At 71.7% G+C, this 57671-nt stretch carries 39 protein-coding genes and 5 pseudogenes (2 of these 44 cut by a window edge); 8 read left to right on the plus strand and 36 right to left on the minus strand.

Translation table 11 applies throughout. From position 1 onward, the window contains the following. The 7 genes and pseudogenes from Pflav_RS15440 to Pflav_RS48735 all read right to left on the minus strand — a co-directional run. Nucleotides 1–497, minus strand: the 5' portion of a protein-coding gene (locus Pflav_RS15440) for an SfnB family sulfur acquisition oxidoreductase (RefSeq protein ID WP_173036795.1). It extends 691 nt beyond the left edge of the window; 497 of the gene's 1188 nt are visible here — the first part of the coding sequence; it begins with the start codon at nt 495–497; the stop codon falls past the left edge of the window. Next, the gene (locus Pflav_RS48715; RefSeq protein ID WP_415624385.1) at nt 494–628 is read right to left on the minus strand and encodes an oligopeptide/dipeptide ABC transporter ATP-binding protein; all 135 of its coding nucleotides are present in this window, start codon (nt 626–628) and stop codon (nt 494–496) included. The genes Pflav_RS15440 and Pflav_RS48715 overlap by 4 nt, the downstream gene beginning before the upstream one ends. Nucleotides 629–802: 174 nt before the next feature. Next, nucleotides 803–2154, minus strand: a pseudogene (locus tag Pflav_RS15445) (ATP-binding cassette domain-containing protein); the annotation flags it as partial. After that, nucleotides 2151–3935, minus strand: coding sequence for an ABC transporter permease subunit (locus Pflav_RS49280; RefSeq protein ID WP_197938571.1), 1785 nt, complete (start codon nt 3933–3935; stop codon nt 2151–2153). The gene Pflav_RS49280 and the pseudogene Pflav_RS15445, both read right to left, overlap by 4 nt. A gap of 7 nt (nt 3936–3942) precedes the next feature. Continuing rightward, on the minus strand, nt 3943–5565 hold the full coding sequence (locus tag Pflav_RS15460; protein ID WP_173036797.1) for an ABC transporter substrate-binding protein: 1623 nt from the start codon (nt 5563–5565) through the stop codon (nt 3943–3945). Nucleotides 5566–5589: 24 nt separating this feature from the next. Beyond that, nucleotides 5590–6996 (minus strand): NtaA/DmoA family FMN-dependent monooxygenase, encoded by a 1407-nt coding sequence (locus Pflav_RS15465; RefSeq protein ID WP_197938572.1) that lies wholly within the window; start codon nt 6994–6996, stop codon nt 5590–5592. A 95-nt stretch (nt 6997–7091) separates the two neighbouring features. Then, entirely contained in the window at nt 7092–7163 is a 72-nt protein-coding gene (locus Pflav_RS48735) for a putative leader peptide (protein ID WP_377310658.1), read from the minus strand. Nucleotides 7164–7339: 176 nt separating this feature from the next. Between Pflav_RS48735 and Pflav_RS15470 the strand changes: the two genes are divergently transcribed. From Pflav_RS15470 to Pflav_RS15490, 5 genes are all read left to right on the plus strand, one after another. Next, a complete protein-coding gene (locus Pflav_RS15470) occupies nt 7340–8254 on the plus strand; it encodes a LysR family transcriptional regulator (RefSeq protein WP_173036798.1) in 915 nt (304 codons plus the stop codon). Nucleotides 8255–8401: 147 nt separating this feature from the next. Further along, entirely contained in the window at nt 8402–8980 is a 579-nt protein-coding gene (locus Pflav_RS15475) for an RNA polymerase sigma factor (RefSeq protein ID WP_173036799.1), read from the plus strand. A gap of 34 nt (nt 8981–9014) precedes the next feature. After that, complete coding sequence (locus Pflav_RS15480) at nt 9015–9728, plus strand: hypothetical protein (RefSeq protein ID WP_173036800.1); 714 nt, start codon at nt 9015–9017, stop codon at nt 9726–9728. Then, a complete protein-coding gene (locus Pflav_RS15485) occupies nt 9725–10111 on the plus strand; it encodes a hypothetical protein (RefSeq protein WP_173036801.1) in 387 nt (128 codons plus the stop codon). The genes Pflav_RS15480 and Pflav_RS15485 overlap by 4 nt, the downstream gene beginning before the upstream one ends. A 7-nt stretch (nt 10112–10118) precedes the next feature. Continuing rightward, nucleotides 10119–12248: a bifunctional polysaccharide deacetylase/glycosyltransferase family 2 protein gene (locus tag Pflav_RS15490; protein WP_173036802.1), complete on the plus strand. Its 2130-nt coding sequence runs from the start codon at nt 10119–10121 to the stop codon at nt 12246–12248. 5 nt (nt 12249–12253) lie between these two features. On the opposite strand, the gene Pflav_RS15495 is transcribed toward Pflav_RS15490, so the two are convergent. Continuing rightward, a complete protein-coding gene (locus tag Pflav_RS15495) occupies nt 12254–14518 on the minus strand; it encodes an Hsp70 family protein (RefSeq protein WP_173036803.1) in 2265 nt (754 codons plus the stop codon). Nucleotides 14519–14672: 154 nt separating this feature from the next. On the opposite strand from Pflav_RS15495, the gene Pflav_RS15500 reads away from it, so the two are divergent. After that, entirely contained in the window at nt 14673–15284 is a 612-nt protein-coding gene (locus Pflav_RS15500; RefSeq protein ID WP_173036804.1) for a methyltransferase family protein, read from the plus strand. A gap of 67 nt (nt 15285–15351) precedes the next feature. On the opposite strand, the pseudogene Pflav_RS15505 reads toward Pflav_RS15500, so the two are convergent. The 3 genes and pseudogenes from Pflav_RS15505 to Pflav_RS15515 form a co-directional block, all read right to left on the minus strand. Continuing rightward, a pseudogene (locus Pflav_RS15505) lies at nt 15352–16001 on the minus strand (vitamin K epoxide reductase family protein). Nucleotides 16002–16011: 10 nt separating this feature from the next. Beyond that, nucleotides 16012–16662 (minus strand): DsbA family protein, encoded by a 651-nt coding sequence (locus tag Pflav_RS15510; protein WP_173042443.1) that lies wholly within the window; start codon nt 16660–16662, stop codon nt 16012–16014. A gap of 925 nt (nt 16663–17587) precedes the next feature. Further along, nucleotides 17588–18271 carry a M15 family metallopeptidase gene (locus tag Pflav_RS15515; RefSeq protein ID WP_173036805.1) on the minus strand — a complete coding sequence of 228 codons (684 nt, stop codon included), beginning with the start codon at nt 18269–18271 and terminating at the stop codon, nt 17588–17590. A gap of 354 nt (nt 18272–18625) precedes the next feature. On the opposite strand from Pflav_RS15515, the gene Pflav_RS15520 reads away from it, so the two are divergent. Continuing rightward, entirely contained in the window at nt 18626–19546 is a 921-nt protein-coding gene (locus Pflav_RS15520) for an aminoglycoside phosphotransferase/kinase family protein (protein ID WP_173036806.1), read from the plus strand. Nucleotides 19547–19607: 61 nt separating this feature from the next. On the opposite strand, the gene Pflav_RS15525 is transcribed toward Pflav_RS15520, so the two are convergent. After that, nucleotides 19608–20042, minus strand: coding sequence for a VOC family protein (locus tag Pflav_RS15525; protein ID WP_173036807.1), 435 nt, complete (start codon nt 20040–20042; stop codon nt 19608–19610). A gap of 443 nt (nt 20043–20485) precedes the next feature. Between Pflav_RS15525 and Pflav_RS15530 the strand changes: the two genes are divergently transcribed. Further along, entirely contained in the window at nt 20486–21670 is a 1185-nt protein-coding gene (locus Pflav_RS15530; RefSeq protein WP_232071454.1) for an HNH endonuclease signature motif containing protein, read from the plus strand. A 208-nt stretch (nt 21671–21878) separates the two neighbouring features. On the opposite strand, the gene Pflav_RS15535 is transcribed toward Pflav_RS15530, so the two are convergent. The 24 genes and pseudogenes from Pflav_RS15535 to Pflav_RS15655 all read right to left on the minus strand — a co-directional run. Further along, on the minus strand, nt 21879–24650 hold the full coding sequence (locus Pflav_RS15535; protein WP_173036808.1) for a non-ribosomal peptide synthetase: 2772 nt from the start codon (nt 24648–24650) through the stop codon (nt 21879–21881). Nucleotides 24651–24653: 3 nt separating this feature from the next. Then, nucleotides 24654–30419 (minus strand): amino acid adenylation domain-containing protein, encoded by a 5766-nt coding sequence (locus Pflav_RS45605; protein WP_332107872.1) that lies wholly within the window; start codon nt 30417–30419, stop codon nt 24654–24656. A 107-nt stretch (nt 30420–30526) separates the two neighbouring features. After that, nucleotides 30527–35539 (minus strand): annotated as a pseudogene (locus Pflav_RS15560) (amino acid adenylation domain-containing protein); the annotation flags it as partial. 28 nt (nt 35540–35567) lie between these two features. Further along, nucleotides 35568–35768 (minus strand): MbtH family protein, encoded by a 201-nt coding sequence (locus tag Pflav_RS15565; protein WP_173036810.1) that lies wholly within the window; start codon nt 35766–35768, stop codon nt 35568–35570. A gap of 99 nt (nt 35769–35867) precedes the next feature. Further along, complete coding sequence (locus tag Pflav_RS15570) at nt 35868–38360, minus strand: FtsX-like permease family protein (protein ID WP_173036811.1); 2493 nt, start codon at nt 38358–38360, stop codon at nt 35868–35870. Continuing rightward, nucleotides 38357–39124: an ABC transporter ATP-binding protein gene (locus tag Pflav_RS15575; RefSeq protein ID WP_173036812.1), complete on the minus strand. Its 768-nt coding sequence runs from the start codon at nt 39122–39124 to the stop codon at nt 38357–38359. The genes Pflav_RS15570 and Pflav_RS15575 overlap by 4 nt, the downstream gene beginning before the upstream one ends. A gap of 41 nt (nt 39125–39165) precedes the next feature. Next, nucleotides 39166–39960, minus strand: a complete 795-nt coding sequence (locus Pflav_RS15580) for a DUF4097 family beta strand repeat-containing protein (protein WP_173036813.1) — start codon at nt 39958–39960, stop codon at nt 39166–39168. Nucleotides 39961–39973: 13 nt separating this feature from the next. Beyond that, nucleotides 39974–40615, minus strand: a complete 642-nt coding sequence (locus tag Pflav_RS15585) for a response regulator transcription factor (RefSeq protein ID WP_173036814.1) — start codon at nt 40613–40615, stop codon at nt 39974–39976. Continuing rightward, entirely contained in the window at nt 40606–41859 is a 1254-nt protein-coding gene (locus Pflav_RS15590; protein ID WP_232071456.1) for a sensor histidine kinase, read from the minus strand. Before Pflav_RS15590 ends, Pflav_RS15585 begins: the two co-directional genes overlap by 10 nt. Before the next feature lie 147 nt (nt 41860–42006). Further along, nucleotides 42007–42930 (minus strand): TauD/TfdA family dioxygenase, encoded by a 924-nt coding sequence (locus tag Pflav_RS15595; protein WP_197938968.1) that lies wholly within the window; start codon nt 42928–42930, stop codon nt 42007–42009. Between the two features lie 24 nt (nt 42931–42954). Beyond that, entirely contained in the window at nt 42955–43890 is a 936-nt protein-coding gene (locus Pflav_RS15600) for a TauD/TfdA family dioxygenase (protein WP_173036816.1), read from the minus strand. Between the two features lie 75 nt (nt 43891–43965). Beyond that, nucleotides 43966–45207, minus strand: coding sequence for an MFS transporter (locus Pflav_RS15605; protein WP_173036817.1), 1242 nt, complete (start codon nt 45205–45207; stop codon nt 43966–43968). Beyond that, nucleotides 45204–46121, minus strand: a complete 918-nt coding sequence (locus Pflav_RS15610) for an ornithine carbamoyltransferase (protein ID WP_173036818.1) — start codon at nt 46119–46121, stop codon at nt 45204–45206. Before Pflav_RS15610 ends, Pflav_RS15605 begins: the two co-directional genes overlap by 4 nt. 11 nt (nt 46122–46132) lie before the next feature. Further along, nucleotides 46133–46474 (minus strand): phosphopantetheine-binding protein, encoded by a 342-nt coding sequence (locus Pflav_RS49285; protein ID WP_462933164.1) that lies wholly within the window; start codon nt 46472–46474, stop codon nt 46133–46135. 14 nt (nt 46475–46488) lie between these two features. Beyond that, nucleotides 46489–49195: pseudogene (locus Pflav_RS49290) on the minus strand (condensation domain-containing protein). Nucleotides 49196–49306: 111 nt separating this feature from the next. Beyond that, nucleotides 49307–51034 (minus strand): annotated as a pseudogene (locus tag Pflav_RS49295) (non-ribosomal peptide synthetase); the annotation flags it as partial. After that, complete coding sequence (gene sbnB, locus Pflav_RS15620; protein WP_173036819.1) at nt 51031–52059, minus strand: 2,3-diaminopropionate biosynthesis protein SbnB; 1029 nt, start codon at nt 52057–52059, stop codon at nt 51031–51033. The pseudogene Pflav_RS49295 and the gene sbnB, both read right to left, overlap by 4 nt. Beyond that, a complete protein-coding gene (sbnA, locus tag Pflav_RS15625) occupies nt 52053–53027 on the minus strand; it encodes a 2,3-diaminopropionate biosynthesis protein SbnA (RefSeq protein WP_197938969.1) in 975 nt (324 codons plus the stop codon). Before sbnA ends, sbnB begins: the two co-directional genes overlap by 7 nt. 38 nt (nt 53028–53065) lie before the next feature. Continuing rightward, a complete protein-coding gene (locus Pflav_RS15630; protein WP_173036821.1) occupies nt 53066–54421 on the minus strand; it encodes a condensation domain-containing protein in 1356 nt (451 codons plus the stop codon). Between the two features lie 2 nt (nt 54422–54423). Then, on the minus strand, nt 54424–54669 hold the full coding sequence (locus tag Pflav_RS15635) for an acyl carrier protein (RefSeq protein WP_173036822.1): 246 nt from the start codon (nt 54667–54669) through the stop codon (nt 54424–54426). Between the two features lie 33 nt (nt 54670–54702). Continuing rightward, nucleotides 54703–55659 carry a beta-ketoacyl-ACP synthase III gene (locus Pflav_RS15640; RefSeq protein WP_173036823.1) on the minus strand — a complete coding sequence of 319 codons (957 nt, stop codon included), beginning with the start codon at nt 55657–55659 and terminating at the stop codon, nt 54703–54705. Nucleotides 55660–55673: 14 nt separating this feature from the next. Then, nucleotides 55674–56417, minus strand: a complete 744-nt coding sequence (gene fabG, locus Pflav_RS15645; protein ID WP_173036824.1) for a 3-oxoacyl-ACP reductase FabG — start codon at nt 56415–56417, stop codon at nt 55674–55676. A gap of 58 nt (nt 56418–56475) precedes the next feature. Then, nucleotides 56476–56964, minus strand: coding sequence for a DUF1203 domain-containing protein (locus Pflav_RS15650; protein ID WP_173036825.1), 489 nt, complete (start codon nt 56962–56964; stop codon nt 56476–56478). Between the two features lie 177 nt (nt 56965–57141). Then, a protein-coding gene (locus Pflav_RS15655; protein WP_173036826.1) for a thioesterase II family protein crosses the window boundary here: on the minus strand, nt 57142–57671 show its 3' portion. 223 nt of this gene lie beyond the right edge of the window; only the last 530 of its 753 coding nucleotides appear in the window; the start codon falls outside the window, past its right edge; the stop codon is at nt 57142–57144.

The following is a 57671-nucleotide window of genomic DNA, read 5'->3' on the forward strand; positions in this document are numbered from 1 at the left end:
AGTACCGGTATGCGGTGGGCCAGCAGCGCTCCGGTGGCGTAGAACTTGCGGCCGTCGAGCCGCCAGTGCCCCGGGCCGTCCTCGGTCAGCGTGGTCCTGATGTCGCGTACGTGGCGGGTGTTCGCCTCCGACTGGGCGTTGCCGAAGCGGTGGCCGGCCAGCACCTCACCGAAGAGCAGCTTCTGCTGGGCGTCGGTGCCCTGTAGCCGCAGCTGGTTGACGTAGACGAAGTGGCTGTGCGGGATCTGGCCGATGTTGGGGTCGCCGACCGACAGCAGCCGGAACACCTCCGCCACCGTCTCCACGGGCAGGTCGGCCCCGCCGTGCCGGGCGGGGACGGTGATCGCCAGCAGCCCGGACTCGCTGAGCCGGTCGACTTCGGCCAGCGGCAGGATGCGTCGCGCGTCGCGTTCGGCGGCGTCCTGGGCGAAGCCGGCGGCGAGTTCCGCGGCGACAGCGACCGCCTCGGCCGAGGCGAGTACGGGTACGCCGGTCATGTCGACCTCAGCCGTGGCACGGCGGTGAGAAGTCGCTGCGTGTACGGGTGTCGCGGCCGTTCGAAAACATCGTCGGCGGTGCCGTGCTCGACGACCCGGCCGTCCTTCATGACGAGGATCCGGTCGCTCATGTGGTGGATCACGCCGAGGTCGTGGGAGATGAACAGGTAGCTCACGCCCAGCTCGTCCTGTAGGTCGGTGAGCAGGTCGAGCACCTGGGCCTGGATCGAGACGTCGAGTGCGGAGGCCGGCTCGTCGCAGACGATGACCGACGGCTCCGGGGCCAGCGCGCGGGCGATGGCGACCCGCTGCCGCTGCCCGCCAGAGAGCCGCAGCGGCGCCGCGTTCAGGTGGTGTTCGCGGAGCCCAACCTGCTCGAGCAGGCGTACCGCGCGCTCCCGGGCCTCGGTCTTGGTGCTCGGCGGGCGGACGGCGGTGGCGAGCGCGTCGGTCAGGATCTGGCCGACGGACCAGCGCGGGTCGAAGGAGCTGAGCGGGTCCTGGTAGACCACGCCGATCTGCTTGCGTAGCGGTCGGCGCTGGGCGGGAGACAACGCCGACCAGGGTGCGCCGTGCAGCAGCACCTCCCCTCGGTGGCCGGGAGGATCGCCAGCGCCATCCGGGCCAACGTGGTCTTGCCCGAGCCGGACTCTCCGACGATGCCGAGCGTCTCGCCGCCGAACAGTTCGAAGGAGACGTCGTTGACCACCGTCCGGTCGACCTTGTCGGGGCCGCGGAACACCTTGGCGAGGTTGTGCGCCTGGAGCACCGGCCGGTCGCGGTCGACCGGCCGGCGGACACGGACGGCCGGGCCGGTCAGCCGGGAGCCTCGGGTGTGCTCCGAAGGGATCGCGTCGAGCAGCAGCCGGGTGTACTCGTGCCGCGGCTCGTAGAGGACCTGCCTGGCTGGGCCGTGCTCGACGATCTCACCGTCCCGCATGACCGCGACCTCGTCGGCCATCCGGGCCACGACGGAGAGGTCATGGCTGATCAGGATGATCGACGTGCCTCGTTCCTTGGCGGCGGCGAGCAGGTCGAGCACCTGGGCCTGCACGGTGACATCGAGTGCGGTGGTCGGCTCGTCGGCGATCAGCAGCGGTGGGTCCAGGGCGATGGCCGAGGCGATGAGCGCGCGCTGGCGCAGGCCGCCCGACAGCTCGTAGGGCCGCTGGAGCGCTTTCACCTCCGGCTCCGGCACGCCGACCGAGCGGAGCAGCTCGACCGCCTTCGCGGCCCGGGTGCGGCGGGTGCCCCAGCCGTGCAGCCGCAGCGGCTCGGCCACCTCGTCACCGACCCTGCGGAGCTGGTCCAGCGAGACGAGCGCGTCTTGAAGGATGAAGCCGATGCGGCTGCCGCGCACCCGGCGCCAGGCCCGCTCGGAGGTGTGCAGCAGGTCGGTGCCGGCGAGGTCGAGCCGGTCGGCGGTGACCCGGGAGCGGGCCCCGGTCAGCCCCACCAGGGTGCGGGCGGTCACGCTCTTGCCGGACCCGGACTCGCCGACGATGGCCAGGCAGCCGCCCGGCCGGGCGGTGAACGAGATGCCTTTGACGACTTCGGTACCGGCGAAGGCGACCCGCAGGTTCTCCACGTGCAGGAGCGAAGCTGTACCGGCTCGCCGATCCACCCGGTCTTCGAGGCGGGTGTCCACTGTGGTCATCGGGCGGCTCCTCCGAGTCGGTTCTGCAGGGTGCGGCCCAGCGCGGTCACCGCGAGCGTCACCACGACGATCACGAGGCCGGGCAGGATCTCCAGCCACCAGGAGGTGGTGATGTGGAGGCGGCCCGCGTCGAGCAGCGCGCCCCATTCCGGGCTCGGTGGCGGGACGCCCAGGCCGAGGAAGGACAGCCCGGAGGCCCACACGATCGACTGGCCGACGCCCAGGGTGAGGACCGCCACGAGCGGTCGCATCGCGTTCGGGAACAGGTGCCGGCGGATGACCGCGAACCGTGAGTGTCCGAGTGCCGCGGCCGCCTCGATGAAGCCGGCCTGCCGTACGGCGAGGACTTGGCCGCGGACCATCCGGGCGTAGCCGGGCGCCGACCCGATGCCGACGGCGATGATCTCGGTGTACAGGGACGGCCCGCGTACGGCGATGACCAGCAGGGCGAGAAGCAGGGCGGGGAAGGCGAAGGCGACTTCGAGCACTCGGGTGATCGCCGCGTCGACCACGCCGCCGAGCAGGGCCGCGGTAAACCCCAGAACGATGGCGATCAGGAACGCCAGCGCGGTCGCACCCAGGCCGATCCCCAGAGATTGGCGGGATCCGTAGATGACCCTGGTGAGCAGGTCCCGGCCGGCGTCGTCGGTGCCGAACGGGTGCTGCCAGGACGGCGGTTGCAGGGCCGAGGCCAGGTCGATCGCGGTGGGGCTGCGGTCGGTGAGCAAGCCGGGTGCGATCGCCGCTATCAGGACGAGGCCGACGAACAGCAGGGACAGAGCGGTCCCGATCGAGAGCGGTGCCCTCACCTTTACCTTGGTGATCATCGCTACCTTGGTGATCATCGCGCCGCCGCCAGCCTGGGGTCGATCACCGCGTAGGCCAGGTCGACAAGCAGGTTGGCGACCACGTACACGGCCGCGACCACCAGCACGATGCCCGACACGGTTGGCAGGTCGCGGGTGTTGACCGCGGTGACCAGCACCTGCCCGATCCCCGGCCGGCCGAAGATGTTCTCGGTGATGACGGCGCCCGAGACGAGGGCGCCGAGCGCCCAGCCGGACAGCGTGATCGCCGGCAGTACGGCGTGCCGCAGGACGTGCCGCAGCCGTACCCCAGGTCGGACATCCCCGGGTGCGGGCGGTGGTCACGAACGGCTGCTCCAGCACGTGTACGAACTCGTCGCGGGTCACCTGCCCGAGGAAGCCGGCGAGCGGGATCGCCAGTGTCAGCACCGGGAGTACGGTGCCCAACGCGGTGGTGCCTCCGATGATCGGGAACAGGCGGAGCTGTACCGCGAAGACCACGAGCAGGACGACGCCGACCCAGTAGTGCGGCAGGCTGGCCGTCAACGCCTCCCAGGCGCTCCCGAGGCCGGACAGGATCCGGCCCCGCTTGACGGTCAGCAGCGTCACCCCGAGCGCCAGCAGCCAGGCGACCGCCAGCGCCGCGACCGTGAGGGTCAGGCTCGGCAGCAGCTGCCCGAAGATCACCTCGGTCACCGGCCGCTTCTGCGTGTACGACGTACCGAGGTCACCGCGGAAGAGGCCGGTGACGTAGTCCAGGTACTGCGCCAGGATCGGGTCGTCGAAGCCGTACTTCTCGTTGAGCGGAGCCAGCTCCTCGGCCGTCCACTTCTTCTCCTGCCCGGTTTGCAGGTTCATCAGCGTGGTGGCCCGGTCGCCCGGCACCGCCAGCTGGGCGAAGAAGGTGACGGAGGCGGCGGCCACGATCACGACCACCGAGGCCGCCACCTTGAACAAGATCCGCTTCACTCTCATCGCGGTCTCACTTCGTGAAGTACGCGTCGGTGAACACGGGCTCGCCCTGGCTCTTCTCGAGCCAGACGTCCTTGAGGTTCGGCGCGATGGCGTATGTGGAGTTCTGCGTGTAGAGCCCGATGCCCGCCGCGTCGTCCTGGATGAGCTTTTGCGCCTGGCCGTAGAGGGCGCTCGCCTTGGCGGCATCCGGCTCGCCGTTTGCCTGCTGGATCGTCTGGGAGAGCGCCTCGTTGTTGTAGAACGACCGGTTGTTCAGGTTCGGGTTGTCCTTTGTGGAGGGCCGCCAGACGATCCACAGGATGGCGGAGCTGGGGCTGGTCCAGTAGGACGGCGTGGCGTCGAACGTGCTCGGGTCGGAGTACTTGCCGCCCCACAGTTCGGCCTGGGTCGCCGGGACCAGCTTGATGTCGAAGCCGATCTGCTTCCATTGCTCCTGAAGGACTTGCAGTACCGTGGCGCCTTCGTGGGTGAAGATGAACCCGGAGCCGTAGACGAGCTTGATGGTCAGCGGCACGCCGTTCTTGGTCCGGAACCCGTCGGCGTTCTTCGCCGTCCAGCCGGCCTGGTCGAGCAGCTGGTTGGCCTTGGCGGGGTCGTAGGCGTAGGCCTTGGCGACCTCGGCGTCATAGCCCGGCGTGGCCTGGCTGACCGACGGGTTGCCCTCGTAGGGGATCACGCCGTGGAAGCCCGCCTCGACCGCTGCCTTCCGGTCGGCGCCGTACGCGAACGCCTGCCGGACGAGCTTGTCGCTGAACGGCCCGACCTGCGTGTTGATGAAGAAGGACACCGGCTTGCCGGGCGTGATGTAGCGGATGGTCTGGTACCTCGACTGCGCGTCCTTCCAGTTCACCGTCGGCACCTCGTAGACCACATGCGACTCGCCGGTGCTCAGTGAGGCGTAGCGGGACACGGCGTCCGCGACGAACTTCCAGCGCACCTCGTCGACGATCGCGGGGCCCTCGTGTTTCGCGGTGGCCGGCCAGGACGTGTAGTCGGGGTTCTTGGTGAGTACGACCTCTTCGCCGTGCTTCCACTCCTTGACGACGAAGCCGCCCGAGCCGATCGGCTTCTCGCAGTTCTCCTTCTCGCCTCGGCTCTCGAACGCCGTCGGCGACTGGATGCCGAAGTAGCCCTGGGTGATGAGCGGGAGGAACGGCGGGTACGGCTCGTGCAGGCTGATCTCGACGTGTGTCGGGTCCAGTGCCTTGGCCGCCTTGTAGTACGGGTCGATCGACACCTTCGCGGTACCGTTGCCGCCCTTGTTCTCCCAGTAGTCGAAGTTCCAGGCGACCGCCTCCGCGTCGACCGGCGTGCCGTCCGTGAACTTCACGCCGTCCTTGAGGGTAAACGTGTACTTCGTGCCGTCCGGCGACACCGACCACTGCGTCGCGAGCCAGGGCTTGACGCTGCCGTCCTCGGCCATGGTCACGAGCCCGTCGAGCACCTGGCGGGAGATGTACGCCTGCTGGATCCAGCCGCCGAAGATGCACGGCGGCTCCTGCACGTGGCCGTAGATGATCGTGCCGCCGGTCGTCGGGGTCCCGCCGGACGCGCCGGCGCTGCTACCGCCGCCGCACGCGGTGAGCGCGAGGAGTGCGGCGCCAGAGAGGGCAGCGAAGGTCCTTCTCATCTCTATGCTTCCTTCTGTCGCTGGTCAGGCATTGAGTGACACGGGGTCCGCGATGCCGGTCACCGGCAGGTGGGCTCCGCCTCGGTACCGCGTGGCGAAGTGCCGCTCGGGCAGCCGATCCCCCTCGCCGAAGATGCGGTCGCGCAGGGACTCGTGCTCGTCGTACTCACGGCGCAGGCGACCGCGCTCGCGCAGGACGGGCGCGACGAGCTCGATGAAGTCGCGGGCGGTTTCGTGGGAGTGGTACTGGAGCAGGTTGATCCCGTCGATGCCGACCTCGTCGAGCCAGCGCTCGATCTCGTCGGCTACCTGCTCGGGGTTGCCGACGGCGAGCAGCGGCTGGCGGCCCAGGTCGCCGAAGCCCGCCGCGAACTCGCCCACGGTCTGCTCGGGATCGAAGGTGCGCCAGCGGCCGACCCCGCCACCGTCGCCGGCGACGTCCTTGAGCTTCGCCTCGGGCGGGAGGGCGGTCGGGTCCCAGGGCAGGCTGGCGTGGGCCAGGTAGCCGTCGGCGCTGGCGAGTTCCTGGTAGCGGGCCAGCTTCGCCTTGGCCTCGGCCTCGGTGGGTGCCACGATCACGCCGGCGATGGTGACGAAGCGGACGTCGTCGGGCCGCCGGCCCGCCGCGACCGCCGCCTGCCGGATGCCGGCGATCGTCTTGCGCAAGCTGTCCGTGTCAGGTCCACCGGTGAAGACGACCTCGGCGTGCTTGCCGGCGAACTTCGTGCCGGCCGCACTGGCGGTCGCGGTGAACAGGACGGGGGTTCGCTGCCGGCTCGGTGCGGGCAGGTGCGGCCCTTCCACCTTGAACCACCGGCCCTCGTGGTGGATCGGACGGATCTTCGCGGGGTCGGCGAAGACCTTGCCGTCGCGGTCGGCGACGATCGCGTCGTCGTCCCACGAGCCCTCCCACAGCTTGTAGAGGACATCGAGGTACTCGTCGGCCATCTCGAACCGTTTGTCGTGCTCGACCTCGCCGTCGTGCCCGAAGTTGCGGGCGGCGTTGGGCAGGTACGACGTGACGATGTTCCAGCCCACTCGACCCTTGGTGAGGTGGTCGAGGGTGCTGATCCGTCGTGCCCACGCGAACGGCGGCTCGTAGGTGGTGGAGAAGGTGATGCCGAAGCCGAGGTGCTTGGTGACGGCCGCCATCGCCGGTACCACGGACGCGGGGTCGTTGTTGGGTATCTGGAGGCCCTCGCGGATCGCGGTGGCCGCCGACCCGCGGAACACGTCATACGTGCCGACCACGTCGGCCAGAAAGACCGCGTCGAAGCCACCCTCCTCGAGCAGCTTGGCCAGCTCGATCCAGTACTCGATGTCGTTGAACCGCTCGCGGTTGTTGTCGGGCAGCCGCCACAGCCCATGGGTGATGTGGCTGACGCAGTTCATCTCGAAGAGGTTGAGGATGAGGCGTTTCCTGCCGCTCACGGGCGGCCTCCTTCGGCATTCACGGACGCGAAGGCGCCGCGGTAGGTGGGGGGTGTTTTCGGACGGTTGCGCACGGCCCGGACGGCCGCGTCAGCTCACCGACACAGACCGCTGGCGGTGCGCAGGAGGTCGATGTGCCGGCGGGTGACAAGCGCTAGCCCGTTCATCGGCACCTCCTCGCGCGTGGTGGGCCGAACCGGCCGCTGAGTCAGGGAGGTCACGTCGACGCATTCCCTACCAAGACTATAGGCTTAGTAGGTAGTTGGAGCGCAAGCGATCTCATGGAAGGCAATGCCGATCACCCGAAAACCACCCCCGATCACAACCCCACCGGAGTACTCCCATGCGCATCGAGCAGCTCGAATACCTTGCCGCCGTGACCCGCTACGGCTCCCTACGCCGAGCCAGCGAGCAGTTGCACGTCTCGCAGCCGGCCATCAGCGAGGCCATCCGAAAGCTCGAAAGGGAGCTGGGCGTGACGCTGCTGGACCGGCGCCGCTCCGGCGCGCGGATCAGCCTCGCCGGCCGGGAGCTGCTCCAGCCGATCGTCGACGTGCTGGAGTCGGTCGACCGGCTCAAGGCCGCCGCCGGCGACCAGCTGGCCACGCGGCGGATGCTGCGTATCGGCACCGTCAACGCCGGTACCGCCTCGCTCGTCCTGCCGGCCGTGCGGGCCTTCCAGGCGACGAACAGCCGTGCGGCGGTCGAAGTACGCAACCTGCAGCAGGACGAGATCCACGTGTCGCTGGCCGAGGGCACCCTGGATCTCGGCCTGGTCAACCTGCTCGACGGCGACGACCTGCCGCCCGACCTCGAAGCCACTCCCCTGCTCGTGGGCCGTCCCGCAGCGGTCCTGCCGGCCGGGCACCCCCTCGCCGCGCAGGCCGCTGTCTCGGCGGACGACCTGCGCGGGGAGCGCTTCGTCGCGATGCGCTCCGGCTATCTCATGTACCGGTTCGCCCACCGGCTCTTCGGGTCTGACCTCCCTGCCGCGTGGCACTCCACGGACGGCGCCGAGATGGGCAAGATGATGGTCGCCGAAGGCATCGGGCTCACCGTTCTGCCGGACTACAGCGTGCTCGGCGACCCACTCGAGCGGGCCGGCCTAATCGTGACCAGGCCGCTCGCGGGCGACACCACCGTCGTCACCATGACCGCGCTGCACCGCCGTCAGGCACGAGTGCTACCGGCCGTCCTCCAGGTGCTCGGACACCTGCGCGAACAGGCCCGGCAACCGTTGCCGGTCCGCACGGCCTGACGGGCGCCGGTCGGTACCGTCCGATGATCGGTAACGCGACCCCGTTGAAGTTGCGCCCACCGCACTCAAATATGTGCGCTCCGTCCCTGGTCAGCGGCGTTGTAGCCTGCTGCCTCGGCACATCCGGCAGGCGACGGGATCGGGGCTTTGCAGGACGAGGAACTCGCGGAGGCACTCGCCGCGGCGGTACGCGGGGACGCCACGGCATTCGCCGCGCTGTGGCGGGCGCACCAGCCGCCGCTGCTGCGGTACCTGCGGGTGATCGTCGGCGAGAGCGCCGAGGACGTGGCCTCGGAAACGTGGCTGCAAACCGCCCGCGACCTGCGCGGCTTCAACGGGTCGCCGGCGGGGTTCCGGGTATGGCTGTTCACGATCGCTCGCAACCGTGCCATCGACGAGCGGCGGCGCGCCCGGCGCCGGCCCGAGGCGCCGCACGATCTGTCCGAAAACGATCTGCCGGGCCGCCGACCGGATGTGGCCGACGACGTGGTCGAGCGGTCCGAGACCGACTGGGCGCTCGGCGTGATCGCGACGCTGCCCAAGGATCAGGCCGAGGCGGTGACGCTGCGCGTCGTGGCCGGGCTCGACGTGGCACAGACCGCGCAGGTACTGGGCAAGCGCCCTGGCGCGGTACGGGTCGCGGCGATGCGTGGGCTGCGCCGCCTCGCCCAGCACGCCGAGGTGCTGGCCCGGTGGCAAGAGTCTCGACATGGCGAGGGGGTGTAACGCTGTGCGACCTTGGAACGCATTCTCAAGCGCCATGCGTACGCCACGGAAGAGCCGGCTCGGGCGGGGCACAGCCGAGCGGCTGCTGTCCACCGCCCGCGACCCTGCGTTCCCGGAGTTGAGCCTGCTGCTCGCCGCCGCCTCCGCCCCGCCACAGCCGCACGAGCCAGCCGGGCTGGACGCGGCGCTCGCGGCGTTCCATGAGGCGGGCCGGGTCGGGCGGTCTGTTGTCGCACCCCGCCGGCGGCTGCTTCGCCCGCTCGCCGCCGCGGCCGCCCTGGCCACGATGTTGGCCGGCGGTGTCGCCGTGGCCGCCGAGACCGGCAACCTGCCCGGAGTCGGCGGGACACCCACCGAGGGGCCGACCGCCACCGCTACCGCCGGCGCCGCGCCGGAGGGCACCCGCGCCGCGCCCGGCCGGAGCGGTATCCCATCGGTCTCGCCCACGCCCGGCGGCCACGGCCGGACCTTGAGCCCGGCCTCTCCTGCCCTGACCGGGCTCTGCCGGGCCTGGGACGCCCACCGCCGCAACCCGAACCAGCCGCTGAAATCGGAGGCGATGCGCGACCTCGCCGAGGCCGCGGGCGGCGAGGCCCGGATCCCGGCGTTCTGCGCCCCGGTGCTCACGGATCCGACGGCTCCGGCGACCGCACGCCCCGACACCGTGCCGCCGACGCCCAGCCACCCGGCCGGCAAAGGCCCTGCCAGGCCGACGCCGAGCGCCGCCAAGAAGGGCCAGGACGGTTGAAGCCGATCTTCGTGGACCGTTCCGGCCACCGTCGCCGCCTCGTCCGGGTCGCCGGCGCGGCCGCCGCGCTCGCGCTGACGCTGGCCTCCGCACTGCTGGTCGCCGGCTTCACCGGCGCCGGAGCGGGGCGCCTGCCGCTCCTGCCCGAGCCGGCCGGCGGCCGGGCCGGCGACGCGACGAAGTCCCCACGTCCGGAGGTCGCACCGGCACCCACCACGCCGCGCCCCTCGCCTCGGCCGGACGATCGGACCACCCCGGGGACCCCGCCCACGACCTCGTCCGTCGCTCCGATCACCACCACCGCCGTGGCCAAGCCGGGCCGGAGCAGCCACCGGCGGGTGCCGACACACACGCCGGGCAACAAGCCGTCCAAGCCGGGCTGAGCGTGCGATGTCGATGCATGTACGGCGGCACGAGCCGCGCGCGCATTGGGTCCTGCTGAGTCTGTTCATGCTCGTGCTGCTCGGCGGCCTGTGCCTCAACGGATACGTCTCCCACGTCGGCGCCGAGGGCGACGGCCCCGACCTCGCCGCCGACATCAGCGGGCCGGCCCCCGATACGGTGACGGGGGCCGGCCCGGTCCTGCGGATCGACCCCGACGGCACGGTCACCAGCCGGGCGATGCCGCGCCGCACGATCGCGCTGACCTTCGACGACGGCCCAGATCCACAGTGGACACCACGGATCCTGGACGTGCTCGCCCGCCACGGGGCACACGCCACCTTCTTCCAGGTCGGCTCCCAGGTGAACGCCCACCCTGACCTCGCCCGACGGGTGGTGGCGGAAGGGCACGAGATCGGCTCGCACACGTTCAGCCACGCCTGGCTGTCGGACACCCCTTCCTGGCGGCGCGGCCTGGAGTTGACCCTCACCCGCAACGCGATCGCCGCCGCCACCGGCCGGGCGCCCGTCCTGGTACGGCCGCCGTACTCGTCCCGGCCGGACGCGGTGACCGCCGCCGACTACGCCGCGCTGCGGCAGGCGGCCGGCGCTGGCCACCTGGTCGTACTGACCGACCTCGACACTGAGGACTGGAGCCGCCCGGGCGTCGACGCGATCGTGGCGAAGGCCGAGCCGGCCAAGGACCGCGGCGCGGTGGTGATGCTGCACGACTCCGGCGGCGACCGCGCCCAGACGGTCACCGCCCTCGACGTGCTGATCCCCCGCTTGCAGGCCCGCGGGTACCGCTTCACCACCGTTTCGGAGGCGTTGGCCCTGCCAGCGGTCGAGCCGGCGCCGGCCGGGCAGCGGTGGCGCGGCCACGCCCTGCGCTGGGCGCAGACCGGTGGCACCGCGCTGAGCCGGGCGTTGACCGCGCTCATGATCGCCGCAGTCGCGCTCGCCGCCGTACGGCTGGCCGTCCAGCTTGTCTGTGCCCGCACGCACGTGCGCCGGGTCCGCCGCCGCGCCCGCCAACCGCTGCGCTACCTGGGCCCCGTCTCCGTCGTCGTGCCCGCCTACAACGAGTCGGCCAACATCGCCGCCACAGTGCGGTCGCTGCTGGCCAGCGACTACCCGCGCGTAGAGGTGATCGTCGTCGACGACGGCTCCACCGACGGGACCGCGGACATCGTCGAACGGCTGCGGCTACCGGGCGTGCGGGTGGTCCGCCAGGCCAACGCCGGCAAGCCGGCCGCACTCAACACCGGCATCGCCTACGCCCGCGGCGACATCCTCGTGCTCGTCGACGGCGACACCGTCTTCGAACCGGACGCCGTCGGCCGCCTGGTACAGCCGCTGCACGACGCGGACGTCGGCGCCGTCTCCGGCAACACCAAGGTCGCCAACCGGCGCGGCCTGCTCGGCCGCTGGCAGCACCTGGAGTACGTGATCGGCTTCAACCTCGACCGCCGGATGTTCGACGTGCTGCGCTGCATGCCCACGGTGCCCGGCGCGATCGGCGCCTTCCGGCGAGCCGCGGTGGTCGACGTCGGCGGCGTGTCCAACGAGACACTCGCCGAGGACACAGACTTCACGATGGCGCTGATCAGGGCCGGCTGGCGCGTGGTGTACGCACCGGACGCGGTCGCCTGGACCGAGGCACCCGCCACGCTCAAACAGCTGTGGCGCCAGCGGTACCGCTGGTGCTACGGCACCATGCAGGCGATGTGGAAGCACCGGCGAGCCCTCGCCGAGCCGGGTGCCGCCGGTCGCCTCGGCCGGCGCGGCCTGACATACCTGCTGCTCTTCCAGGTCGCCTTGCCGCTGTGCGCTTGCATGGTCGACCTGTACGGCCTCTACGGCCTGCTCTTCCTGCCCCTAGGCAAGGTCGCCGCGGTGTGGACCGGCTTCACCCTGCTCCAGATGGCAACCGCCGCGTACGCGCTGCACCTCGACCGGGAGCGCTACGGACCACTGTGGAGCCTGCCCTTCCAGCAGGTGGTCTACCGCCAGCTGATGTACCTCGTCGTCATCCAGTCCACCGTCATGGCGCTGATCGGCCACCGGCTGCGCTGGCACCGCATGACTCGAACCGGCGTGTTCGGCGGGCATCTGGATCCCAGCCGAGTCCGAGGTTGAGCGAGTCAGAGCTTGACGCTGGTTTCGGGGGTTGCCAGGTTCCATAGGCGTACGCTGCCAGCGTCGGTGGCGGCGATGTTTCCGTTCCGGCTCCAGGCGACGGCGCGGCCGAGCGAGGTGGCGGAGGCATCGCGCAGCTGGCCGACTTCCTTGCCGCTTTTGACTTCCCAGCGGCGTATCGTGCCGTCCTCACTGGCGGTAACCAGGTAGAAGCCGTCAGGGCTGAAGTCGACGTCCCAGATGCTGCCGGTGTGGCCTGTCAGCGCGGGGACGTAGAAGCCGTCGTTGACCAGGTCCCGCAGCAGCACGGTCCGGTCGCCGGCCGCGGTGGCGAGCAGCTTTCCGTTCGGGCTGAACGCCACGCCGAAGATATTGGCACTGATGTCGGAGGCGATCCGGTGTCCGCCGTACTGCGCGGGCCTGCTTTTCAGGTCGTGGACGTCGAAGACTTCCGTGGTGCTGCCGTGCTTGCCGGCCGCGAGGCGCTCTCCGTCCCGGCTGAACGCCACATCCCAGGTGCCGCCGTCGCCGAAGGTGGCGATGAGCTGCCGCGTCGACAGGTCCCACACCCGGGTGCCAAGTACGCCGGCCGTGGCGAGGAGCTTGCCGTCCGCGCTGAAGTCGACATCGGACAGCCGCGCCGTGTTGTTGCCGGACATCTCGCCAGGGAGGGGATCGCCGATCTGGGCGCCGGTCGTGACGTCCCAAAGGCGTACCGTGCCGTCCTGGCTGGCGGTGGCGAGTGTCGTGCCGCCTGGTGCGAATGCTACGCCCTCCACCGCACCGCCGTAGGTGCCGCCGCCGTGGCCGGACAGCACGGCGAGCCGGCGCCGGCTCGCCACGTCCCAGATCTGGGCGGTCTCCCCGATGCCGGCGGCCAGGAGGCTGCCGTCCTCGCTGAACACCACGTCGGCGGCCTCCGGCGGCGGTGCGGACGTACTCGATGCGGACGTACTCGATGCGGACGTACTCCCGCTGTCTCTCCGATTTTCCAGGGCGCGCAAGGACACAGCCAGGCCGGCGACGGCGAGGCTGAGCACGACGAGTCCGATGAGGACGATCCGCTTGAGCGATCGCCGTGGGGCGGCGCCCGCATCCAGTGCGGCGGCGTCCGGGCCCTGTGCGGGCCGCAGCGGCACCGGCGTCTGGACCGCCGCCTCAGCCGGCGCCGGGACGGTCTGGACGAGGATGGCGGGCGGGGCTGGCGGGGCGAGCACGGTGGGCCGGGCGTGCAGGCTGCCTTCGGCGACGACGAGTTCGGGGTGATCGATGGCGGTCGGCGGAATGCTGAGGGCACGATGCAGGAGCGTGGCCGCCAGCGGGATCCGGCTGGAGCCACCGACGAGGAACACCCCGGCGATCTCCTCGCGCGGCACCGCCGCTGCGCGCAGGGTATCCAGCGTGAGTACGACCGTACGCTCCAGGTAGGGCCGCGCGACCTTCTCGAACTCTTCGCGGGTCACGTGGAGATCCGTCTCCACCAGCGGTACGTGCAGGTCGGCGGTGGCGTGGCGGGACAGTTGCTCCTTGGCGGCCCGGGCGCCGTGCCACAGTGCGCGGCGGGGATGCTGGTCGGCCGGCGTCCGTGGCCAGTCCAGGCGGCCCCACGCCGCGGTGTCCGCGGCGGTGAGGGAGCGGACGTGGCGGACCAGCGCGGCGTCGAGGTCCAGGCCGCCGACGTCGTCAAGGCCGTCCGCGGCGACGACATCGAAGCCAGTCGCGGTATGGCGAACGATGCCGATGTCGAACGTGCCGGCACCGAGGTCGTAGACGACGAGGCAGCGGCCGGAGTCCAGCGCGCCGCCCAGGACGGTGGTGAAGTACGCCGCGGCGGCAACCGGCTCGGCGACGAAGCCGACGCCGCCGAGACCGGCACGGCGGGCTGCCTCGGCGAGCACATCGAGACGGGTGCGTGCCCAGCTCGCCGGGTGGGTCAGCACCACCTCGTCGAGCGAGCCGCCCGTGACCCGGCGGGCCTCGGCGGCCACCCGGTCGAGCACCGCGGCGACCAGGTCCACGACGGGTACCTCCCGCTCGCCGAGCCAGACGGTACCGTCGTCGATCCGCCGTTTCGGGTTCGGCTCCAGCCCACTCGGGTGGGCGAGGGCCGACCGCTCAGCGTCGGCACCGGTCAGCAGGTCGGCACCGGCGAACACGGCCGACGGCAGCAGCGGGGACGCGTCGAACAGCAGCGGCCGTATCCGCTGATCGGGACCGGCGAGCACGGCCACCGTCGCGGAGGTGCCGAAGTCGATCCCCAACCGACTCACCGAATCACCTCCGAAGCCGGCGGTCGCCCAGCGGAGCTTACCGGGGTTGCTCCACCCGCAGCCGCCGCTGAAACCCGTAATCGATGCCAACTTGCATACATAGCGATGTCAGCATATGTTGGCTCCGGGTTGACGCCGGTCGGAAGGTCGCATGATGTCGTGGGCGTTGTGGGTCGGTCTCGTGCTCTACGTGGTGGGCCTGGTGACAGTGTTCGGGCTGCGCTCTGTCTTGCAGTACCGCGCCACCGGCGACAGCGGCCATCGCCGCCCACACCATCGGCCTGGATCCGTAGGCTGGTGGGCCGCGGTCCTGCTCGCCGGTGCGGTGGGCGTTGGAGCCGTGGGACCGCTGCTCGCGTTGACCGGCGCGGTGGGAGTTCCGGCGGTGCTGGCTGTCCCGGCGCTGGCCGGCGGAGGCCTGGTGTTGATGGTCTGCGGGTTCGCCGGGGTGCTTGCCGGCCAGCAGGCGATGGGCCTTTCGTGGCGGGTTGGTGTGGACGACACCGAGCGCACGGCCCTGGTTAGCGCTGGCTTGTTCCGGCACGTGCGAAATCCGATTTTCACCGCGATGGTCGTTGCCTACATCGGTTTGCTCGCCACCGTCCCGACGTGGGTGACCGCACTCGGACTTGTGTGTCTGATCGCGGGAGTCGAGCTGCAGGTGCGCCAGGTGGAGGAGCCTTACCTGATCCGGGTGCACGGTGCCGCCTACCGCCGCTACGCCGCTGGGGTCGGCCGGTTCCTCCCCCGCCTTGGCCGGCTTTGACTGTGTGCGCCGCGACCGGGCTCGGCCATGTGACCATGGCCGAGCCCGCCGTGGTGAGCGTCCGAGGTCAGAGCAAGGTGCGCCAGTACGTCCAGAACGCCTCGCCGACCAACAGGGTCAGGACTAGCAGCCAGGCGACCGGGATCGCCGTGTGCAGCTTCGCGATCGCGGTGACCCCGGGCCGCCAGGACCCGGGGACCCGAAGGTGTTCGCGGTCAAGGTTGTACAGCGTGGTGTAGCTGAACACGACGATCGTGACAACCCACACCACCATGCAGTACGGGCACAGCGCACCGATCCGGTACAGGCTCTGGAAGAACAGCCAGTGCACCAACCCGACGCCGAAAACCGTGCCGGCTTGCAGCCCAAGCCACCACCAGCGCGGCAGCCGGATCCCACCGAGCACCGCGACACCCGTCGCGAGCACCAGCGGGAACATGGCCACACCGAGCAGCGGGTTGGGAAAGCCGAACACCTCCGCCTGATGGGTGTTCATCACCGACCCGCAGGACAGGATCGGGTTGATCGAACAACTGGGCGTGTAACCGGGATCGCGCAGCAGCGCGATCTTCTCCACGATCAGGACGAACGCGGCGGCGCCGCCGAGCAGCCCCCGACGGTCAGGACCCAGCCGACCAGCCGGTCGCCGATCGCGCTTTCGCTGTCCGGTGCGGTGCCGTCGACGCGGGCCGGCTGGGTGATGGCGGTACTGGACATGGTGGTTCCCTTACCGCGTTAGGGCTTCGTCGATGGTCTTCTTCAGCGCCTCGTACGTCGGGTCCTGCTCGTACCGGGCGCCGTTGACAAAGAACGTCGGCGTGCCCCGCACACCCAGCCGCTCGCCGTCCTGCGCGTCCGAACGGACCCGCGCCTCCACGTCAGGGCTAGCCATGTCGGCACGGAACTTGTCCACGTCCAAGCCGAGCTCCCGGGCGTAGCCGACGAACGTGTCCGCCTGGGACTGCTGGTTGTGACCCCATGCCGCCTGGTTGTCGAACAGCTTGACGTACATCTGCTCGAACTTGCCCTGCCGCGCGGCCGCCTCGGCTGCGTGCGCGGAGTTGAACGCGTTCGGGTGACTGGCGATCGGGAAATACCGCACCACGTAGGTGATCCGGTCCCCGTACTCCTTGCGCAGCCGTTCGACGCCCGGGTACGCGGCACCGCAGGCCTCGCACTCGAAGTCCAGGAACTCCACGACAGTTACTTTGCCGTCGGCGGCGGTGGAGAGCCGGTGGCTGTCCGCCCGCACCACAGTCTGTGCCACATCGCCCGCCGGCACGTCCTCGCCGCCGGCGCGGTTGACCACGAAGGCGACGGCCAGCGCGACGGCCGCTACCGCGACGAGGCTCAGTGTCACCTTCAGGTTGGTGCCCATCCCGCCCCGCCGGGCCTTGCGCACCGCCTTCCCGGCGGCTTTCGCCCGCGCGCTGCTGGGCCGCGCGGCTGTACCCGCGCCCGATCTGGGAGCCTTGCGCGGCTTGATGGCGGTACCGCGGCGGGCGTTTGTCTTGTGTGGAGGCATGGTCGTATTCCTTTCGGTGGAAGTCGTTGATGTGGGGAAGGAAACGCAAGCCGCGCCTATATGCGCAGCGCGTCCACCCACATCGGAACGACCGCCAGCGGCCGCACACGAGCAGTGCGCGACCGGGCCCACCAAAACGCCACGTCCGCCAGCAGCGGCCGGCGAACCGCGCCAGCCAACGCCAGTCCGGCCAGCGCTACGACCACGAACAGGCACGCACTTATGCCTGTCTCACCGGGACCGTGCCCGCGATCCGGGGCGCCGCCGCCCGCTTCGAGCGCTCCTGGCAGCGAAGCCTGGAGGAGCACGTTGGGACAGGCGCCATAACCCGCCATCGACCCTGGAACCAGGGGCCGATCAGCGCAGGACGCGCCGCCGAACAACGTCACGGCGAACAACGCCCCGACGACCATCAGCCAGCGCAGGGAGCGCCCCAGAGGCGCCCGGCCAGCGGTGACAGTCACCACGCCAGAGTACGTCAACCAGCGACCGCGGCCACACCACTCCGCCGCAGGAGCTGTTCAGTCGAGCTTAGACCTCCGCCACGCCGGCGATGGTGTAGGTGGTGTACCCGTCGGCGTCCTTTCACCCCCTCGCCACCCTTGCCGTCCTGCCCTCCTGCCGTCGGGGTGCCGGGCGAGGGTGGTGGCCGACGGCCGTCCCGAGGCTGGCCGGGCCGACCACAGCGCTGAGCGCGCGGGCCCCGAAGCTGGGCATGAATAGGGGGTCTGGGGCCGGTCACCAGCAACCGGCCCCAGACCCATTCCGGGGGGCAGAGCTAATTGCCGTTTTTATGGGTGGCCGGCGTGAACGCAATCGGGCCGTATTGGGTCTTGCTGGCGTGGGTGACGAATGCCCAGTACCGGTCGCCGAACGACCAGTGCCACCATTCCGTCGGGTAGTTCACGAAGCCGACCCGGGTGAGTGCCGTGGAAAGAATTCGCCGATGGCGTTGCGCTTGCAGCGAAATGTTGGTCGCCGCGGTGAAGCAGGCGTTGTCACTGGCGAGCGGAGTGGCGTCGATGGGCGTACCCATGTCGAGCTCTTCTCCGTCGTCGGCGACGAGTGTCAGATCCAGTGCGCCACCGGTGCTGTGCGGGGCGACCCCCACCGGCGACACGAACTTGCTCGCCTCCACGAAGAGCCGCTCGTCCTCCCACTCCGGATGACGTTGTCGCAGCTCATCGCGGTATCCGTCGAAGATGGCCTGCTGCCGGTCCAGTGGGCGGTACCCCTCGGTGACCAGGAAGCGCAGCCCGTCGGGAAGGAGCCGGTGGGCGTCCAGGAGGCGTGCGAGAACTCCTTTCCGCAGGTGACCGTAAGCGCCGGCGGCGTCGGCGTAACGGCCGTCCAACCGCACTTCTGGTACATCGTTGAGGTCGGTGAGCGGCTCGTCCGAATCCCCAACAGGGATAGCGGCGATACGCGGATCAGACAGCAGGACAGCGGTGTCGGCCGTCACAATTCCTCACCTCGTCCTGGGCTGCTGGCAGGGTGATGCCTGGCGATTTTCCGGTTCACGTCCTCCCCCTCGACACGAAGGCGTAGGTGCCATTCAGAGGCACGCACGAATGACGAGTGGGTCGAGGTGCCGGTTCAATAGGAGAGGAAGTTTTTTCTTACCGAGGAGTACCAAGCAGATGCGGCGCGCCAGGCGGTCGAGCGGACGCCGGCATGGCTGATGGCCTGGCGACGCCTGGCCCTCGACTACGAACGCGTACCAGCTAGCCGGGGCGCCCCTTGCAGGCGGTCCGATGATCGTCCAGCAGACAATCTCGTCTCCGGTGCGTTCGGTACCTGTGGCACAGTCCTAAGTGTGCGGTTGGACGAGCTACCGGACTGGTTGCCGGGTTGGTGTCTTGAGCATCTGGGCGGCGAGCCCGCCGGCGTGCTGTTCCAGTCGCGACAGGTCTCGATGGTGTTCGGTCTGCGGTTGGTCGGTGGCAGCGACGTCGTGGTCAAGGCGCGCGCCGACGATGGCCGGGCCGCGTCGTGTGTGGCGGCGCAGGCCCGGCTGGCCGAGCGCGGGTTTGCGTGTGCCCGGCCGCTCACGCCGGTGGTCGGTGTCGGTGCGCTGGCCGTGCACGCCGAGGAATTCCGGCCCGGCGGCGAGGTGTTGCACGGGGACTCGCCGGGCATAGCCGTGCGCTGCGCGGAGGTGTTCGCCCGGCTGATGGCCGCACTTGCTGGCGTGAGCGTCGCGCCGCCGCTGCCGAATCCGCCCTGGGTGCGTTGGGACCACACCGATTCTGGGGTGTGGCCGGCGATCGACTTTCTCGATAGCCGGGACCAGAGTGTCGTGTCCGAGCACATTGTCCAGACGGCTGAGCGGGCCCGGGGGCGGCTGCTGGGCGCCGGCTTGCCGTGCGTGCTCGGCCACGCCGACTTCGAGGCGCAGAACCTGCGGTGGCAGGGTTGGCAGGTGTGGGCGGTGCACGACTGGGACAGCCTGGCGTGGCAGCCGGAGGCGGCGCTGGTGGGGGCGGCGAGCGGGTCGTTCGCCAGTTCCGGGCCGCCCACGCTGGCGCCGATCGGAAGCTCCGAGGCGTTCCTAATGGCGTATCAAGACATTCGAGGGCGCTTGTTCACGGCCGTGGAGCTGGAGATCGCGTGGGCGGCCAGCTTGTGGATGGCTGCGTACAACGCCCGGGAGATGGCGCTGTGCGGTGGCTCCCCGGCGGGCGGCGATGCGTTGCGGGCGCAGGCAGCCGAACGCCTCCACCGGGCTAACGCGTAACATCAGCCCTGCTGGTGCGACGGAGGGGCAGTATCGCCGCCGCACTGCCTACCTGAGCCTCTCAAACTTCGCCGCGCACCTCCGGCGTTTCTTCAGGCCACGGACGGCGACGGGCGAGTAGCGCTGGATACTCGGTTTGCAGGACGCAGAACTCGTTTCCCCACGGATCGCGAAGGACCCAGAAGTCGAAGCCGCGCTCCTTCTGGTGGTCATACCTGGTGGCTCCGAGCTTTTCAAGCCGTCTGACCTCGGCCTCGACATCATCGGTTTCGAGGTCGAGGTGCATCCGTTCCTTCGACGTCTTCGCGTCGTCCGTCCGCTGGAGAAGTATCCGAATCTCCGAGTCGGGTAATAGCAACCGCCGATATACCTGGCGGCTCGCCTTCGATACTTCCTCTTCGGTGGCGTCGAGGGCGGCAGACCAAAACTCGACAGCTCGATCCAGGTCGTCGCAGTCGATAGTGAAATAGCAGACGCGGCTGCGATGGTGCGTCATGCGTGGTCCACCGCAGGTTCCAAGAACGGGAACATGGAAGAACAGTACAGCCGGCCACCTACGCCGACCTGGCCTCAGTCACCCCCGGACCCGGAGCAGCGTCCGCGGTGAGCACCCACGGCGGCAGCAAGCAGCTCAAACGCGCGTTCATCAGGCCTGCGTTCGCTGCCCTCGCCTGCCTCGCCCGCAGGCGCGCCGACGCCCTCCACGCCAGGCTCCGCACCCAAAAACTCCATACCAACCAAACCGGCGGACAAACCCGAATCGCAACTTGACAAACCCCATACAGACAGCCAGAAAAATTGCAGACTCGAATATCCCTAGATCGACGAATATAACTGGTGGTCTTGGTGTTGATGCGAGACAATTAGTGGGTGTCCAGGGATGCGTTAGAGCAGCTGCGCGAGGTGGCGGGCAAATGTGCTACCACGTCGGTCTGGACCTTGAGTGACGACGATCTTGTCGATTCCCTGGACACCATCCACCAAGCGTTGCAAACGCTTACCGCAGCCCAGTTGCATGTGATCCGGGAAATCGACGGGCGCGGTCTACCGATCGCGCAGCACGCTTCCAGCACGGCGGTCTGGTTGCGGGGGCGTCACCGCATCAGCATCCACGCCGCGAAACGGCTTGCCGACCTCGCGAAGGCGGTTGACGAGCGGCCTGCCCTCGACACCGCCCTGGTCGCGGGTGTCGTCAATGCCGAGCAGGCTGCGGTTATCGCCGGCGCGGTCCGGGATCTTCCCGACGACCTTGGTGCCGATGTCGTTAATGAGGCGGAGGCGGTGCTGGTCGGCCAGGCGGCGCAGTTCGAGCCCGCGATCTTGCGTAAGGCTGGCGAGCGGATCCTCGCCCACGTCGCTCCCGAGATCGCTGACGCCCGCGACGCTGCCGCGTTGCAGCGGCAGGAAGCCCGTGCCTGGCAGACGCGGGCGTTCCAGCTCACCCGGCTCGGTGACGGGCGAGTGCGGGTTACTGGGTGGCTGGACGAGGCGGGTGCCGCGACTGTCAACGCGGCGTTGGATCCGTTGTGTGCGCCCCGGCACGACGACGAGCCGCGCACCCCTGGCCAGCGTCGGGCTGACGCGTTGGTCGAGGTGTGCGACCTGGCCACCCGCACCGAGCGGTTGCCGGACAACGGTGGGCAGCGGCCGCATGTGATGGTCACCGTTCCGTTCGAACTGCTCGAGCAGCAGTTCGGCATCGGCGTGCTGGACACTGGCGGGCGGCTCAGCCCCACCCAGGTCCGCCAGATGGCCTGCGACGCGCAACTGATCCCGGCGGTGCTCGACGGCGACGGGCAGGTCCTGGACCTGGGCCGCACGCGGCGCCTCATCACCGGGTCGCTGCGGCGAGCCCTGGAGCTACGCGACCGAGGATGCGCCTTCCCCGGCTGTGACCGACCACCGCGCTGGTGCGACGGGCACCACATCCAATCATGGGCCGACGGCGGACCCACCAGCTTGCACAACAGCGTGCTGCTGTGCGGCTACCACCACCGCATCATCCACCGCGGACACTGGACCATCCGGCTTTGTGTCGAGGACAGCAGGCCGGAGTTCATCCCGCCCGCCTACGTTGACCAGGAGCAACGACCATGTCGGAACCTCTACCACCACCGGACGTGACGGCCACGGTCTTGCAGACCTTCGGGGTCAGGAGGCGGTCGATGAGGCCGCGCGGTTGGCTCGGCGCCCGGCGATGGGGGCGGGGTTGGGTTGTGAAGCGCGGAGGGTGAGGCCGCGGGAGCAGCGGTCCGGACCACCGCGGACGTCGCGGTAGCCCAAATCTCTAAAGTGGACGGCCCGATGACCCTGGCCCAAGCAGGACAGGTCTCTATGCGGCGGCGGGCGTGGCTACGCCGCGCAGGGCGGCGGCGACGACCTTGTGTACCTCCTTGCCGGACTCGCCGTTGGTCAGCACGACGCAGCCGGCGCCGGAGCCGAGTCGGATCGCGGTCATGGCGCGGTACCCGGGTGTCTCGCCGTTGTGGCCGACCTCCGGGTCAGGGCGGGTGTAGTCGACGACCGTGCCGAGGCCGTAGAAGCTGCCTGGGTGCGCCTCGGTCAGCATGACCCGCGCGGACACCGCGGAGAGCAATGTGGACTCGCCGTGTTGGGCGCGGCGTACCTCGACCGCGAGCTGGGCCAGGTCGGCCGCCGTGGACCAGAGGCCGCTGCCGGCGACTGCGGTACGCAGGCGGTAGCCGCCGTCGAGCGGGCGGCCCTGCTCGTCGTGGCCGGCGGCGTACGACGCGGGGCGCTCGAAGCCGCTGTCGCGCATGCCGAACGGGTCGAAGACCAGGCGCCGGGCCAGGTCGGCGTACGGCTCGCCCGTCACGTCGGTCAGCAGCTGCTGGAGTACCGCCCACTGCCCGCCCGACTTGTGGAACCCGGTGCCCGGCTCGCGCGCCAGGCCGAGGCCGTCGAGCAGGTCGGCGAGGGGTGGCACCGGCTCGGTCGGGGCGTACCAGACGGCGGGCGTCTCGGCGATGCCGGAGAGGTTGGCCAGGCAGTGCCGCAGCGTGGCCGTCCACCCGCTGCCGGCGGGGGCGGCGAGCGGCCGGCTCAGGTACTCGTTGACGTCCCGGTCGAGGCCGAGCGTGCCGGCGTCCACCAGCCGCAGCACCATGAGCGCGGTGACGTGCTTGCTGATCGAGCCGGCCTGGAACGGGGTACGCATGGTCACCGGCAGCGACGTGGCCACCGACCGGGTGCCATACGTCTGTATGCCGGTGACCTCGCCATCCTCGATGAGGGCGACGGACGCGCCCGGTACCGCGTGCACCTCCATGGCGACCGAGATGGCCCGCCGCAGGTCGAACGAGGTGTGCTGAAGGGGTGGCGGCGCGGCGACCGGTGCGTCGCCGCACGCCACCGCCAGGTCCTCGATGGTCTCGTTGTCCAGCAGCATCCGCAGGGTGAGCGGCAGCCCGGCCGCGCGGGCGGCGGCGAGCACGTGCACGATTCGCATCGAGTCGGCGCCGAGGTCGGCGAGCCGGTCCCGCACGCCCACCTGGGCCACGCCGAGGATCCGTACGCACACGTCCACCATGGTCTTCTCGGTGGGCGTGCGCGGCGGCACGTACTCCCGGTCGGCGACCAGTGCGCTCCGCTCCGGCGCGGGCAGCGCCCGGCGGTCCACCTTGCCGGCGGCGTTGAGCGGCAGCGCGTCCAGCACGACGAACGCGGCCGGCACCATGTACGGCGGCAGCGCCTCGGACAGGAAGTCGCGCAGCCGGCCCTGCTCGACGCGCTTGCCCTCGTGCCCGACCACGTACGCGGCCAGCCACTTCTCCCCCGCCCCGTCCTCCCGAGCGACGACGACCGCGTCGCGCACCTCGGGCTGGTGCAGCAGCCGCTCCTCGATCTCGCCGAGCTCGATCCGGTACCCCCGGACCTTCACCTGGTGGTCGGCGCGTCCCAGGTACTCCAGCTCGCCGTCCGGACGGAAGCGCACGAGGTCGCCGGTACGGTACATCCGGCCGCCCGGGTTGGGGCCGTACGCCTCGGGCAGGAACCGTTCGGCGGTCAGGTCGGGGCGCCCCACGTACCCTCGGGCCACCCCGTCGCCGGCGATGAACAGCTCTCCCACGACGCCGACGGCGACCGGCTGGAGGTTGCCGTCGAGCACGTACACGCGGGTGTTGTGAATCGGCCGTCCAATGGGGACGGTGGTGACGTCGCCCTCGACGTCCCATCCGGTCGACCAGATCGTCGTCTCGGTGGGCCCGTAGAGGTCAACCAGGGTGGTGACCCGGCCGCGCAGGTCGCGGGCCAGGTTGGGCGGGCACGCCTCGCCGGTGGTGACCGCCACGACCGGCCGGTGGTCGAAGCCCGCCTCGATCAGCAGCTTCCACCCGGCCGGCGTGGCCTGCACGTGGGTGACCCCGTGCCGGTCGACGAGGCCGAGCATGGCCGCGCCATCGCCCGCCTCCGCGTCGCTGGCCAGCACGATCCGGCCGCCGCTGACCAGCGGCAGGCAGAGTTCGGCCAGGGAGATGTCGAACGACAGCGAGGTCGCGGCGAGCCAGGCGTGCGCGGGCGTGGCGCGGAACCGTACCCGCATGGAGAACAGCAGGTTGAGCAGTGAGCGGTGGGTGACCTGCACGCCCTTCGGCCGGCCGGTGGAGCCGGAGGTGAAGAGGGTGTACGCGAGCGTGGCCTGGTCGCCGGTGACCTCGGGTGCGGTGGCCGGCCGGGCCGCGATCTGCTCGCGCTCCCGGTCGGTCCACACGTACCCGCCGTCGTAGACGTCGGCCAGTCGCTCGGCGAGCCCGGTCTCGGTGACGACCATCTGGGCGCCCGCCGTGGCGAGCATGTACCCGAGCCGCTCGGCGGGCAGTTCGGGGTCGAGCGGCAGGTACGTGCCGCCCGACTTCCAGACGCCCAGCAGGATCGCCAGGGTGTCCGGGCCTCGGCTGGCGAGCACGCCCACCGTCGACTCCGGGCCGACCCCGGCGGCGCGCAGGTGGTGGGCCAGCCGGTTGGCCCGGGCGTCGAGCTCGCCGTAGCTGACCCGCACGCCGCCGGTCTCGACCGCGATCGCGTCCGGGTGCGCCGCCGCGACGGCGCCGATCACCTCGTGCACACACCTGCGCTCAGCCATGACCTACCACTCCACCTCGGTGTCGTTCCAGTCCTGCAGGACCTGCGCCTTCTCGTGCTCGGACAGGTACGTGGCCCGGGCGTCGCCGTCCGGGTCGGCGGCCATCGCCTCCAGCACCGCCCGGTACATGCCGGCCAGCCGTTCCGCCGCGCCCTGCTCGAGGCCGGTGCTGATCGCGCGCAGCACCAGGTACCCGGGCTGGGTGGCGACCGTCATCGTGAACTCGTTGGTGCCCTCGCCGGCCCCGCCGCGGACGTCCACCCGGCCGGTGTCGACCTGGTGGAAGTCCTGGTAGCGGAACATGATGTCGAACAGTCGGTGCCCGCCGGCCTGCCGCTGGATCGCCGGCAGCGGGTAGCGGCGGTGGGCGTACACCTCCGCCTCCCGGTCGAAGACCTGCCGAACGAGGTCACGCCAGGTCTTGGCGACGGCGGTGTCGTGGGCGAACGGCAGGGTGTTGAGGTACATGCCGTACACCCGCTCGGCGCCCGGCGCTTCCGGCCGGGCGCTGTAGAGCACGCCGGTGTGGAACGCCGGCTCGTTGGTGACCGAGCTGAGCACCTTGAGGTGGGCGGCGAGCAGCACCGCCTTGAACGACGTGCCGGTTTCGGTGGCGAGTGCCCGCAGCGGCTCCTCGATGTCCCGGAAGACGATCGGGAGCTTGAGGTCCTCGCGCGCCCCTTCCGGGCCGACTCCCCAGTCCGGGGGCAGCACGCACGGGGCGAACCTGTCGACGACGTCCTGCCAGTAGCCCTTGTCCTCGTCGGACTCCAGCGCGGCGAGTTCGGCGGAGATGAAGTCCGCGTACCGGACGGCCGGTGTCTCGTACGGCTGTGCCGGCGTGCCGTCGACGTTCCGCCGGTAGAGGTCGAGCACCTCCATCAGCAGCGAGTGCTGGCTCCAGCCTTCGGTGATGGCGTGGCAGTGGGTGAAGCCGAGCCGCCACGCCTCGTCGCTCTCGACCAGGGCGGAGATCCGCAGCAGCGGCGGCGCCTCGAGGTCGAAGAGGTTGGCCCGCTCCCGGGCGATGTGCTCGCGTACCGCCTGCTCGACGCCGCCCTCGTCCAGCCCGCGCAGGTCGTGGACGGTGACCGGCAGGTCGGCCGACGCGTGGACGATCTGGAGCGGCAGGCCGTACCGGTCGAGGTCGAACGAGGTCCGCAGCATCTCGTGCCGCTCGACCACGGTTCGGGCCGCGGCGCGCAGGGCGTCGACGTCGAACGGCCGGCCGTCGCGGATGAGGAACGTCGCGGCGTTGTGGTACCGGGCCGCCCGCTCGTCGGCGAGCATCTCGACGAGCATGCCGAGCTGCACCTGCGACAGCGGGTACGCGTCGACCACGTCCTCGGGGAGCCGCTCCCGCACGTCCGCCCCGACGAGCGTGAACGGTGCGACCGCGGCCGCCTCGGTGAAGGTGCCACCGCTGGACAGCGCGGTCGCGAGTGCGGCGACGGTGCGGTGGGTGAAGACGTCGCGGACACCGGCTTCGAAGCCCGCCGCCCGCAACGCGCCCACGAGTGCGATGGCCCGGATGGAGTGGCCGCCGATGTCGAAGAAGCTGTCCTCCACCGACACCCGCTCCGCGCCGAGCACCTCGCACCAGATGGCCGCGATCCGCTCCTCGGTGGCCGTACGCGGTGCGACGTACGCCCGCTCGTCGGTGGCGCCGTCCGGGTCGGGCAGGGCCCGCCGGTCGACCTTGCCGTTGGCGTTCAGCGGGATGCGCTCCACGCCGACCACAGTGGACGGGACCATGTACTCGGGCAGCGTCCGTCCACAGTGGTCCTTGACGTCGGTGGAGCCGACGACGTAGGCGACGATGCGGTCCTCGTGCACCACGACCGCGGCGTCGCGCACGTCGGGGTGGTCGAGCAGGATCGCGCGGATCTCGCCCAGCTCCACCCGGTACCCGCGGATCTTGACCTGGTCGTCGATCCGGCCGAGGAACTCCACGTTCCCCTCGGCGGACCAGCGGGCCAGGTCGCCGGTGCGGTAGAGGCGGCCGCCGACCGAGCCGAACGGATCGGGCAGGAACTTCTCGGCGGTCAGCTCGGGCCGGTTGACGTAGCCTCGGGCCACGCCGGTGCCGCCGACGTACAGCTCGCCGACCACGCCGGCGGGGACTGGGCGCAGGTGGCGGTCCAGCACGAACATCGTCATGTTGGGTAGTGGCCGGCCGATCGGCACCACGTCAGCACCCTGCGGCCCCGAAATCGGGAAGATACAGGTACCGACGCTCGCCTCGGTCGGGCCGTACTCGTTGACAAGGTTGCCGTCACCCAGCACCGCGCGCCACTTCTCCGCGACCGGGCCGGGCAACGCCTCACCAGCGACCACAATCACCGGTGCGTAGTCCGGCGAAGGCTCAAGAATCTCCAAGTGACCAGGCGTCAGCTTGATGAAGCTGAACGGCGCCGCACTCCGCAGGTGGGTCGACAGCTCGTCAAGCTCCACCGCAGGCGGCAGCATCCACAACCGCTGACCCGACACCAGCGGCGCCCACAGGTTCGGCACCACCAGGTCGAACGCGACCGACGAGAACAACGGCGCACCACCCGAACCACGCGACGCCAGCACCTCCGCCGCCCACTGCACATGGTTCGACAAACCGCGATGCGTGATGGCCACACCCTTGGGCCGACCCGTCGAGCCGGACGTGAAGATGACGTACGCGAGGCGGTCCAGGTCGTCGACCCGCTCCGGTGCGGTGGCGGGCTCTCCGGCGGCATCGGTGAGGACAGTGTCCACTGTGAAGCGGTCTACATAGGACGCCTGGGTGACCGCGACCCGTACGTCCGCGTCGGCCAGCATGCGGTCGATCCGCTCGGCCGGGAAGGCGGGGTCGAGCGGCACGTACGCGCCGCCTGCCTTCCACACCGCGAGCATCGCGACTACGAGGTCGGCGCCCCGGTCGAGCAGCACCGCCACGAGCGAGTCCGGCCCCACGCCCCGCCCGCGCAGGTGGTGGGCCAGCTGGTTGGCGCGGGCGTCCAGGTCGGCGTACGTGACCCGGGTGCCGCCCACCTCCACCGCCGTCGCGCCGGGCGACGTGGCCGCCCGCTCCTCCACCAGCTCCAGGACCGAGCGGCCGACCATGGTGCCGGGGTTGTGGCTCCACTCCATCAGCAGCCGGTCCCGCTCGCCGCCGGGCAGGAATGTCTCCCGCGCGTCGCCGTCGAGGTCGGCCGCGATCGCTTCCAGCACCACGCGGTACATCCGGCCGATCCGCTCGGCGTTGCCCGGGCTGAGCGTGTGCGTGTCGACGGTGAGCACCAGGCCGCTGGCCCGGGCGGCGACCGCGAGCCCGAACTCGGTGGCGCCCTCGCCCACGCCGGACTCGGCGTCGACCACGTCGGTCTCCGCCTGGGCCTGCTGGAGGTCGAGGTAGCTGAACCGGACGTCGAGCAGGCGAGCGCCGTCGCCGAGGTCACGCTGGATCACCGGCATCGGGAAGCGCCGGTGCGGCCACAGCTCACCCTCGCGGTCGTACGCCTGGCCGACCGCCTCCCGCCACGTGGTGGCGGTGCCGTCGTGGGCGAACGGGAGCGTGTTGAGGTACATGCCGTACACCCGCTCAGCGCCGGCCACCTCGGGCCGGCCGCTGGACACGAGGCCGGTGTAGAACGCCGGCTCGTCGGTGAGCTGGCTCATCACCTTCAGGTGCGCGGCGTGCAGCACCGCCTTCAGCGAGGCGCCGGCCTCGCTCGCCCGGGACCGCAGCGTCTCGCTCAGGTCGGCGAGCGGGACGTTCACCGTGTACGCCCGGCGCGGCGTGTCGCCGTCGTCGCCCCAGCCGGCGGGCAGGTGGAACCGGGCGTACCGGTCCACGATCCCCTGCCAGTACCCACGGTCCTCAGTGGACTCGACGGCGGCGATCTCGGCGGCGACGAAGTCCGCGTACCGCAGCGCCGGCACCTCGCGCACCGGCGGTTGCCCGCCGCCGCGCACGCCGAGGTACGCCTCGACGAGCTCCATCAGCAGCGAACGGTGGCTCCAGCCCTCGGTGATCGGGTGGCAGACGCTGACCGACATCCACCACGCCTCGTCGCTCTCCACCTGCGCGGCGACCCGCAGCAGCGGCGCCCTGGTGAGGTCGAAGAGGGTGGCCCGCTCCCGTGCGGTGAAGTCGCGGATCGCCTGGCGCAGCGCGTCCGCGTCGAGGCCGCGCAGGTCGCGTACCTCGATCGGGATCGTGGCGGTGCGGTGGACGAGCTGCATCGGCACGCTCAGCCCGTCCAGGTCGAACGAGGTCCGGAGCATCTCGTGCCGGGCGACGACCGCAGCCGCAGCCGTGCGCAGGGCCTCGACGTCGAACGGGCGGCCGTCGCGGATCCGGAACGTAGTGGTGTTGTGGTACTTGTTCACGCTGTCGTCGGCCAGCATCTCGACGAGCATGCCGAGCTGCACCTGGGCCAGCGGGTACGCGTCGACGAGCCCGTCCGGCAGGGCGGCCCGGTCGGCGGCGTCGATCAGCGCGAACGGCGCCACCAGGGCGTCGTCCTCGGTGGCGGCGCTCGAGGTGGGCAGCGCGGCGGCGAGGGCGGCGACGGTGCGGTGGGTGAAGACGTCGCGGACGCCGGCGTCGAAGCCCGCCGCCCGCAGCGCCCCGACGAGTGCGATGGCCCGGATGGAGTGGCCGCCGATGTCGAAGAAGCTGTCCTCCACCGACACCCGCTCCGCGCCGAGCACCTGGCACCAGAGCGCGGCGATGCGCTCCTCGACCGGGTTGCGCGGGGCGATGTACTCACGCTCGTCCGTGGCGCCGTCCGGGTCGGGAAGCGCCCGCCGGTCGACCTTGCCGTTGGCGTTCAACGGGATCCGCTCCACCGCGATCACCGTCGACGGCACCATGTACTCCGGCAGGGTCCGTCCACAGTGGTCCTTGACATCCGTGGACCCGACCACGTAGGCGACGATGCGGTCCTCGTGCACCACGACCGCGGCGTCGCGCACCTCGGGGTGGTCGAGCAGGATCGCGCGGATCTCGCCCAGCTCCACCCGGTACCCGCGAATCTTGACCTGGTCGTCGATCCGGCCAAGGAACTCGATGTTGCCGTCCACGGACCAGCGCACCAGGTCGCCGGTGCGGTACATCCGCGCGCCGGGCGACCACGGGTCGGGCAGGAACTTCTCGGCGGTCAGCTCGGGCCGGTTGACGTAGCCTCGGGCCACGCCGGTGCCGCCCACGTACAGCTCGCCGGCGACCCCGACCGGGAGGGGCCGCAGGTCGGCGTCGAGGACGCGCATGGTCATGTTGGGTAGCGGCCGGCCGATCGGCACCACGTCAGCACCCTGCGGCCCAGAGACCGGGAAGATACAGGTACCGACGCTCGCCTCGGTCGGGCCGTACTCGTTGACAAGGTTGCCGTCCCCCAGCACCGCACGCCACTTCTCCGCGACCGGCCCAGGCAACGCCTCACCAGCCACCACGATCACCGGCGCATACTCGGGCGAAGGCTCAAGAATCTCCAGGTGACCAGGGGTCAGCTTGATGAAGCTGAACGGCGCCGCACCCCGCAAGTGGGCCGACAGCTCGTCAAGCTCCACCGACGGCGGCAGCATCCACAACCGCTGACCCGACACCAGCGGCGCCCACAGATTCGGCACCACCAGGTCGAACGCGACCGACGAGAACAACGGCGCACCACCCGAACCACGCGACGCCAGCACCTCCGCCGCCCACTGCACATGGTTCGACAAACCGCGATGCGTAACCGCCACACCCTTCGGCCGACCCGTCGAACCCGACGTGAAGATGGCATACGCCAGACGGTCCGGGTCGTCGTCGCGGGCCGGTGCGGTCGAGGGGCGCGGGCGATGAGGCGGCGGTCCCGGTCCACCATGAGCACGTCACCGGTGAACCGGTCGGCGAAAGCCTCCTGGGTGACGACCGCCCGCGCGCCGGCGTCGGCCATCATGGCTTCGATCCGCTCGGCCGGGAAGGCGGGGTCCAGCGGCACGTACGCCGCGCCCGCCTTCCAGACGCCGAGCAGGGCGGCGGGCAGGTCCAGGCCCCGCTCCAGCAGCACACCGACCAGCGCCTCCGGCCCGACGCCGAGGCTGCGCAGGTGGTGCGCGTACCGGTTGGCGCGGGCGTCCAGCTGCTCGTAGGTCAGCTCGGTGTCGCCGCAGCGGACCGCGGTCGCGGCCGGGGTGGCGGCGGCCTGCCGCTCGAAGAGCGCCAGCACCGAGGCGTCCGTGAACTGCGCCGCCGAGTCGTTCCAGTCGGTGACCACGCGGCGCAGCTCGCCATCGGGCAGGTACGTGGCCGAGGCGTCGCCGTCCGGGTCGGCCGCCATCGCTTCCAGCACCGCGCGGTACATGGCGCCGACGCGGTCCACATTGGAGCGGCTGAGGAAGTGGTTGTTGGCGCTCAGCACGCAGAAGCCGGCCCGGGTGGAGACGCCGAGCGGAAACTCGGTCGGGCTGTCGTCGATCGTCGCGGCGTAGTCCACCACGTCCGCGTCGACCTGGCGGAAGTCCTGGTAGCTGAAGCGGACGTCGACAAGCCGCTCGCCGCCGCCGAACTCGCGCTGCATCGCGGCGAGCGGGAAGCGGCGGTGCGGCCAGACCTCGATCTCCCGGGCGAAGACCGACCGGACGAGGTCCCGCCAGGTGCGGGCGCCTCGGTCGTAGCCGAACGGAAGCGGGTTGAGGTAGACGCCGGCGACCCGGTCCGCGCCGGTCGCTTCCGGCCGGGCGTTGGTGACGAGTCCGGTGTGGAAGGCGGGCTCCTCGGTGAGCTGGCTCATCACCTTGAGGTGTGCGGCGTGCAGCACCGCCTTGATGGGCACCTCGGCGGCGGAGGCCAGCTCGCGCAGCCGCTGCTCCAGGTCCCGGTACGGCACCCACACCTTGTGCACGCCGCGCGGGGTCGACGGGTCGTCGCCCCAGCCGGTCGGGAGGGTGAACTTCGCGTACCGCTCGACGGTCCCCTGCCAGTGCGCCCGGTCCGCCTCGTCGTCCAATGCGGACAGTTCGGCGGCGACGAAGTCGGCGTAGCGCACGGCGGCCGGTGCGGCCGGCTCCGGCTCCCGCCCGTCCCGGTACGCCTTGTAGGCGCCGACCAGCTCCATCAGCAGCGAGTGGTGGCTCCAGCCCTCGAGGACCGCGTGGCACTCGGTGAGCGTCAGCCACCAGCCGTCGTCGCAGGCGTGCGCGTGGAAGCGGACCAGCGGCGGCTGGGAGAGGTCGAAGAGCTGGGCCCGTTCGGCAGCCATGAAGGCGCGCAGCGAACGCTCCAGCTCCTCGCCGGACAGGCCCGGCAGCTCCCGGTGGCCGACGACAGGCTCGGCGGTGCCGTGCACGAGCTGGAGGGGTGTGGAGAACGTGTCCAGCGCGAACGAGGTACGCAGCACCTCGTGCCGCGCCACGACAAGCTGGGCCGCGCGGGCGAACGCCGCCGGCGAGAACGGCTCACCGTCGGCGATCCGGAAGCAGGTCGAGTTGTGGTAGTGGTGCCGGCCGTCGTCGGCGAGCATCTCCACGACCATGCCGAGCTGCACCTGGGCCAGCGGGTACGCGTCCACGACGCCGTCCGGCAGCGCGGCCCGGTCCTCGGCGGAGATGAGCGCGAACGGCTGGACGCCGGGCGCGGGCGCCTCGGCTGCCGGTCCGGCCTCGCCCAGGAACGCGGCGAGCTGGGCCACGGTGCGGTGGGCGAAGACGTCCCGTACCGCCACGTCGTACCCGGCCTCGCGGAGGGCGCCGACCAGCGCCACCGCGCGGATCGAGTCGCCGCCGAGGTCGAAGAAGCCGTCGTCCACGCCGACCCGGTCGACCCCGATCACCTGCCGCCAGATCGCGGCCATCCGCTCTTCTTCGGGGGTACGTGGGGCTACGTAGTCCCGCTCCGCGGAGAGCGCGGTACGGTCCACACTGGGCAGTGCGGCCCGGTCCAGCTTGCCGTTGGCGGTCAGCGGGATCTTCCCCAGCGGCACGAACGCCGACGGGATCATGTACTCGGGCAGCGTGCGGGCCAGCAGCGCGCGCAGCTCCCCCGGCGACGGCACCGCGTCCCGGGTCGGCACCGCGTAGCCGACCAGCCGCCGGTCGCCGGGCTGGTCCTCGCGGACCACCACCACCGCTTCCCGGACCTGCGGATGGGCGGTCATCGCCGCCTCGATCTCGCCGAGCTCGATGCGGAAGCCGCGGATCTTCACCTGGTGGTCGATGCGGCCGAGGAACGACATGCTCCCGTCCGGCTCGCGGCGGGCCAGGTCGCCGCTCTTGTACAGGCGGGCGCCGGGCGGGCCGAACGGGTCGGGTACGAACCGCTCGGCGGTCAGCTCCGGCCGGTTGAGGTAGCCGCGGGCCACGCCCGGCCCGCCGACGTAGATCTCGCCGGGCACCCCGATCGGCGCCACGTTGCCGTCCGCGTCGAGCAGGTAGACCTGAAGGTCACGCAGCGGGTGCCCGACCGGGTTGGGGGCGCCCGGCACGAGGTCGGCCGGGACCAGCCGGTAGTACGTGGTGTGCACGGTGGTCTCGGTGATGCCGTACATGTTGAGCAGCAGCGTGCGGTCGAGGTCTCGGCGGGCGACCCAGGGCGCCAGCTCCTGCACCTCCAGCTTCTCGCCGGCGAAGACCACGGCCCGCAGCGCGAGCGCGTCGATCCGCCGGTCGCCCTCGCCGGCCAGGGCCACCAGGCCGCGGAACGCCGTCGGGGTCTGGTTGAGCACGGTCACCCGGTGCGCGACGAGCAGGTCGAGGAAGTCTTCCGGCGACCGGGTCACCGCCTGTGGCACCACGACAAGCTTGCCGCCGTAGAGCAGTGAGCCCCACAGCTCCCAGACCGAGACGTCGAAGGCGTACGAGTGGAACAGCGGCCACACGTCCGTGTCGCCGAACGCGTAGTGCTCCTCGGCGGTGGTGAGCAGCCGCAGCACGTTGCCGTGGGTGAGGCAGACGCCCTTGGGACGGCCGGTCGAGCCGGAGGTGTAGATGACGTAGATGAGGTTGTCCGGAGTGGACACCGGTACCGGGTTGTCGGCGGGGCGGGCGGCGAGGGCGGCGGCGTCCTCCGCGCCGTCCAGCACGACGAACCGTCCGGAGTGGATGGTGCGCAGCTTCTCGGTGTGCGCGGCGGTGGTGACCACGACCGGTGCGGCGGTGTCGGCGAGCATGAAGGCGAGCCGGTCGGCCGGGTATGCCGGGTCGAGCGGCAGGTACGCGGCGCCGGACTTGAGCACGCCGAGCAGCGTGGGCACGAGGTCGATGCCGCGGTCCAGCGAGACACCGACGAGCGTCTCCGGGCCGGCACCCAGCTCGCGCAGGTGGTGGGCGAGGCGGTTGGCGCGCTCGTTCAGCTCGGCGTAGGTGAGGCTCTGCTCGCCGAAGACCACCGCGACCGAGTCGGGGCAGGTCGCCGCGCGCCGCTCGAACGCCTCGTGCACGCAGATTTCCGGCGCGTCGAGGAGCTGGATGGGCGGCGCGACGATCGCCAGCTCGCCCGCGTCCAGCATCACGTGGTGGGACAGCGGCACGTCCGGCGCGGCCGTGACCCGGTCGAGCAGCCGCACCAGGTGCCAGGTCATGCGCTCCACTGTGGAGCGGTCGAAGAGCGCCTTGACGTACTCCAGGGTGCCGCGCAGCGTACCGTCGGCGGCTTCCTCCACCTGGAGGGTCACGTCGAAGCGGGCCACCCGGGACGGGGCGGTGAGCGCCTCGACCGCCAGCCCGGGCAGGTCGAAGCCGGCGGCGCGCTCCTCGTGCATCGTGAACGCGGCCTGGAACAGCGGCGTGCGGGACATGTCCCGCTGCGGCTGGAGCTCGTCGACCAGCCGGGCGAACGGCACGTCCTGGTGGTCGAAGGCGCCCAGCACGGTCTCCCGCGTGCGCCCCAGCAGCTCGGCGAACGAGGGGTCGCCCTCGGCCCGTCCACGCATGACGAGGCTGTTGATGCCGTACCCGATGAGGCGCTGTACCTCCGGCTGCGTGCGCCCGGAGACGACCGTGCCCACCGGCACGTCGGTGCGGCCGGTGTACCGGCCGAGCAGCACCTGGTAGCCGGCGAGCAGTGTCATGAAGAGCGTGGTGCCGTGCTCGGCGCTCACCTTGCGCAGCCGCTCGGTCAGCGCGGCGGGGAACGCGAACGGCACCGCGTCCCCTTCCCAGCTGCGGGTGGCCGGGCGGGGGTGGTCGGTCGGCAGGTCCAGCGGCGGTACGCCGTCGAGCTGCCCGCGCCAGTAGTCCAGGTGCCGGCGGAGCACGTCGCCGGTCAGGTGCGCGCGCTCCCAGGCGGCGTAGTCGGCGAACTGCACCGGCAGCGGGGCCAGAGCTGCCTCGGCGTCGCCGTAGAGAGCGCCCAGCTCCTCCGCGAAGACGCGCACCGACCAGGCGTCGCAGGCCACGTGGTGGAAGACCACGACCAGGATGTGGTCGTCGGCGGCGAGGCGCAGCAGGCTCGCCCGTACCGGGTGCTCCCGCTCCAGGTCGAACGGCTCGCCCGGCGCGGCCGCCGCCAGCTCGGCCGCCCGCGGCTCGCGCTCCACTGTGGGCAGTGTGGTGAGGTCCTCGACGGGCAGGGCGAACGGCGCCGGCGGGTCGATCACCTGTACCGGCTCGGCGCCGTCCAGCGCGTACCGGGTGCGCAGGATCTCGTGCCGGGCGACGAGGCCGTCGAACGCCCGCCGCAGCGCGTCCACGTCGAGCGGGCCGCGCAGCCGCAGGGCGACCGGGACCACGTACTCCCAGCTGTCCGGCTCCAGCCGGCTGAGAAACCACATCTGCTGCTGCCCGTACGACAGCGGCAGCGGGCCGGTGCGGTCCACCGGCTCCAGGCGGCGGCCCTTCTCGGCGCGGCCGGCCCCTCCCGCGAGCCGGGCACGGATCAGCTCCTCGCGGAGCGCGTCCGCCCGCTCGGTCGTCTGCACTCCACCGGTGCTCATCGCCACTCCTCGTGCTCGCGGTAGGGAACTAGGCCGCCTGCTCCATGCGGCGGCGCAGGCTCAGCGGGCGCATGTCGGTCCACACCTCGGCGATCCGCGCGAGGCACTCCTGCTTGGTCCCCTCGGTGCCCTCGGCGTGCCAGCCGGCGGGAAGCTCGCGGTCGGCGGCCCAGATCGAGTACTGCTCCTCGTCGTTGACGACGACGCGGTAGGTCAGCTCATCAGTCATGCGGTGAGCATCGCGGGGGCGCTATATCTGCCCTATAACAGCGATCAGGGAGCGGCCACGGGGATGGCCGCTCCCTGATCGGGGATGGGAAAGGTCTGTTTACTCGCGGGCGGTGGCCAGGGCCACGGCGTGGGCGCGCAGCGACGCCGACGTGGGCAGCACGGCGCCGAGGACGGCCAGCAGCGCCGCCACCGCCGTGATGCCGGCGACGATCCCCAGTGGAACGACGACCGGTGTCGCGCCGAAGAGCCCGGACAGCGCGATCCACAGCCCGGCCAGGTTGAGCGCGGACGCCATCAGCGCGAGCACCACGCCGATGCCGGCCACCAGCAACGACTCCGCGGCGAAGAGCGCGACCACCTGCCGCGGCGTGGCCCCGGCCAGCCGCAGCACCGCCAGGTCGCGGCGCCGGTCGGCGGTCGCCATCAGCAGCGTGTTGACGATCGCGATGAAGCAGAACACCACCACGATGACCGCGACCGAACGCTGCCGGACGGCGGTGAGCTGCCGCGCCACCGCCGCCTCGGTGGCAACCATCTCCTCGGTGGTGACCACCTTCGCGCCCAGCCCGGCGACGGCGGTGCGCATCGCGGCGAGCGCGGCGTCCCGGTCGGTGCCCTCGTCCACCGAGACGTACGCCCGGCGGGCCAGCCCGTTGCGGGCGTACGCGCCGGTGACGGCGTACTTCTGGGTCACGTAGCCGATGTCCTGCCCGCGCAGCGCCTCGTAGATGGCGGCCACCCGCAGCGAAACCGTGCTGCCGTCGGCCATGAAGACCTCGACCGGCTGGCCCAGCTCGTACCCCCACGACTTCGCCACGACGATGCCGCTGTCGTCGAGGTCGTCCAACGAGCCCTCCAGGACCGGGAGGTCGAGCGTGCGGGAGAGCGCGGCCGGCTCGACCGCGTAGCCGTCGTTCTCCTGTAGCCGGTCCTCGTCCATTGTGTACAGCGTGGTGAGCACCGGCGCGACCACGTGTACGCCGGGCACCGCGGCGACCCGTTCGACGGCGGCGCGGTTGATGCCCGGGCTGCCGTCCGGGGCGAGCACGTAGTCGGCGGTCACCTGGTTGCGCAGGCCGCTGTCGCGGGCCTCGTTGATGGTGTCGGTGGCGCCGAGCAGCGAGATGGCCAGGCCCACGGTGAGCAGGACCGGCACGGCGGTGGCCGCGGTACGCCGCCGCGCGGTCAGGGCGCTCTCCCGCACGACCATCGCGCCCGCGCCCTTCGCCCCGCCGAACGGTGCCATGATCAGCCTGGTCAGCGGGCCGACGAGTACCGGTGCGAGCAGTGCGAACGCGCCAATCGGGACGAGCAGCGTGGGCACGTACTTGTTGGGTACGAGCGTCATCTCGGGCGCGGCGAAGCCGACGTAGGCGACCATGCCGACCCCGGCCGCGAGCCCGCCGACGCCGAGCAGCCACCGGCCGGAGGTCATCGGCCGGTCCACCGCCGCGTCCCGGAGTGCCTCGATCGGGCGGACCTGGCCGGCTCGCCACGAGGCGGCGACGGCGCCGAGCAGCGCTACGAGCACGCCGGTGAGGAACGCGGCGGCGACCGGCAGCAGCACCGCGGGCGCGAGCGACGGGGTTACGCCGAACCAGGACGGCGAGAGGCCCAGGCTGATCAGCCAGCGGGCCAGCAGTTGGGCACCGAAGAGGCCGAGCACGCACCCGGCGGCCGAGGCGAGCGTGCCGACCAGCACGGCCTCGGCGAGCACCATGCGGCGTACCTGCTTCGGGGTGGCCCCGACCGTGCGCAGCAGGGCGACCTCGCGGCGGCGCTGTACCACCGCGAACGCGAACGTCGAGGCGACCACGAAGATGGCGGTGGAACCCGCCACGCTCGCAGTGATCGGCAGCAGCGTCACGGTGTTGTCCAGCGCCTCGCGGTCGCGGTCCTCGCTGACGTCGGCCTTGTGCCGGTCGCCGCCGGTGAGTACCTCCACAGTGGACCCCGACACGGCCGACCGGACAGCGTCCACCGGCCCGAGCGCCACGACCGCCTCGACTCGCGGCGAGATGCGGGCCGCCTCGGTGTCGCTGAAGAAGACCGCGTGCTCGAAGTCGACCGGCGCGGTCACGCCGACCACCTGGTACGGCTGGGCGCCGTCCGCGGTCAGCACGACCACCTGCTGCCCGACGGTCGCGCCGGAGCTGCCACTGACCACGATCTCGGTGTCGGCGGTCGGGGCGCGCCCCTGGGCCAGCTCGTACCCGCCGAAGCGGGCCACCGACCAGGGGTGACCGACCTGGTCGGCGTCGCCGCCTTCGACCTGGGCGTAGAAGGCCCGGTCCAGGACCACCTCGCCGGTGGCGGCGACCCGCTGCACCACGTCCGCGGGCACACCCTTGGCCTCCGCGAGCGAGCGGACGCCGAGGTCGTGGTGGGCCGGGTTCCACTGGGGGTCGTTGCCGAAGACCACGGCCGGCGCGGCGGCGAACCGCTGCGGCGGCCGGTCCGGCAGGTCGAGCAGCGCGCCCAGCAGCAGCCCCATCGCGGCGACCTGGGCCACGCCGAGGACCAGCGCGACCACGGTGCCGGCGAACGAGACCCAGCGGGCCCGCAACGTCTGTACGGCGATGCCCATCATTGCGCGGCCACCTCCAGGTGGACCATGCGGGCGGCGACGGCGTCCGCGGTGGGGTCGGCCAGCTCGCCCACGACGCGGCCGTCGGCGAGGAAGACCACGCGGTGGGCGTACGCGGCGACGACCGGGTCATGGGTGACCATCACGATCGTGCGGATGCCGGCGATGGGCTTGTCGCCGCTCGCGCGGGTCGCGCGGTCGACCAGGCCGCGCAGGGTGCGCAGCAGGTCGCGGCTGGTCATCGTGTCGAGGGCGCCGGTCGGCTCGTCGGCGAAGAGCACCGCCGGCTTGGTCACCAGCGCGCGGGCGATCGCCACCCGCTGCTGCTGGCCGCCGGAGAGCTCGCTCGGCCGGTGGCTCGCTCGGTCCTCCAGCCCGACCTCGCGGAGCGCGGCGGTGATCTCCGCCGGGTCGGGGCGGATGCCGGCCAGGCGCAGCGGCAGGGCGACGTTCTGCGCGGCGGTCAGCGACGGCAGCAGGTTGAACGACTGGAACACGAAGCCGATCCGGTCGCGCCGCAGCAGGGTCAGCGCGGTCTCGTCGAGCACGCTCAGGTCGGTGCCGGCGACGACCACCCGGCCGCCGCTGGGCCGGTCCAGCCCGGCGGCGCACTGAAGCAGCGTCGACTTGCCGGAACCGGACGGTCCCATGATCGCGGTGAAGCTGCCGGGCGGGAATTCGAGGGTTACGCCGCGTAGCGCCGTCACGGCGTTGTCGCCGCTCCCGTACGTCTTGCTCAACGCCTCGAGGCGCACGGTCTCGTCCATCGATCCCCCATAGATTCGTGGTTACGAAGTGTGAAGGTTGGTCAGCTGGTGTACTGGATCGTGACGTCGCCGGCACTTGTGCGCGCGGTGACGGAGGAGGGCGCGCCGGGGTCGTTGGTGACCTCGACCCGCTCGTCGCCGGAGGCCGCGTCGGCGGTGACCGCGTACGCGCCCGAGGGCAGGTGGATCACCACGTCGCCGGCGCTGGCCACCGCGCTCACGGTGGGCGGCACCTCGGCGTACGTGAGGTCGACGTCGCCGGAGTCGATCTCGACGTCGGTGGTGTCCGCCCGGAGCCCGACACCGGTGATCTGGCCGCTGTCCGCCCGCGCGTAGAGCGGCCCGGAGACGTGCTCGGCGGTGATGTCGCCGGCGGACGCGGCCAGCCGTACCTCGCCCGTTAGGTCGCTGACCCGGACGCTGCCCGCCTCGGTGCGCAGGTCGACCGCGACGCCCGGCGGCACCCGCAGCACGTAGTCGAGCGTGCAGGCGCTACCGAGGCCGAACTTGAGGCCCGTGCGGGGGCAGCGCCCGGTGATGGTGAGCGTGTCGCCGCTCCACGTCTCGTCGACGGTCGGCTTGCGCAGCGAGGTCCAGGCGAGCCGCCGCTCGACCGTGACCGCCCCGGCCTCCCCCTCGGTCACCGTGATGTCGCCGGCGTTGCTGTCGAGCGTGACCCGGGAGACCGCCTGCCGGTACGTCTGGCGGTGCTCGTCGGTGCGCTCGGGGCTGAGCCAGGTCCACACCACCGCTCCGGCGAAGAGGAGCACCAGGACCGTGGCCGCCGCCCCCAGGGTGCGCCACGCGGTCCGCTTCTCCACGACAACTCTGGACAACTTCGTTCTCTCCTCAGCTCTTCAGGAACCGCAGCACGGCGAGCACCCGGCGGTGGTCGTTGTCTTCCATCGCGATGTCGAGCTTGGTGAAGATGCTGTTGACGTGTTTGGCCACGGCGCTCTCGCTGACCACGAGCGCGGCGGCGATGCCGGCGTTGGAGCGCCCCTCGGCCATCAGGGAGAGCACCTGCGTCTCGCGCGGGGTGAGCCGCTCGATCGGGTCGCTGCGGTGCCGGACGAGAAGCTGGGAGACGACCTCCGGGTCGAGGACGGTGGCGCCGTCGGCCACCCGGCGCAGCGCGTCGACGAACTCGGCCACGTCGGCGACCCGGTCCTTGAGCAGGTAGCCGACCCGGCTGTCCGGGCGCGACAGCAGCTCGGTGGCGTACCGCTCCTCGACGTACTGGGAGAGGACCAGCACCGCGACGGAGGGCCACTTCTGCCGGAGGGTCAGGGCGGCGCGCAGGCCCTCGTCGGTGAAGGTGGGCGGCATGCGCACGTCGGCGACGACGATGTCCGGCTGGTCCTCGGCGACCGCCGCCAGCAGCGCGTCGGCGCTGGCCACCGCGGCGACGACGGTCATGCCGGAGGCCTCCAGCAGGCGGACCAGGCCCTCCCGCAGTAGCACCGAATCCTCAGCGATCATCACTCGCATGGCAGCTCCACCGCGATAGTCGTCGGGCCCCCGTCCGGGCTGTCGATGTCCAGCGTGCCATCGACGGACGACACCCTCTGCGCCAGCCCTCGCAGGCCCGTGCCGCGCTCCGGACGGGCACCGCCGCGCCCGTCGTCGGCGACCACGACGCGCAGCCGGTCGCCGCTTTCCAGCAGGTGGACGCTGACTTCCACGGATGTGGCACCGGAGTGCTTGGCCACGTTGGCGAGGGCTTCGGAGACGACGAAGTAGGCCACCGCCTCGATCGCCACCGGTGGCCGCCGGGGCAGGTCGACCCGGAGCCGGGCCGGCACCGGTGAGCGGGCGGCGACGCCGGAGAGCGCGGCGTCCAGGCCCAGGTTGTCCAGGACCGCGGGGTACAGGCCGCGGACCACGTCGCGCAGCTCGCTGAGTGCGAGCTTGGCGTCGTCGTGGGAGCGTGCGAGCACGTCGCGAAGCGGATCGGGCGCGTCCGGGTAGGTGGCGCGGGCGAGCCCGAGGTTCATGGCCAGCGAGACGAGCCGCTGCTGCATGCCGTCGTGCAGGTCGCGCTCGATCCGCCGGCGCTCGGCGTCGGCCGCCTCGACCAGCTCGGCCCGGCTGCGGGCCAGGAGCGCCACGCGCTGGGCGAGCTCGGCGCGCGGGCTCGGGCCGAGCAGCGCCCGGGCGGCCAGCAGGTCGACCGCGACGACCCCGCGGGCCAGCCAGGGCGCGGCGAACAGCAGCCCCACGCCGGCGGCGGTGGCCAGGACCAGCGGGATCGGGCCCACCGGGTCGTCGGCGAGCAGCCAGCTGTGCAGCGGGGCGGTCAGCAGCAGCAGGCCGCCGGCCCAGGCCAGCGCCACGACGGCGGCGCCGGCACCGCCGACGACCAGCGCGAAGATGTGGTACCCGAACTGCCGCCACACCGTCTCGGAACGCGCCTCGCCGGCCAGCCGCCGGGCCCAGCCACCGTACGGGTGGGGCGGCGGCGCCGGGATCTCCTCCCCGAGGAACGCCTCGAAGCGGGAGCGCTGGAGCGCGGCGAACGCGTGCACGCAGGCGAAGAGCGCCAGCCCGGTGCCCAGGGCGAAGACCACGGTGACGGCGAGCAGTGCGGTGGCCAGCGCGAGCGCCAGCAGCACCCCGCCGGTGACCAGGCCGACGACACCGCCCACCAGCACGTGCGCGGTGACCTGCCAGGCGCGCGGCGACCACGGCGGCTGTCCCAGCCGCTCGGTGGCGACGACGCGGTTCACACTCACACCATGACCGTAGAGAACGCGGCCCGGGGTAAACCAGGACACAGGTACCCGTGTTGGCCCTGCACCTAGCACCACCTCCAGTTCTACTAGAAACGGACGAAGGGCTCCCCTTATGGGGAGCCCTTCGGGCCGATCTTGGCGGCTCGGTCAGCCGCGGGACGGCTCTGCCATCGCGACCGCGATCTTGCGGGGTCCGGTGAACGGCTCCCGCCCGTGCGCCGCGAGCATGTTGTCCACGACGAGCACGTCGTCGTACTGCCAGTCGTACCGCGTCGACACCTGCCGGTAGCAGGCGCGCAGGTGGTCCATCACGTCGTCCGGGATGGTGCCGCCGTCGCCGTAGTACGTGTTGCTGGGCAGGTCCTCCGGCGCGAAGATCTCCAGCAGCCCCTCGCGCACGTCCTTGGCCTGGGTGCTGATGTGGAAGAACGTCGCGTGGTTGAACCACACCTTCTCGCCGGAGACCGGGTGCTGGTGCACCGCCTCGCGGACCGCGCGGGTACGCAGGCCGTCGCCGTCCAGCCACTCGAGCGCGATGCCACGCTCGGCCGCGTACGCCTCGACGTCCGAGCGATCCTCGGTGTTGAAAGTATGCCGCCACGAGCTGCCGAAGTCGGGGTGGAAGTTGCGCACCACCATCCACTTGCGACGGACGAACTCCTCGCGGACGCCGGGGTCGATCGCCTCGTACACCCGGCGGATGTCCGCCAGCGGCGTGGCGCCCTGGGTCTTCGGCGCCTGGAGGCAGTGGAAGTACAGGGTCAGCGGCCAGACCGCCTGGTACGAGTTCTCGTTGTGCAGGAAGATCTCCTCGTCCGGCGGGTAGTCCGTCGAGGTGTAGACCTGGCCCTTGATGGTGCTGCGCGGCGAGGAGCGCTCGGCGTACGTCAGCGGCGCGCCGGACAGCGCCCGCACCACGCGGTCGAAGCCGTCCACGCCGCCGATCTCGAAGCCGCGCAGCAGCAGCGCGCCGTGCTCGGCCAGCAGGCCGCGCAGCTTCTGCCGGTCAGCGTCGATCCGCTCGATCACGCCGGCGCCCGAGCCGTCGGCCTCGACGGTGAACGGGAGCATCCCGTCCATGGTGTGGCCCTCCCCTCAGTCGGACATCGCGACGAGGACCCGGCGGCTGCCGTTGAACGGCCGCCGTCCGTGGCCGACGAGGATGTTGTCGATCAGCAGCAGGTCACCCTCCTGCCAGTCGACGTCCACAGCGGACTCCAGGCCGCGGTCCCGTACCTGCACCGCGTAGTCGCCGGGGATCGGCGTGCCGTCGGCGAAGCTCACCGACTGCGGCAGGTCCTCCTCCGGCATGATCTGGGCCAGGGCCTTGGCGGTCTCGTCGCCGAGCGCCGCCGAGTGCCACTGGTCGGACTGGTTGAACCAGACCTCGACGCCGGTCACCGGGTGCTTGATGGTCGACGGGCGGACCTGGCTCACCCGGAGCGTGCCGTCCGACTTCCACTGCCAGGTCGCGCCGGAGCCGGCCAGGAACGCCTCGACCTCGTCGCGGTCGTCCGTCTCGAACGTGTCCTGCCAGCTCTTGCCGAGCCCGAGCCCGTCGTGCAGGTTCTGGGTGTAGCGGACCCCGCCGGCGTACGCCGCGCGCACCTCCGGGTCGAGCGACTCCAGCCACAGCACGCCGTCGACGACCGGGGTGGCACCGCCGGTGGTGGCCGCCTTCTCGCAGTAGAAGAGCAGGCGCGAGGGCCAGGCGGAGGCGTACGAGAGCTCGTTGTGCATCGAGATGGTGAACTCGGGCGGGTACTCGGTCGAGGTGTAGACGTTCTTGCCGACCTTGGTCCGCGGCGAGTTGCCGTGCACGTACGCAAGGCGGTTGGGCAGCAGCAGGTCCATCACGCCGTCGAGCTCGCCGGGTGCGACGCCGAACCCGCGGAACACCAGCGCCTTCTCCTTGACCAGCAGGTCGTCCAGACCCGCTTCGCCGCGCAGGTAGCTGACCAGCCCGGCGGCGCTCGCCTCGGCGCCGACGCTGGCTGGATCGATCTCCAGCGGCTTCCAACTGTCAGGCATCACGTTCTCCCCGCGCTCACGATTACGGATGGTGCAAGCATCGATCGGCCCCCTATAGATTTCCCATACCGCCGCTCAGGCCGGCGCGGCGTCCCTCTCGTCCGCCGCCGCCTTCCGGCCCAGGAAGGTCGCGGCGGTGATCAGCGCGAGCAGCCCCATCGCGACGGACATGACGGCGAACGCGCGCGTGGTGCTGACCTCCTCCAGCAGGAAGCCGGTGCCCAGCGCGCCGAGCGAACTCGCCCCGGAGGTCAGCAGCAGCACGACGCTGCCGACCCGGCCCTGCATCGCGTCCGGGGTGATGCGCAGCTGGTACACCATGCCGGCGACGGTGGTCGCCGCGCCGATCAGCGACGTGGTGAAGAACAGCCCGCCGAACGCCACCGGATGGCTCACCACGATCAGGCCGGGCATCACGAGCGCCCACGCCAGGTACGCGACGACCATGATGTGGCGCATCGCCATCCGCCGTACCCACCAGCCGCCCACGACGGCGCCGACCAGGCCGCCGATGCTCCCGGCCGCCATGATCAGACCGGCCACGGCCGACGAGCGCCCCTGTTCCTTGACCACCACCTGGAGGGTCAGGATCACGCCCTGGAAGAGCAGGTTGCTGCCGGCGATCAGTAGCAGCGCGGTCCGGAAGTAGCGCCGCCCCCACACCCAACGCAGACCGGCGCCGATCCCCCAGCTGCGGCGCTTGGCGGGCGGTTGCGGCGGGGTGCGCAGCCGCAGCATCGCTACCAGCGAGACGAGGTAGAAGACCGTGCTGGTCAGGAACGGGGCGTACGCGGTGAGGCCGAAGAGCACGCCGCCGGTCGGGTGGCCGACGAAGTTGGCACCCCGGCCACGCGCCTCGTTCTGCGCCATGGCGGCGGGCAGCTGGCTCGTCGGCACCACCGCGCGGACCGTGGCCCGCTCGGCGAGCTGGTAGAAGACCGTCATGCAGCCCTGCGCGAACGCGACGGCGGCCAGGTGCGGGACCCACACCCGGTCGGCCGCGACGGCCGCGGCGACGCTCCCGATGCCGACCAGCCGGCCGGCGACGCAGATGAGCATCACCCGCCGCCGGGACCAGCGGTCGACCAGCACGCCGGCGGGCAGCTGCACGAGCAGCATCGGCAGCAGCGCCGCGAAGGCCACCAGGCCGGCGGCGCTCTTCGAGCCGCCGGACCAGATCACCAGCAGTGTGAACGCCATCGCGGAGAAGCGTTCCGCCAGGACGGACAGTGCCGAGCCGGCCCAGAGGAACTGGAAGTTGCGGTTGCGCCGGAGCGGGACCTCCTCCGCTTGCGGCGGCGCCTGCGCCAGCGTCATCGGCCGGCCCAGCACCACTCCAGCGCCGCCATCGCGCTGTAGAGCTTGTTCTCCGCCTGGGCGAAAGCGACGCTGGCCGGCCCGTCCAGCACCTCGGCGGTGACCTCCTCGCCGCGGTGGGCCGGCAGGTCGTGCATGAAGACCGCCTTCGGGCTGCTGTTCCAGAGCGCCGACGTGACCTGGAACGGGGCGAACACCTCCCGCCAGTCCGGCGTCGGCTTGCTCGTGCCGGTGGTCTGCCAGCGGGTGGTGTAGATGACGTCCAGCTCCTCCGGGACGCCCTCCATGTCGTGCCGCTCGGTGAAGGCGGCGCCGCTGGAGCTGGCCTGGGCGGCCGCGGTGGCCAGGATCGCCGGCTCGAGGCCGTACCCGGGCGGGGTGCGCAGCTCCAGCACCACGCCGGGGTAGCGGGTGAGCGCCAGGGCGAGCGCCGCGGCGGTGTTGTTGCCCTCGCCGACGTACAGCAGGCGCAGCCCCTCGATCCGGCCGAAGTGGCGGACCAGGGTGGCCAGGTCGGCGAGCGCCTGGGTCGGGTGCTCCTCGGCGCTCATCGCGTTGACCACCGACATCGGCCCGGCCGACGACCAGGCGCGCAGCTCGGCGGTCGCGTCGGCGGTACGGGCCACGAGCAGGTCGAGCATGCCGGAGAGCACTCGCCCGGTGTCCTCGGTGCTCTCGCCGGTGTTCAGCTGGAGGTCGTCCGGGCCGAACGTGATGATCTGCGCGCCGAGCCGCAGCGCCCCGGCGGAGAACGCGGTCCGGGTCCGGGTGGAGGTACGGCGGAAGTAGATGCCGGCGATCGCGCCCTCCAGGGGCCGGCCGTCCAGCCCGCCCGCGCCGAACAGGGCGGCGCGGGCGACGATCGCGTGCAGGTCCTCGTCGGTCAGGTCGCTGATGGAGATGAGGTGGCGCATGGCTTGTCCTCTCACACCTTGTCCGCGCCGGCGAGCAGCTCGGCGTCGGAGAGCGCGGCGATCTCGGCCCGGATCCGCGCCTCGACCTCCTCGCCGAGTTGGGCGATGGTGGGCCGCTCGAACACCACCCGGACCGGGAGCGTCACCTCGAACTCGGCCCGCAGCCGGGAGATCAGCCGGACCGCGAGGATCGAGTGGCCGCCGAGCGCGAAGAAGCTCTGGTGCACGCCGGCGCGTACGCCGAGCAGCTCCTCCCAGATGTCGGCGATCCGCTCCTCGGCGACCGTACGCGGGGCGACGGTCTCGTCCGGTGTGGACGCCTGGTCCGGGTCGGGCAGCGCCCGCCGGTCCACCTTGCCGTTGGCGTTCAACGGGATCCGGTCGACGGCGATGACGGTGGCCGGCACCATGTACTCCGGCAGCGACCGCTCGCAGTGCTCCCGGACCTCGGTCGTGCCGACCACGTAGGCCACGATCCGCTGCTCGTGCGCGATCACGGCGGCGTCGCGCACCTCGGGGTGGTCGAGCAGGACCGCGCGGATCTCGCCCAGCTCCACCCGGTACCCGCGGATCTTGACCTGGTCGTCGATCCGGCCGAGGAACTCCACGTTCCCCTCGGCGGACCAGCGGGCCAGGTCGCCGGTGCGGTACATGCGGGCGCCGGGCGCCCAGGGGTCGGGCAGGAACTTCTCGGCGGTCAGCTCGGGCCGGTTGGCGTACCCTCGGGCCACGCCAGTGCCGCCCACGTACAGCTCGCCGACCACCCCGACCGGCACCGGCCGGAGGCTGGCGTCGAGCACCCGCATCGTCATGTTGGGCAGCGGGCGCCCGATCGGCACGACGCCGGCCTTCTGCGGCCCGACCACCGGGTAGATGGACGTGCCGACGGATGCCTCGGTCGGGCCGTACTCGTTGACCAGGTTGCCGTCGCCGAGCACGCCGCGCCACTTCTCCGCGACCGCGCCGGGCAGCGCCTCGCCGGCGACCACGACGACCGGGGCGAACGCCTCCGGCGGGTCGAGCAGCTCCAGGTGGCCGGGGGTGAGCTTGATGAAGCTGAACGGTGCGGCCTTCTTCAGCTCGGCGCCGAGCTGGTCCAGCTCCACGTCCGGCGGCAGCAGCCAGAGTCGCTGGCCGGTCACCAGCGGCGCCCACAGGTTCGGCACTACAAGGTCGAAGGCGACCGAGGAGAAGAGCGGTGCGCCGCCCTGGCCACGGGCGGCGAGCGTGTCGGCCGCCCAGCGCACGTGGTTGGCCAGGCCTCGGTGGGTCACCACGACACCCTTGGGGCGGCCGGTCGAACCGGAGGTGAAGATGACGTACGCGGCGGCGTCCGGGTCGGTGGCGCGGGCCAGCGGAGTGGCCGGACGGGCCGCGATCTCGAAGCGCTCGGCGTCGACGAGCACGCACTCCACGGCGGTGAAGCGGTCCGCGTATCGCGAGCGGGTGAGCACCACGGTGGCCCCGCAGTCGGCCATCGCGTGCCCGAGCCGGTCGGCGGGAAGGCCGGGTCCAGCGGCACGTACGCCGCGCCCGCCTTCCAGACCGCGAGCAGCGAGACGACCAGGTCGGCGCCCCGGTCCAGGAGCACGCCCACTGTGGACTCCCGGCCCACCCCGCGCTCGCGCAGGTGGTGGGCGAGGCGGTTGGCCCGCTCGTCCAGCTCGCCGTACGTCAGCCGCAGCTCGCCGATCTCGACGGCCACCGCCTGCGGGTCGGCCAGCGCCTGGGCGCGGACGAGGTCCGGCACCGACTCGGCGGGCAGCGGTGCGGTGGTGTCGTTCCACTGTGCCATGACCCGCCGCTCGTGGATCGACGAGAAGTCCACGGTGGACAGCCGGGCGCCCGGGTCGGCGACGACCGCCTCCAGCAGCCGGACCAGGTGGTCGGCCATCCGCTGCACGGTCGCCTCGTCGAAGAGCGCGGTCGCGTACTCCAGTGCGCCGGTGAGCGAGCCGTCCTCCTGCCGCCACATGAACAGCGTCAGGTCGGTCTTGGCCACCCGCCACGAACGCTGGAACGCGTCCATCAGCGCGCCGTCCGCCGCGACCGTCGTGAAGCCCTCGTCCTGGAGGTCGAACGCCACCTGGTAGAGCGGCGTGCGGGACAGGTCGCGGATCGGCTGTAGCTCGTCCACGAGCCGCTCGAACGGGAGCTCCTGGTGCGCGAAGCCGGTCAGGCTGGCGGCCCGCACCCGCTCCAGCGCCTCGGTGAACGTGGGTCGCCGGTCAGGTCGCAGCGGAGCACGAGCGAGTTGAGGAAGAAGCCGACCACACCTTCGACCTCGGGCCGGGTGCGCCCGGCCACCGGCGTGCCGATGCCGAGGTCGTCCTGCCCGCTGTACCGGGCCATCAGCGCGGCGTACGCGGTCAGCAGCGTGACGAACGGGGTGGCGCCGTACCGCCGCCCGAGCGCGGTGAGCGCGTCGGTGAGCCGGGGCGAGAGGGCGAGCCGCACGCCGGCGCCTCGGGGTCGCGCTCCGGCGGGCGCGGCCGGTCGGTGGGCAGCTCCAGCGCGGGCAGTCCGGCGAGGGTCGGCCGCCAGTACGCCAGCTCCCGCTCGATCACCTCGTCGGTGAGGCGGGCCCGCTGCCAGCTGGCGTAGTCGGCGTACTGCACCGGAAGCTCGGCCAGCTGTGGCTCGCGCCCTTCGACGGCCGCCGCGCAGAGGTCGCGCAGCTCCCGCTCGAGAACCACAGTGGACCAGCCGTCGGTGGCGATGTGGTGCACGGTGACGAGCAGTACCGGGCCGGCGGCGCCGCCGCGCACCAGCAGCGCCCGCCACAGTGGACCGTCGACGAGGTCGAAGCCGCGGGCGAACTGCTCGGCGAAGAGCAGCTCCAATTGTTCAGCGGAAAGGCCGTCCGCGTCGCCGTCGTCCACGATGCGCAGCTCCACCGGACGAGGGTCGGCGACCACCTGGCGCGGCTCGTCGTCCACGGTCACGTACCGGGTGCGCAGCGCCTCGTGCCGGGCCTCCAGCGCGTCCAGCGCGGCGTGCACGTGGTGCGCCTCGGTGCCGGGTGCCAGCCGCAGGAACAGCGGCGCGACCCACTCCGGGCTGCCTGGGTGCATCTGGTTGAGGAACCACAGCCGGTGCTGGCCGGTCGAGAGCGGCAGCGGCTCGTCCCGCGCCACCCGGGTCACCGGCGGCACCACCTCCCGGCCGCCGGCGATCAGCTTGGCCTGCGCCTCCACGGTGGCGGCGCCGAAGAGGCCGCGCAGCTGCACCTCGCCGCCGGAGGCCTTGCGCAGCGCGTTCGCCAGCCGGGTCAGCACCAGCGAGGAGCCGCCGAGCGCGAAGAAGTCGTCGTGCGCGCCGACCCGCTCGACCCCGAGCAGCTGCTCCCAGACCTGGGCGACAAGCCGCTCCTCCGGGGTACGCGGGGCGAGGTAGGCGGCGCCCCGCTCCGCGGCGACGGCGGCCGGGTCGGGCAGTGCGCCTCGGTCCACCTTGCCGCTGGTGGTCAGCGGGAACGCGTCCATCGGCACGAAGACCGCGGGGATCAGCGGCTCCGGCAGCCGCTCGCGCAGGAACGTGCGCAGCTCGTCGCCGGGCACCTGGCGGCGGGCGACGAGGTACGCGACGAGCTGCTTGCCGGCATGGCCCTCGCGGGCCACGACCACCGCGTCCCGCAGGTCCGGGTGGGCCTGAAGTGCGGCCTCCACCTCGGCCGGCTCGATCCGGACGCCGTTGACCTTCACCTGCTGGTCGCCTCGGCCGAGGAACTCCAGCGCGCCGTCCGGCCGCCACCGGGCCAGGTCGCCGGTGCGGTAGAGGCGGTTGCCGGGCGCGCCGAACGGGTCGGGTACGAACCGCTCGGCGGTCAGGTCGGGGCGGCCCAGGTAGCCTCGGCCCACGCCGACGCCGGCCGCGTACAGCTCGCCGACGACGCCGATCGGGACCGGCTCGCCGTCGGAGTCGAGGACGAAGACGCGCATGTTCTCGATCGGGCGGCCGATCGGCACCGGGCCGGCCTCCTGCGCCGGGTCGTACGGCTGGGCGGTCACGTCGATCGAGCACTCGGTCGGGCCGTACGTATTCCACACCTGGGCGCCGGTCGGCTCGGCCAGGCGCCGGGCCAGCTCGGCACTGAGCGTCTCGCCGGCCGAGAAGACAAGCCGCAGCGTGGTGCACTCGGTCCAGCCCGGCTCGTCGGCGAGCAGCCGCAGCACCGACGGTACGCCCTGGAGAACGGTGATCCGGCCGGCGGCGACCTCAGCTACGAGGGTCGCCGGCTCGCGCTCGGCGCCGGGCCGGGCCATCACCACGACGCCGCCGCTGACCAGCGGGGCGAACAGCTCCCAGCCGGCCGCGTCGAAGCTCAGCGAGGTCTTCTGGAGCACCCGGTCGGCCTCGCCGAGCTTGTGCTCGCCGACCGTCCACATGACACGGTTGGCGATACCGGCGTGGTCGACGACGACACCCTTGGGGCGGCCGGTGGAGCCGGAGGTGTAGATGACGTACGCGGCGGCGGACGGGTCCACCGCGACGGGCGGCGGGGTTGCCGGCAGGGCGTCCCGCTCGGCGGCCGCCAGGTCGATCGCGAGGGCCTCGGCGCCGCCGCCACCGACCAGGTCGACCAGGCTCTCCTCGGTAACCACTGTGGACGTTCCGGTGTCGCCGAGCACCCAGGCGATCCGGTCCCGCGGGTGGCCCGGGTCGAGCGGCACGTACGCGGCGCCTGCCCGCCACACGCCGAGCAGCACGGCGGCGAGCTCCACGCTGCGCGGCAGGCAGACCGCGACAAGCGACTCGGTGCCGATCCCCCGGGCGCGCAGCAGGTGCGCGGTGCGGTTGGCGCGGCGGTCCAGCTCGGCGTACGTGATCTCCTGCCGTTCGTCCGCGACGGCGACCGCGTCGGGAGTACGCGCGGCCTGGCGGGCGACGAGTTCGTGCAGCGGGACGGTCATCGTTGCTCCTCGGCGTGGCGTGCGGGTGCGGGCAGGAAGTCGTCCACTGTGGTGCCGAGACCCCGGCGGGCGGCCTCGTCGCGGACGTAGCGGGCGAGGGCGAGGTCGAGGACGCCGAGTCCGAACGGCGAGTACACCAGCGGGCGGCCCGGCTCGGGGCTCAGCTCCGCGGTGCCGCGCAGCAGCGCCCCGATGCTCGCGTCCACGAAGTCGCGTCCGCCGGTCTCCTGCTCGGCCAGGTGCAGCGAGGTGCGCTCGCGCAGCGCGTGGTCGACGTCGTCGACGACGTTGTGGCTGGCCAGGATCGCCGGCACGGTCAGATCGCGCAGCGAGATGTGCAGTACCACCGCGCCCGGCCGGCTGGCGGTCAGGTCCATGTGCGGGGTGGCGGCGGTGGTCGCGATCGACACAAGGTCGTGCGCGGCGACCGCCTCGGCCAGCCCGCCGACCGTGTTCACGGCCGTGCCCGGAGCGATCTGGGCGCAGCCGGCGGCGAACGCCTCAGCGCGGGCCGGGTCGGTGTCGAAGACCGTGACCGCGCTGAGCTTCGGGTTGTCCGCGGCGAGGAAGCGCAGGATCTCCGTGTTGATGACGCCGCAGCCGACCAGCGTCACCCCGGTCGGCGTGCGGTCGCCGGCGAGCAGCCGGGCGCCGAGGGCGGCGCTGGCGGCGGTGCGCTTGGCCGAGATGAGCGACCCTTCGAGGAACGCCTCGGGGCGCCCGTCCGCCAGCGAGTTGAGGATGATCGAGGCGCTGGCCCTCGGCAGCCCTCGGTCGATGTTCCCGGGGAACGAGGCGATCCACTTGATGCCCGCGACTCCGGCGTCGCCGCTGCCGCCACCGAGGAAGCCGGGCAGGCCGATGATCCGATCCCTCGGCTGCTCCGGGAAGCGCAGGAAGACCGAGTGGGGCAGCGCGGACAGGCCCTCGTCGTGCCGGCGGTACGCGTCCGCGACGAGCTCGATCAGCTCCCGCTCCCGCCCCGCCAGCAGGTCCTGGACCATGTCGTGGCCGATGATCAGCACAGGCTCGCCTCTTCCTTCCACAGGTGCGAAACCTCGCCGAAGTGCGAGGTCACCCACTCGTCGTTGTAGATCGTGTCGAGGTACCGGTCGCCACCGTCCGGGAAGACCAGCACGCAGGTGCTCCCGCGCGGGATCCTCGGCGCGACCTTCTCCAGCGCGGCGACCGTCGCGCCGGACGAGCCGCCGGCCAGGATCGCCTCGCGGATCGTCAGGGTGCGGCAGGCCACCACGCACTCAAGGTCGCTGATGTACACCGACTCGTGGGCCACCGAGGGGTCGTGCACGTCGGGCTTGACCGCGGCGCCGTGGCCGGGGATGAGCCGCTTGCCGGACGGGCCGCCGAAGAGCACGCTGCCGACCGCGTCCACGCCGACGATCCGGGTGGACATGCCGTGCTCGCGGATGTACGTCGCCGCCCCGCGCAGGGTGCCGCCGGTGCTCGCCGAGCAGAACAGGTAGTCGACCCGGCCGTCCAGCGCCTCGGCGATCTCCGACATGGTGCGCTCGTGCGCGCGCGGGTTGAGCAGGTTGGCGTACTGGTTGGGCCAGTACGCGTCGGGGAGCTTGGCGACGAGCTCGCGTACCCGGCGCAGGCGGACCGGCAGGTACTCGCCGGTGACCGGGTCGGGATCGGTGACCACCTCGACCGTGGCCTGGTACGCGTGCAGGATCGCGAGGTTCTGCTGGGTCGTCTTGGCGTCCACCACGCAGACGAAGCGGAGCCCGAAGTACCGGCAGATCTGCGCGATGCCGATCGCCAGGTTGCCCGAGCTGGACTCGACCACTGTGGACCGTCCAGGTCGGAGCTCGCCCGAGCGGATCTTGCCAAGCAGCATCGACAGCGCGGACCGGTCCTTGACGCTGCCGCCCGGATTGAAGCGCTCGAGCTTGGCGTACACCCGCGCGTTGAGCGTGGGGAACATCCCCTCCAGCTCGACCAAGTGCGTGTTGCCGATCGTCTCGAGTATCCCCTTGAGCGGCGCGCGCGCCACGGTTGCCTCCCCTTTTACGTACCCATCGCCAGCAGGCGTTGCCGTTCCGCGGCGCTCACCAGCGGCGCCCGCGTGATCTTCGTGAGCGGGTCGGCGACGCCGGCCTCGACAAGCCGCACGAAGTGGTCGAGGAGCCGCTCCACGGTCGCCCGGTCGAAGAGGTCGGTGTCGTACCGGAAGACCGTGACGAGGGCCGACGCGTCCTGGGTGAACTCCACCGTCAGGTCGCACTGGCCTTCCATGTGCGGGATCTCCATATAGGACATCTTTCGGCCGGCCACGTACATCACCTCGCCGGCGACGGCCCGCTCCAGCGTCGGGCCGAACCGGTCGGCGGCGACCATCGTCACCGCGATCCGGAAGAGCGGACCGCTCGCCTCCCGTGCCACCAGCGGGTACGGGTACGCGGCGCTGGCCATCCCCCGCCGCACCTGGTGGTTCGCCGCGACCGCCGCGTCCGCGAACGTGGTCGAGCGGGCGAAGCGGGAGCGGAGCAGGATCGGGTTGACGTAGTAGCCGACCACCTCGCGCGCGGCGGCCCGCCGGGTCGAGGCGGGACAGCCGACGGTGAAGTCCGGCTGGCCGGTGTGCCGGTAGAGCAGGCCCTGGAACGTGCCGAGCAGAAACGCGAACGGTGAGACGCCGATCAGCGCCGCGGTCGCCCGCAGCCGCTCGGCGACCTCGTCCGGCAGCCGCCGGGCCACGCTCGCGCCCTGGAACGACTGGAACGGCGGTCGGGGCCGGTCGGTCGGCAGCTCCGCGGGGGCCGCGGCGGCGCACACCTCGCGCCAGTGCTCGGCCATCCGCTCCCCGGTCGGCGAGTCGAGCAGCCGCTCCTCGCGGGCCACATGGTCGTCGTAGCTGGCCCGCACCGGCGGCAGGTCCGGCTCGCCGCCGGTCGCGTATGCCTCGTACGCGGCGATGAGGTCGCGCCAAAGCAGCCACTGCGAGGTGGCGTCGGTGACGATGTGGTGGGTGACCATCAGGAAGGCGGCATCCTCCCGGCGGCGCAGCAGCACCGCGCGGAACGGCATGGCCCCCTCGGTGAGCGCGAACGGCTCCCGGGTCACCTCCAGCACCATCTCCCAGAGCCGCTCGTCGTCGGCGTCCGGCACGTCGCGCACGTCCAGCGTGTCGTGGTCCGGCTCCCGCACGGCACGGCGGGGCCGCCCGTCCGCCTCGACGAAGACGGAGCGGAGTCCGTCGTGCCGGGCGGACAGGGCCCGCACCGCCCGCGCCAGTGCCGGCACGTCCGGCGCGGGCGCCATCCGGGCGCCACCCGCGAGGTTGTACGCCGCGCTGTCCGGAGCCAGCTTGTGCAGCAGCCACAAGGACTCCTGCCCCACCGACAGCGGCCTGGTCTCGTCCATGGTCAGACGGCCGCCTTGCTGGTGAGCAGGAAGTCGGTCAGGTCGCTCACCCGCAGCAGTGACGCGACCGCGTCGTCGGGCACCTCCAGCCCGAACGTGCGCTCCACGGCGGCGAGCAGGTCGACCCGGGTGAGCGAGTCCATGCCGAGCCCCTCGAACGTGGAGTCGGGCGTGATGTCGTCCTCCACGTCCGGCATCTCCTGCCGGATCAGGCGCACGATCTCGTTGGTGATCTCTTCCTGGCTCATGTGCGGTCCGTTCCTCTCGGTGTTCGTCGGGTGTTACGGCATGCGGATGATCTGGCCGGCGTAGGTGAGACCCGCGCCGAAGCCCAGCAGCAGCACCCGGTCGCCGGGGCTGGTACGGCCGGTCTCGTAGAGCCGGGACAGCGCCAGCGGCACCGAGGCGGCCGAGGTGTTGCCGGTGTCGACCACGTCGAACATGACGCGGTCCTTGGGGAACCCGAGCGTGCGGGTGAGCGTGTCGATGATGCGGCGGTTGGCCTGGTGCGGCACGAACCAGTCCACTTCGGACAGCGAGATGCCGGCGGCGGCGCAGGCGCGCTCGGCGACACCCGGCATGGTCGCGGTCGACCACTTGTAGACCAGCGGGCCGTCCATCGTCACGAACTCGCGGCCGTCCGGCATCTCGGTCAGCCCGAGCACCTTGTGCCGGCCGCCGTCGCTGCCCCACACCGTCGGGCCGATGGCGTCCTCTGTGGACCGCGAGACCACCACCGCGCCGGCGCCGTCACCGAAGATGACGAACGTGTCCGGGTCCTCCGGGTTGATCCAGTCGCTGGTCCGCTCGACGCCGACCACGAGCACGTTGCGGGCGTCGCCGACGCGCACGGCGTTGGAGGCCATCGAGACCGAGTAGGTGAAGCCGGCGCAGACCGCGTTCAGGTCGTACGCGCCCGAGGCCGGCAGGCCGATCCGGGTGGCCACCTGCGGGCCGATGCCGGGCATGCGCTGGCGGCGGGTCGCGGTCGCCACGATCGTGAGGTCGATCTCGGCTGGGTCGACGTTCGCCATCGCGATCGCCTTCTGGCCCGCGTCGGCGGACATGGTGACCATGTCCTCCTCCGGCGCGGCGTGGTAGCGGGTCTTGATGCCGGTACGGGACTCGATCCACTCGGGGTCGACCGAGGTGCGCTTGGCGAGCTCCACGTTGGACACGAGATTGGTCGGGCGGTACGCGGCGATCCCCGTGATCGCCGAGCCGTACATCTGCTGCATGTCGCTCCCTAGAGTCAGGTGGTGATGCCGCCGTCGACGCGGAACACCTGTCCGGTCACATAGGACGATCGCGGCGAGGCGAGGAAGGACACCATGTCGGCGACCTCCTCGGGCGTGCCGAAGCGGCCCAGCAGGGTGCGGCCGAGCAGCTCGGCGGCTACCTTCTCGGGCAACTGGGTGGTCATGTCGGTGTCGATCAGCCCCGGCGCGACCACGTTGGCGCGAATGCCGTACCGGCCGACCTCGCGGGCCAGCGACTGGGTGAAGCCGATGATGCCGGCCTTGGACGCCGCGTAGTTGGTCTGGTTGGCGTTGCCGGACGCGGCGACCGACGACATCGTGACGACCGTGCCGGCCTTGCGGCGCATGAGCCGGCGGACCAGGGCCCGGCAGACGTGGTACGTGCCGTCCAGGTTGGTGCGCAGCACCGCGTCCCAGTCCTCGTCGTCCATGAGGGCGAGAGGCCGGTCCCGGGTGATGCCGGCGCACGTGACCAGGGCGTGCACGGGGCCCAGCTCCCGCTCGGTCTCCTCCGCGAACGCGTGCGCCTCGGCCCGGTCGGCCACGTCGGCGGGGCGGGCGAGCACCCGGGCCCCGACCTCCTGGCACTCCTTGGCCAGCAGCTCGGCGGCCTCCGCGTTCGAGCGGTAGCAGAAGCTGACGTCGAAGCCGTCCTCGGCCAGGCGGCGCACCACGGCACGGCCGATGCCGCGCGTGCCACCGGTGACGAGCGCGACCGGACGATCGTTGTCGGACATGGCCCAAAGGCTGCCGCCGGGGCCTATACCTTCTCTATAGGGGCCCCTATGAGGCCGCCTACGAGGCCAGGCCCATCGCTTCGGCGCGGACCAGCTCGCAGACGAAGAAGCCGCTGTCGGTGTCGCGCACGTGGATGTACACAACGGAGGGACGCACGAAGATGCGCGCGATGGCCGGCTCCAGCTCGGCGAAGGAGGTCGGCCGCTCCTCGGCGATCAGCTCGCGGCCGGCCCCGTAGCCGTCCAGGGTCATCGGCAGTCCGGCCAGCCCGGCCGGCACGCCCTGTCCCTTGTAGACGCCGCACGCGTCCTCGTGGATCTGCACCGGGCTGGGCAAGGGGAACGAGTGGTGACGCCGGAACGGGTCGTAGGTGAACAGGATCCGCCGCTCCACCCCCATCCGGAACGGCCGCAGGCAGACCCGGCACGGCCCCGGCGCGTCAGCGATGTCGACGTACGCCGGGTGGCGGTGCTGCGGCGCCCACAGGCTGCCACGCACCGTCCAGGCGAGCTCCTCGTCGAGCGGAATGACGCGATAGGCGGCCACCAAACTGCTCCTCCCGCAAGCCGTAGTGACGCCGTGACGCTATTCCCTACGGCGAGGGCGACACCAGGACGTAAGCACCCGGATCGGACTGCACCTAGCACCACCCCCGAGTCGGGCACCAGCGCTACTGACTTTCGGTCCGCGGGCCGGCACTCTGGGCACATGCTGTCCGATGACTCAGGCACGCAGCGCCGCGGCATCCAGCCGTCCGGCGATATCGGCCACGAGGGCGGGCTCGCACTGGACGAGATAGAAGTGGTCGCCGGGGAAGATCCGCTGGGCATAGCCGCCCGCGGTCAGCTCGGCCCACGCCGGCAGCGCCCGCACGCCGCAGGCTGGGTCGCGGTCCCCGCCGTAGGCGACGATGCCAGCCCGCACCCGCCGCCGCGCGAAGGCGTGCGTCTCCAGCAGGCGGTAGTCGTCGCGCAGCGCCGGCAGCACCAGCGCCCGCAGGTCCGGGTCGGCGAAGACGAGCGGGTCGGGGTTGCCCAGGCGCTCGACCTCGGCGAGCAGCCCTGCCTCGTCGGCCAGGTGCAGGGTGGTCGCCTCCGCACGGTGCGGCGCGGGCCGCCCGGACACCAGCAGCCGCGTGGGCGACACGCCGTGCCGCTCCTCGAGCCGGCTGGTCACCTCAAAGGCGAGCAGCGCGCCCATGCTGTGACCGAAGAAGGCGACCGGCTTGTCGAGCAGTGGCAGCATGGCGCCGG

This window comes from Phytohabitans flavus, from assembly GCF_011764545.1.
Taxonomy (GTDB): domain Bacteria; phylum Actinomycetota; class Actinomycetes; order Mycobacteriales; family Micromonosporaceae; genus Phytohabitans; species Phytohabitans flavus.

Excerpts from the sequence above, each read along its gene's own strand:
- fabG (WP_173036824.1), bottom strand. The coding sequence starts at position 56,417 with ATGTCCGACAACGATCGTCCGGTCGCGCTCGTCACCGGTGGCACGCGC.
- Pflav_RS15600 (WP_173036816.1), bottom strand. The coding sequence starts at position 43,890 with ATGCCTGACAGTTGGAAGCCGCTGGAGATCGATCCAGCCAGCGTCGGC.
- Pflav_RS48715 (WP_415624385.1), bottom strand. The coding sequence starts at position 628 with ATGAGCGACCGGATCCTCGTCATGAAGGACGGCCGGGTCGTCGAGCAC.
- Pflav_RS15640 (WP_173036823.1), bottom strand. The coding sequence starts at position 55,659 with ATGCAGCAGATGTACGGCTCGGCGATCACGGGGATCGCCGCGTACCGC.
- Pflav_RS15585 (WP_173036814.1), bottom strand. The coding sequence starts at position 40,615 with ATGCGAGTGATGATCGCTGAGGATTCGGTGCTACTGCGGGAGGGCCTG.
- Pflav_RS15630 (WP_173036821.1), bottom strand. The coding sequence starts at position 54,421 with ATGGACGAGACCAGGCCGCTGTCGGTGGGGCAGGAGTCCTTGTGGCTG.
- Pflav_RS15595 (WP_197938968.1), bottom strand. The coding sequence starts at position 42,930 with ATGCTCCCGTTCACCGTCGAGGCCGACGGCTCGGGCGCCGGCGTGATC.
- Pflav_RS15525 (WP_173036807.1), bottom strand. The coding sequence starts at position 20,042 with ATGACGCACCATCGCAGCCGCGTCTGCTATTTCACTATCGACTGCGAC.
- Pflav_RS15565 (WP_173036810.1), bottom strand. The coding sequence starts at position 35,768 with ATGACTGATGAGCTGACCTACCGCGTCGTCGTCAACGACGAGGAGCAG.
- Pflav_RS15575 (WP_173036812.1), bottom strand. The coding sequence starts at position 39,124 with ATGGACGAGACCGTGCGCCTCGAGGCGTTGAGCAAGACGTACGGGAGC.
- Pflav_RS15500 (WP_173036804.1), top strand. The coding sequence starts at position 14,673 with ATGTCGTGGGCGTTGTGGGTCGGTCTCGTGCTCTACGTGGTGGGCCTG.
- Pflav_RS15570 (WP_173036811.1), bottom strand. The coding sequence starts at position 38,360 with ATGATGGGCATCGCCGTACAGACGTTGCGGGCCCGCTGGGTCTCGTTC.
- Pflav_RS15460 (WP_173036797.1), bottom strand. The coding sequence starts at position 5,565 with ATGAGAAGGACCTTCGCTGCCCTCTCTGGCGCCGCACTCCTCGCGCTC.
- Pflav_RS15635 (WP_173036822.1), bottom strand. The coding sequence starts at position 54,669 with ATGAGCCAGGAAGAGATCACCAACGAGATCGTGCGCCTGATCCGGCAG.
- Pflav_RS15610 (WP_173036818.1), bottom strand. The coding sequence starts at position 46,121 with ATGCGCCACCTCATCTCCATCAGCGACCTGACCGACGAGGACCTGCAC.
- Pflav_RS15470 (WP_173036798.1), top strand. The coding sequence starts at position 7,340 with ATGCGCATCGAGCAGCTCGAATACCTTGCCGCCGTGACCCGCTACGGC.
- Pflav_RS49280 (WP_197938571.1), bottom strand. The coding sequence starts at position 3,935 with ATGAGAGTGAAGCGGATCTTGTTCAAGGTGGCGGCCTCGGTGGTCGTG.
- Pflav_RS15480 (WP_173036800.1), top strand. The coding sequence starts at position 9,015 with ATGCGTACGCCACGGAAGAGCCGGCTCGGGCGGGGCACAGCCGAGCGG.
- Pflav_RS15510 (WP_173042443.1), bottom strand. The coding sequence starts at position 16,662 with ATGGGCACCAACCTGAAGGTGACACTGAGCCTCGTCGCGGTAGCGGCC.
- Pflav_RS15535 (WP_173036808.1), bottom strand. The coding sequence starts at position 24,650 with ATGGCTGAGCGCAGGTGTGTGCACGAGGTGATCGGCGCCGTCGCGGCG.
- Pflav_RS15605 (WP_173036817.1), bottom strand. The coding sequence starts at position 45,207 with ATGACGCTGGCGCAGGCGCCGCCGCAAGCGGAGGAGGTCCCGCTCCGG.
- Pflav_RS15490 (WP_173036802.1), top strand. The coding sequence starts at position 10,119 with ATGTCGATGCATGTACGGCGGCACGAGCCGCGCGCGCATTGGGTCCTG.